Raw genomic sequence first — 55,998 nt, 5'->3', positions numbered from 1 at the left:
CATGCGCGCGGGACACGAGGATCTCGCCGCCATCGGCCAAGGTCAAGTGGAGACCAGTTGAGGTGGTCTCGCTGCCATCGGGCGTAGTGCTGTTGATGAGCTCGTTGATGATGAGCGTCGCCACTCCCGGCAAAACAACCGTCTGGTTGAAGCCAGTCACCTGAACCGGCACCCCCCCGAACACCAGGTTCATGAAGGCGAGCTCGGCGGCAGTACCATCGCAAAGCGCGAAGACTGTCGCCGGCACTGCATCCGCGGTGAGTGCTGCTGGCGTGCCGGGTAGCACGGACAAGTTCACGGTGTAGGCATGACTGATCGCCGCCGCGCTCGTGCTGTGGGTCTCCGCCCGCATGGCTCCGGCCGTGAGCACCGAGCCGACGCGCACGTCTTGGAGGATCGTTTCCAAGGAGCCGCCACTGCTCGGCAGTTCGCCCGAGTCGCAGACCGTGGTATCGATTGAGCCAACATGGATGATGGCGCCGAAGGAGCGGCCAGTGAACTGCTGCGCGAGCGCGTCACGCGGAACCACGGCTGGCAGCACGAGTCCTATGACCACGATTTCGAGAATGCGACGCATCATCAGCCGCTTCATAGCCTAGCTCCTCCTCCTCCTGTCCGGCTAACGCTCCGGTTCAGCGGCGGGCCGCGCAGCGGACCGTCCGCTGCAACCGGTTGTTAGCCGCGCGCGCGCCGGTAGTGCATGGCGACCGCGCCGCTGCGGAGTGGCTTGGCCGAAACAAGTTCGAGCCGTCGCGTGCTGGGCAGGCCGCCATGGTACAGAGTCGGGCCGTGGCCGGCGATCCTAGGGTGGACGAGGAACCTGTACTCGTCGATCAGATCCAGCCTGTCCAGCTCGGTCGCGAGCTTGCCGCTACCGAGGAGCACGCCGGCCGGGGTCGCGTCCTTCAGGTTCTGCACGCCCGTGCGCAGGTCGCCGGCGATGTGGTGGCTGTTGGTCCACGGGAAGTTCTTTCGCGTCGACGACACGACGTACTTCGGCTTTGCCTGCAGTTTGACCGCCCACTCGCGCATCGCTGGCGGCGCCTCTTGGTCGCCGCGGGCGACCGCCGGCCAGTAGCTCTCCATCATCTCGTAGGTGACGCGGCCCCACAGCATCGCCCCGCCCTCGTCCATGAGGCGGGTAAAGAGAGCGTGCGTCTCGTCGTCGGCGATACCCTCCCGGTGGTCGACGCAACCGTCGAGGGTGACGTTGATGCTGAAGGTCAAGAGTCCCATGGTGGCGCGTCTACTCCGAGTTGAGGGGGACCGATGGACTTTCACTTGTCGACGAGCACCTCGCAGCGGCTAACAAGGATTCGACCGAACCGTATATCCCGAACGGCACCGCAGGATTCTGTCGGATAACATGTCCTCGCGGTCTCCTCGGCGCTGGCCAAGGTGTCAGGCCTACAACCCCTTAGGCCAAGAAGAGCTCATCGCGGTCGTGCACCTATGCCGCCAGGGGAAGCAGTGTAGCGCATGTCGGGGTTCAGAGTGTCGGGGCGGTCGCCCAGGGCATCGACGCGCTACGATGTGGCTCGCGAGAGGATGTCTCCCCCCGGAGTACGATGGACCCGCAGGAACTGGCACGACGCTTACAAGCCTGGCTCGCCGGGCGTCCTGGCCTCTTCGTCCTGCAAGACGATGCCAGCGGCGTGCGTCTGACCGAGGTGGCTACGGCCAAGAGCCTGCAGCTTCCAGCCGACCAGGTGGAGGAGCTCGAGGTCCGGCGCGACGCCACGACCGGGGCGGAGTATCTGGCGGTGTCGTTCGCCACCCGGCCGCCGCTCGCCCTCAGCGAGGCAGGGTTTGCCTTCACTCTGGAGACTCGGAATACAGGACCCCTCTCCGGTGCCCCGCCGGCGATGGGCTTTGCTGACTATCGCCGGCTCCACCGCCATCTCTTGCATCTCCTCGACACGCAGGACGATCCCGAACATCGCCGCGAGGCCCTCGACATCACCATGGTGCTCATCGCCAGCCTCGATGGTGCCCGCGCCGTCGGCCTCGCGGTGGACAGCGAGGAGGCGGCGTTGGAAGTACTCATCCGCCGCCTGGAGGCAGGAGCTTGAAGGTGAGCCCCCTCCACCTCGACGAGCTGTTTCGGCATGCCGACCCGGCGGAGCACAGGCTTCAACGCACGCCGAAGGCCTGGACGAGCCACAGGGACAGACCGGGCAGATAGGTGAGGACGAGCAACACCAGGAGGTACAACCCCAGGAACGGCAGCGAGGCACGCGCCAGCTCCATCACCGGTTTGCCGAAGCGGAAGGAGCCGATGAAGAGGTTGAGTCCCACGGGTGGGGTGAAGTAGCCGATCTCCAGGTTGGCGAGGAAGAGAATCGACAGGTGCACCGGATTGACCTCGTATGCCTGCGCCACGGGCAGGATGAGGGGCATCACCACCAGGATGGCGGAGAAGATGTCCATCATGCAGCCGACGATGAGCAGGAAGACGTTGAGCAGCATCAGGAAAACAAAACGGTGACCGATCCAGGTTTCGATCCATTCGAAGAGCCGCGTCGGGACCTCGGCATCGATGAGGTAGTTGGTGAGACCCAGCGCCGCGCCGACGATGATGAGGATGCCGCCGACGAGCACCATGCTCTCGGTGAACAGATGTTTCAGGTCCCGTAGCTTGATGTCCCGGTAGATGAGGACCTCCGCCACCAGGGCGTAGACCGCGGTCAGGCTGGCCGCCTCGGTCACCGTCACCTTGCCGCTGTAGATGCCTCCCAGGACGACGAAGGGCAGCGGCAGTTCCCAGGCCGCGCCGCGCACCGCCCGCACCAGCTCGTGCCAGGAGAAATACTGCCGCGGCACACCCGTGCGCCGGGCCGTCTGCACCGCGTAGGTGCCGAGCACGAGGAGGAGCAAGATGCCCGGGAGGACGCCGGCCACGAAGAGCTGGTCCACGCTCACGCTGGTCACATAGGCCACCAGGATGATCGGCAAACTGGGTGGGAACAGGAGTCCCAGACTGCCCGAGGTCGTGAGCAGGCCGAAGGTGAAGCGATCGTCGTACTTCTCGGCGCGCAGCGCCGGGAGCAGCAGGCCCCCCATGGCAATGACGGTGACGCCGGAAGCACCGGTGAAGGCGGTGAATACGGCGCAGGCCACCAGCGCCACCAGCGCCAATCCGCCCGGTACCCAGCCCAGCAAGGCGCGGGAGACCCGCACCAGGCGCCGCGGCGCGCCGCCCTCGGAAAGCAGATAGCCGGCGAAAGTGAAGAGCGGGATGGCGATCAGCATGGAATGGGCCATGCGGTACATCTCGATCGCCACGGAGGTCGTGTCGATGCCGTTGGTGGCGAAGGCGATGAGGGTGATGCAGGCGATGATGGTGAAGAGCGGGGCGCCGAGCAGAGCGAGGAGGGCGAGCAGCGGTGCGAGGAACCAGCTCATACCGGCACCTCTCCCGGCGTTTCGGGGTGCAGGCCGCGGCCCTGGATGGCTTCGATCCCATGCCCGAGGAAGCGAGAGCTCATGAGCAGCATGGCCAGGGGCATCACCAGCTGCACTTGCCAGACGGCGACGGAGAGGAAGGCGGCACTGGGTGACTGCATCTCCTCGTGCGCCAGCTTGAAACATGCATGGGCGAGGAACAGCGTGACCGTGGCGGCGAAGAGGTTCGTGGCCACACGCGCCAGCCGCATGCCGGTGGCTGGCAGGAGACGCGAGAGGGCGTCCACATTGATATGGCGTCCCGAGCGGCTCGCGAAGGCCGCGCCGACCACACCGACCCAGAGCAGCAGGTGGCGAAGCAGCGGTTCGATCCAGAGGAGGCCGGTGTCGAACAGGTTGCGCAGCACGACCTGCAGGAAGGAGAGAAAGATCATGACGGCGAGGAGGAGAGCGAGGACGCTGCCTTCCAGGGCGTGAACGAAGGCGCGCAGGGCTCGACCGCGAGGGCCCGCTTGCAGCAGGAGCCGCAGCAGGACGGTGACGATGACCAGGACAGCAGCGCCGGCGAGGAAGCGCCCATCGGTCGGCAGTTGCGACAACCAGCCCGGTGCGCCTCCCACCTCCGCCCCCCCTCGTCGTCTAGCGCGAGCTGCTTGAGCCGGATCCCGCACAGTCGCGACGCTGTACTGCGTCGAGGAGCGCCGGCGGATAGAGCTTGCCCTTCTGTTCCTCCCAGACAGCCTTGCCGACCTCACGGAAGCGCTGCAACTCCGCCGCGGTCACCGCGACGCGCTTGACGCCGCTCTTCTCGATCTCCACCAGGCCCTCGTCGTTTTGTGTGCGCGATTTCTCCACGAGCTGACGGAAGCGGGTGCGGCAGATGCGCAGCACGGGCTCGCGCTGCGCTGCAGGAATGCGATTGAAAGCCTCGCTGGACACTACGACCGCGCCGGAAGCGAAGGTGATCGGCACGTCGGTGAAACTCCCGACGCGGGTGAACCACTGCAGCGCCACGCAGGCGTAGGGCGAGGCGTAGACGGCATCGATGAGGCGTGTCTGCAACGAGGTCATCACGTCGGTGACCGGGAGCGGCACCGGAACGACGCCCATGTGCCGGTAGAAGGATTCGGCCAGGGGATCCCCTTCCCACAGCCACATCTTCGCCTTCTTCAGGTCCGCCTGGGTGGCGATGGGATCCTTGCTGAACAGATAGACGAAGCCGACCTCGGCCCAGCCGAGGAGGGTGAACCCACCCTCCTGGAGATGCTTCTCCAGCGAGGAGCCGACGCACTCGTAGGCCTTGTCGATTTGGGCGTAGTTGTCGAAGAGGAACGGCACCTCCATGACCCGGGTGGCCGGGGCGATCTGGCCGAGACCGAGACCGGTGAAACCGCCGCCGTGCAGCTGGCCACTCCGGATCTTGCGCAGCACCACGATCTCGTCGCCCTGGACGCCACCGGGGTAGACCTTGAAACCCACCGCGCCCCCGGTGGCCTTGCGTACCTCGGCGTCGATGTCGCGCATCGTCTTCATCCAGGAGGAACCTTCGGGAGCGACGGTGGCGATCTTGAGCTCCACCTCGGCTTTGGCGCCGGCCTCGGCTTGGGTAGTGATGGCGAGCGCCGTGCCGACTGCGGCAACGAGTGCCAGGGCGGCGGCGCCACGGACCGAGCCGTGCTTTGTCTCTGTGTTGCGCATGACGTTCCCTTGTCGTTCGTGGCTCAGAACAGCTCGTCTTTGCGCGCCCGCAGCGCCTTGGCGCGCCGGCGGGCGATCTCGTTCATCAGGCGGAACTGCGGCGGCCCCGTGTCGCTCGATTTCTCCACCTCGTCGAGGGTGGTATCGAAGCAGGCTTCGTCGAGAACCTGGCGGCAATAGTACTCGGCGTAGAAGACGTAATAGAGCATGTTGGCTCCGGGGGCGAGAGCGAAGGCTTTCTGGAAGTGCGCCTGGGCGCTGTCGGGCCGGCCGCCGAGCATCTCCGGACGCATCGAATCGAGCATGCCGCGCAAGACGTGTGGCAGTCCCGCCTCGAACTCCGGATCCAACACCAGCAGCCGGTTCAGCATCGCCTCGAGTCGCGGCTGCTGCGCCACCGCCGCCGGGCTCTCCAAGTTCAGACTGATCCAGCGGCCCCAGTTGGCCGTCGCCCAGGCGAGTGCGGGCACATCGGTGCGCATCACCGAGGCCAGGCCACGCTCGAACTCCTCCAGCGTGCCGTCGCGATTACGCGCAAAGGGCTTGCGATGTTCGAGTGCCTGCAAGCCGTGATCCCTCCCGGTGGCGTAATACTGGCTCGCGAGCTCGAGGCTGTCCGGTTCGACGAACCCTAGGGCGTAGCCAAAGTGCAAGAAGGAGGAAACGGTCAGCAGGTCCTTGTTCTTCGGGTCCGTCCGAATGAGGCCATCCACGAGGAGAAGATTCGCCGGGATGGCCTGCGACACGAGATGCAGATCCGTCCTCTCGCGGGCTCCTTCGGTGGCGTTCTCCAGGATTGGGACCATCTGGCCCACGGCGATCTTGCGGGTGAAGCTGCCGCAGCCGGAGAGGGTGAAAACCCCCAGGCATGCGAGCACCACGCCGCTCCACCGCCGCCACCCCATGGCTACCTCCAACCCGGATCGCGACCCCCGGTTCCCCCGCCGGGCCGGCGCCCGGCGATGCTGCGGTGGCGCGACGCTAGAGCAAGAAGCCGCCGACGGGCCAGAGAAACCCAAGCGGAAGCAGCGAGCCACTTCTCTCTGCCCTGCAGGTCTTCCAGGTGGCTTTCTGCGGCAGGGGCCTCCCCTTGACACTGCACCCCCGTCCTCATAGCCTCCGGGTAGCTTATTGAGACTGAGTCGCAGTCTCTTCTAGTCTTTATCCTCCGGGGAGACAGGACCTTGAAAGCGTGTCAGCGATCTGTACAGAGTTTTATTGAGATTGAGTCGCAATATCATCGAACCTGGGGAGGACGCGTCGCCACGACTCTCGCAGCCTTTTCCCTCGCGGGCGCCGTCTGGGTCCAGGAAGCACCGGCGCAAACGTCGCCGAGCAACGAGGAACTGGCCCGACGCATCGAGGCCTTGGCGCAGGAGCTCGAGGACCAACAGCACGGCGAAGTGGCTGGGAAGTTGGAGTCACACTGGGGTCTGGGCCCGGCTGCCTCGAAGGTGTACGGCGTCGCGCACGGACTCTCCTTCGGCGGTTATGGCGAGATGCTCTACCAGGACTTCGCCTCCGACAACGAGAGCGGCGCAGCGACGAATCTGCAGCCCGAAATCGATTTCCTCCGTTTCGTCCTCTATGCCGGCTACAAGTTCGATGATCACGTCCTCTTCAACGCCGAGATCGAGTTCGAGCACGGGTCCACCGAACACGGCGGCTCCGTCTCGGTCGAATTCGCCCATCTCGATTTCCTCCTCGACCCGGCATGCAACGCCCGCGCCGGCATGCTTCTCGTCCCCATGGGAATCATCAACGAGATCCACGAACCGCCCACCTTCTTCGGGGCGAATCGGCCCGACGTGGAGCTGCGCCTCCTGCCCACCACCTGGAGAGCCAATGGCGTCGGCGTTTTCGGCGCCGCGCCGGGGCGCCTGGCGGGCTTGAGCTACCGCGCCTACCTCATCGAGAGCCTCTCCTCCGTGGGCGAGGAGGCTTTCAGCGCCAGCGGCTTGCGCGACGGGCGGCAGAATGGGGCGGAGGCTCTGGCGGAGGATCTGGCCGGCGTGGTGCGCCTCGACTACGAGAGGAGTGGAATCAGCGGCGGCGGTTCGGTTTTCTTCGGGAACACCTCGCAGGGAGCCTTGGATGGCAGCGGTCAGCCCTTCGGCGCCTACACCACCTTGGCCGAGGGACACCTGCAGGTGCGCCGCCGCGGTGCGACGCTGCGCGCTCTCGTGGCGGGTGCTCGCGTGGACGACGCCACGGCGATCAATGTCGCCAACGGCTATGTCGGCAATGCTTCGGTGGGCTCCGAGCTCCTGGGCTGGTACGCCGAAGCGGGATGGGATGTTCTCACCGTGCTCTCCCCCGGCTCGCGCTTCGCTCTCGTGCCCTTCGTGCGCTACTCCGAGCTCGACACGCAGAGAGAAGTGCCGTCGGGCTACAACGCCGATCCGGCCAACGACGAGACCATCCTGACCCTCGGAGCTTCGTTCTTCCCGCACGCGCAGGTCGTCGTCAAGGGTGACTACGAGGTGCGCAGCAATGCGGCGGACACCGGAGTGGATCAATGGAATCTGGCGCTCGGCTTCCACTTCTGAGCCGCGACTGGGGAGCGCGCACCTGGGTGGAAGGCACCAAGGCACCGGGTTGCGCACTGCACCGGCGACGGATCGGGCAGCCATGCTTGCGAACCGCGCTCGGCCTCGCCGCCTGGCTCACGCTGGGCGGCGGCGCCGTCGCCAAGACCTACGAGACCCGGGAAGGCGCCCTGCGTCGCGTCTTCGGCCCCGAGGCCCGGCTCGAGCGGCGCACCGATTTCCTTGCTGCCGCAGCGCTCGACTCGGCGCGCTCTCTCGCCGGCGCTCCCATCCCCTCCTCCCACATCTCCTACCACGAGGCCTGGCGGGGCGACTCCCTGCTCGGACGCGCCTATCTGGACACCCACGTGGTGCGCAACGAGCACGAAACTCTGCTCATCGTCCTCGACCCCGAGGGCCGCACGCGAGAGGTGGACATCATGGCCTTCGACGAGCCCGAAGATTACTTGCCGCCGCGACCCTGGCTGTTGGCCCTGCAGCAGCGCACGCTTTCCAAGCACCTGCGTCCCGGCGACGGGGTGGATGCCATTTCCGGGGCGACACTCTCGGCCCGGGCCGCTACCGCCGCGGTGCGGCGCGTCCTCGCCCTGGATCGAGTCCTGCACGGAAGCCACGGAGGAAAGGGATAAGCGATGCGGTACATGCTGACCGGAAACTACCGCAATCATGTGCTCATGCGCCTGACGCTCCTTTGCACCCTCGTGTTGCTGACGGGATTCTGGTGCACCAACGCGCTCCTCTACTTCCGCAACATGGACCTGCGGCCGCGCTCGGTGGTGGAGTACTACCGCGGCTCGGAGACGGAGTTCGCCATGCCGCGCACCTACGGCGCCATGCTCGAAGTCACCCACATGCACCTGGCGATGATGGCCACGGTGATCCTGCTCCTCACCCACCTCGCCATCTTCCTGCCCTGGTCGCTCCGCTTGCGCGTGATCCTGGTGCTCGCCACCTTCGGCTGCGCGCTGCTGGGGGAGGCGTCGAGCTGGCTGGTGCGCTTCGTGCACCCCGGCTTCGCGCCGCTCAAGGTCGTGGCCTTCCTGGGCTTGCAAACGGGACTCGCGGTGCTCCTCGCCGGCCTCGCCGTGCACCTGTTGCGCCGTCCCGACGTCCCTGCCTGGCCGGCGCCGGGGGAGAGCCCGACACCGCCCCGACGTGGAGCGACGGCGGCTGCAGAGACGGAAACGCCGGCTCAGCGCTGGCAACCAGGACAGTAGAAGGTGCTGCGTCCGGCCTGCACGATACGGCGGAGGCGCCGGCCGCAGCGCCCGCACGGCTCGCCGGCGCGGCCGTAGACCGCGAGCTGCACTTGGAACTCACCGGCACTGCCATCGGCGGCGCGGAAATCGCTGAGCGTGGTGCCGCCGGCGCGCAGGGCCTCCTGCAACGTGCTTTGTACGGCGGCGTGCACGCGCTCCCAGCGCGGCAAGGTGAGTCGCGCCGCCGGCGTCGCCGGGTGCACGCCGGCCCGATGCAAGGCCTCGCTGGCGTAGATGTTGCCGACCCCAACGACGACCGTCGCATCCATGAGGAAGTTCTTCACCGGACGGCGCACGCCGCGGCTGCGGGCGCGGAAATAAGCCGCCGTGCATCCAGGCTCCAGAGGCTCCGGTCCGAGGTGGGAGAAGAGAGGGTGCCGCGGCAAGAGGTGACGCCGCACCACGAAGAGCCGGCCGAAGCGGCGATGATCACGGTAACGCAGCTCGTTGCCGTCGTCGAGACCGAGCCGCACGTGGGTGTGCGCCTCGAGCGGCGCCGCCCCCGGCACGAACAGGAGACGGCCGGACATCCCCAAGTGCAGCACCAGGATGTCGGACCCCGACAGGTGCAGCAGCAGGTACTTCGCTCGCCGCCCGAGACCGACGAAGTTCTGGCCCACCAGCCGCCGGCGGAGGCTCGCTTGCCGGAGCGGCGTCCGTAGCTTCGGATTCAGCACCCGCACCGCGGCGATGCGCCGGCCGAGCAGCCGCCGTTCGAGACTCCGGCGCACCGTTTCCACTTCGGGGAGCTCGGGCACGCTTCACCTTTCTCGGCCGCGATGCTTCTCTGTCGGTGCGGAGAATGACCCGGCACGGCCACGCATCGCGCGTGCTTTGGCGCCATGGCCGCGGTTTCGTGGTCTCGCCATGCCTCGGCGTGTCGCGCCTTCCCGTCCCTCATCGGCCCTTTTCTTGCCTTCGCCGGCCGCATGAGTCGTTACCGTGGCGCGGCCGTCTTCGTGGCCACGCTCTTCACCCTCATCGCTCTCGGTCTCGCCTTCTACATCCTGGTGCCGCGCCGCGAGATCCAGGGGGTGGAGACCCATGTCCTCGATGGCATGGTGGCGACCGTGCAGGGGCTCCTGGGCCGCTGCGGTTTGCCGGGCCTCGGGAGCCTCGCAGTCGTGCAGGGGCCGCCGTGGAACTGGCTCGCCGGGGCCGGCGCCATCGTCCTCGTGCTCACCTTCCTGTACCTCGGCGGCTCGCGCAGCTAGCAGCGCTCCCGCAGCAGCTGCTCGTACTTCGCTTCGACCTCTCGCGCCACGCGCGGCCAGGCGTACCGTGCCACTCGCTGCTGCGACCGCTGCACGAGCTGCCGGCGCAGGCCGCGGTCGGTGAGCACGCGGCGCAGTGCATCGCGCAGATCGCGCGGGTCGCCGCTCTGGTGCAACAGCGCCTCCTGACCGTCCCGCACCACGTCGAGATAGCCCGGAATGCGGGAGGCCACGATCGGCTTTCCCGCCGCCATGGCCTCGAGCAAGGTGATCCCGAAGCTCTCGTGCCCGAGCGACGGGGCGCAGAAGACGTCGCAGTCGCGGTAGAGCTCCACGAGCGGCGCGCCGTGCTGCTCGCCGAGGAACTCGACCCGGCTGCGCAGCGCCCCGGGCAGAGCCGCGCGCTGCCGACCGAGCCCGGGCCCGCCGCCGACCACGCGCAAGCGCAAGCGCGGAAACTCTTGCAGCAGGAGCGCGAAGGCCCGAAGCAAGGTGCCGAGCCCTTTCTTGGGTACGAGCTGTCCGACGAAGAGGAGGGATTGTTCACCCAGCGGCGGCTCCACGTGTCCGTTGGGGGAGAAGCGGTGCAGATCGATGCCGTTGGGGACGATCTCGAAGCTCGCGTCGCCGAAGTAGCGCTGGTAGGCCGCCTGCGCCGCCGGCGATACCGCCAGCGCCAGGTGCAAGCGCTGCAAGCGCGGCTGCAGCACTCGGCGCCAGAGGGCCAGCATGTGCTCCCGGGCGTGATAGGCATGGAAGGTGCCGACATTGAGCGCCGTACTCCGATCCAGAGCGAGGAGCGGTAGCGTCGGCGTCATCGGATTGTGCACGTGCACCAGGTCGAAACCTTCGCGGCGGAGCAGCGTGTCGAGCCGGCGCGGCAGCCCCGGAGCCCAGGTGACGCTGGCGACGCTGCCGTTGTAGGGGAAGCGCACCGCGCCCCCGAAGCGATGGGTGTGGCGCTCCAGCGCCGGGTCCACCGGAGCGCGCCCGCTGTGCCGGCTGGTGACGATGTGCACCTCGTGTCCGAGGGCGACGAGCTCGCGGCTGAGATGCGCCACGTGCTCCCCGATGCCTCCCGCCCAGGGAGCGAAGAACTCGGTCACCTGCGCGATCTTCATCGACTCTCCCCGGCCAGCGCCATGGGCCGCCTTTCCTGGCGTCGCTCTGTCGGTGGCAGCGCTCCCACGGGCTGTAGCAGGCACCACTGTTCCGGGTGCCGGCGGACGACGGCGAGGAGTGCGGCCGCGAACGCCGCCGCAACGGCGCGGACCTCCGGAGCCGCCACGGCTCCGGCTGCCGGCGCGGCGAGATCGGCACCGATCTCGACGACGAAACCGTCCTCGCGCCGGAGAGGAAAGAAAGCGTGGATGCCGGCACCCGCTTGCAGCGCCACGCGGATCCCCGCGGTCGGCACCAGCAATTCCCCGCAGCCGAACGGCACCGCCAGCTGGCGCCCGTCGTAGGTGCGATCCACCAGCAAGCCGAGGATGCCATTATCGCGCAGCACCGCCCAGGGAAGGCGCGTGCGGCTGCCGAGGGGGACGACGCGCATGCCGTGGCGCTGGCGCATGCCGTTGTAGAAGCGCTGCAGCCGCTCCGGGCGTAGCGGTTCGGCGAAAGTCGTCAGGGCGCCGAAACGGCGCACCAGTGCCGCACCCGCCACGTCCCAGTTCCCCAGGTGGGCGCCGAGCACGAGAGCACCGCGACCGCGCGCCAGCGTCGCTGCCAGCGCCTCTTCCCCGTGCAGCCGCACCGCACCGACGGCGGCTTCCGGCGCGCGCTGCGCCAGTCGCATCGCTTCCAGGTAGTAGAGGGCGTAGCTGCGGAACACCTGGCGGCGGAGCGCCGCCGGCGCCGGTGCACCCAGGGCCTGCTGCAGGTTGGCATCCACGACAGCGCGGGCGTGGGGCAGCAAGGCGGCACCAATGTCGCCGGCGGCTCGCGCGCAGGCTCTGGCCCAGCGTCGCGGGAACGCTGCCGCCACCGGGCTGCCGTAGGCCAGGAGCAATTGCGGATTCAACCCCGGTCACCCCCGCCAACGCCGGCACGGCGAGCGCCGTCGCAGGCCATGACGGCGAGCGCCGTCGCAAGGTAGCATCGGCTCCTGCGGCGCTCCAGCCCGTTTTTCCCCGTTCGCCGGGCACGGGTTAGAATGCACCGCGCCTAGCGCAGCCGGCGCCCCCGACCGCTGGAGCACTCATGCCCGAGGCCTTCACCCGCACCGCCCCACGCACGCTCGCCGACTGGCGGCAGCTGTGGAGCTTCACCCTCGATCCCTATCGCACCGTGCGCCGGCGGACGCGCGAGGTGCGGGTGGGCAGCGTCGGCATCGGCGGCGACAACCCGGTGCGGCTCCAGTCCATGACGATCGCCGACACCCTGGATACTGCCGCCGTGGTCGAGGAAATCACCGCCCTCGCCCACGCCGGCAGCGAGATCGTCCGCGTCACGGCACCGAACCGCAGCGCCGCGGAGAATCTCGGCCCCATCCGTCAGGCCCTGCGCCAGCGGGGCGTGCAGGTGCCGCTCGTGGCGGACGTGCACTTCACCCCGCAAGCGGCGCTCATCGCCGCCGAGCATGTCGACAAGGTCCGCATCAACCCGGGCAACTATGCGGACCGCAAACATTTCAAGCGCTGGGAGTACACCGACACGGAGTACGCCGCGGAGTTGGAGCGGTTGGAAGCGGCGTTCCGCCCCCTGGTGCTGCGCTGCAAGGAACGCGGCGTGGCCATGCGCATCGGCACCAATCACGGCTCCCTCTCGGATCGGATCCTCAATCGCTACGGCGACACCCCCGAGGGGATGGTGGAATCGGCCCTCGAATTCGTCCGCATCTGCGAGCAGCACGGCTACCGCGATCTGGTGCTGTCGATGAAGGCCTCTGATGTCAAGGTGATGATCGCCGCCTACCGCCTGCTGGCGCAGCGCCAGGAAGCGCTGGGCATGAACTATCCGCTGCACCTCGGCGTCACCGAGGCGGGCGCCGGTATGGCGGCGCGCGTCAAATCGGCGATCGGCATCGCCACTCTCCTGGCCGACGGCCTGGGCGACACCATCCGGGTTTCCCTGACTGAGGATTCGGTGTTCGAGCTCCCGGTGGCGAGAGCCCTTGCAGCGCCCTTCCAAAGCACCAGACGCGAAACTCTCCCCTTGGCAACGACGCAGCCCCCGCCCTGGGATCCCTACTTCTACACCCGGCGTGCAGTGCAGCCGCTGGGGCGCGGCAGCACCCGGCTCGCCAGTGACCAGCCGCCCCGCCTCGAGCTCGTGCTCGAAACCGGGGCGGACACCGATCTCGAGGCCCGGCTCACCGCCTGCACCGGTGCCGACCTCGTGCTTCTCGCGCCGAAGGAGACGAGCGCAGCCATGTGGGCGTCGCTGGAGCGACGACGTGCCGCCTTGCCGCGTGGCTTGCCGGGGTGTGGCCTCGAGATCCCAGCCGCCTCGCTCCTGGAACCGAGCCTCGCTCAAGCCCTCGACGGCACCGGCTGGGAGCGACTGTCGTTGCGTTTCGACGCCTTCGATCCCAGGATTCCCCCCATCCTCGCGGCGCTGCCGTCGCGGCCTACGGTGCAGTGCACCGCCAGCGCCGAGGTCTTGCTCCGCTTGGCGACGGCGGTGGCCGACGCGCTCCTTCCTGAAGTCGCGCTGGCTTTGCAACCGGCGGGAACCGCGGCGGCGACCTTGCATGCCTGGCGCGCTCTCCTCGCCGCCTGGCCGGCCGCCACGCCAGCCTTGCCTCTCGTGCTCCGCGGCCCCATCCTGGCGGCGGAGCAAGCCGTGGACGCGCACGTCAGCCAGGCGGCGCTGCAGACGGCCTGGGAGCTCGGCGGGCTGGTGGCCGATGGCATCGGCGACGCCATCCAGCTCGCTGCCGGACCTGGCGCCCTCGATCTCGCCCGCGAGATCTTGCAGGCCACGCGGGCCCGACTCTCCAAGGCCGACTTCATCGCCTGCCCCTCGTGCGGCCGCACGCAGTTCGACCTGCAGTCCACCACGGCGCGCATCGAGTCCCGACTGCGCCACCTGCGGGGCCTGAAGATCGCGGTCATGGGCTGTATCGTGAATGGTCCGGGCGAAATGGCCGACGCCGACTTCGGCTACGTGGGCAGCGGCCCGGGGAAGATCGATCTCTACGTGGGGCACGAGCGCGTCGAGCGCAACGTCCCCGAGGCGGAGGCCGTCTCCCGCCTGGTGGAACTGATCCGCCGCCACGGCCGCTGGGTCGAACCCGGCGCGGCCGGCGGAACCGAATGACCCCTGGACGTGTTGAGAGAACGCACCGGCGCTGGAACAGCGCGCAACCAAAGGAGAAGCGCATGCGACCTCGAACTGTCCCGAGCCTCGGGCTCGTCCTCGCCTTCGCCCTCAACGCCGGCATCGCCGTCGCCGGCCCGGACGACCCGGAGCTCGAGATCGGCAAGAAAGGTCCCGCCTTCGAACTCCTCGGAGTGGATGGCCAAAAGCACGCTCTCAGCGAGTACTTGAGCAAGAACAAGGTCACGGCGGTGGTGTTCACCTGCAACACCTGCCCCTACTCGCAGGCCTACGAGCCGGTGCTGCTGGAGATCGCGCAGAAGTACACCAAGCAACCGGTGGCCTTCGTGCTGATCAATCCCAACGACGTCGAGGCGAAGCCCGGCGACTCCTACGAAGCCATGGTGGAGCGCGCCAAGGAGAAGAAGTATCCCTTCGCCTACCTGCACGATGCGACACAGGCCGTAGCGACCGCATACGGCGCGCAGCGCACCCCGCACGTCTTCCTCCTCGACGCGAACGGCGTCTGCACCTACCGCGGGCGCATCGACGACAGCGTCAAGCGGGAAGAAGTGAAGACCCACGACTTCACCGATGCCGTCGACGCCATGCTCGCCGGCAAGGAGATCACCACCGCCTCGACCAAGGCCTTCGGGTGCACGATCAAGTGGCGCAAGGCTTCCTGAGCCGCCGCCTCTCCGGAGTGCTCTGCGCCGCCCTCGCCGGCTTTTCGGCCTGCGGCGGCCAGAGCGCCCCGGAAACCACGCGCCTCGATCTGCCGCAGCTCCAGGCCAGGGTCGCTGCCCCCCGGTCGCATCCCCTCCTCCTCGTCTTCTGGGCCACCTGGTGCGAGCCCTGCGTGGCGGAGATGCCCGACCTCGCGGCGCTGCACGGCCGGCAAGCGGGTGCGCTCGACATCCTCGGCGTCAGCCTGGACGCCTTCCTGCATCCGGCGGAGAAGAGTCTGTCCCTGGTCACCGAGCTACTCACCCGCACTCCCATGCCATACGAGAACGTGGTGTTCGTGGGCAAACAGGACGAGCTCTTCGCCGCCTTCGACCTGCCTGGCGGGATTCCCTATGCGGTGCTCTACGACGGGAAAGGGCGAGAGCTCCGGCGCTTCGCCGGCAAAGTGGAACCGGCAGTGGTGGAAGAACTCCTCGCAGGAGCGGCAGCGAGCGAAGCGCGCTAGCGGAGGAGAACAAGACGGCCGCGCTCGTCCACGCCGGGGGCCTGCAGACGCACCACGTAGACACCCGAGGCCACCATCGCGCCCCGGTCGTCGGTGCCGGTCCAGGGGACGTCGTGCCTACCCTCGGCGAGGGGTGACTCCAGGAGCCGCCGCACGAGCCGGCCGCGGACATCGAAGATCCGCAGCGACACCGGCCTTGGACCAGCGCCCTCCAAATCGAACCGCAGGCGCGTCGCCGGGTTGAAGGGGTTGGGCCATGCCGGCAGGAGGCGCCCGCCGAACGGCAGGCCCGGAAGCACCGCCACGTCCACCGTGGTGGAGAAGGTCACTTCCACCGGTGCCGTCCACAGCCGCTGGTTGTCCGCTTGGGTGAGGCGCAGGAAGTAAACGCGTTGCACGCCGTCGCCGGGTGCCGGGTTCTCCTCGTCACGATAGACGAAACGCGAGACGTTGGAGGCTGTCGCCACCACCACCGGATCGCTCACGCCGGGCACGCCACGGAAGAGCTCGAACTGGCTCGTCGCTTCGCCGTCGGGATCGCTGACGCTGACGTCGAAGTTGACGCCGGCACCGACCAGGGCTTCGAAGCGCGATCCCATGGGCCAGCCGTCGACTTTCATGGCCACGGCGGCGTTGTGGTCCTGGGTCGCATAGGTGCGTCGGGCCGCGATGCTGGTGAGAATGAACTCCTTGGTGAGCGCTTCGGCCAGGACCGCGGTCCGGCTCTGCGTGCTCGCCCCCCAGTTGGCCGTATGGTTGTCCTGGTCGCCGAAAGCGCCGACGAAGTAACCGCGGCGGAAGGCCAGCTGGTACTGGGAATCGAAGTTGGTGTTGCCCACGTCGCTTTCGGTCGTGCTGGTCGAAGTGGCCGGGCCGTTGATGAGGGCCATGCCGCGAAGCACGGCGGCGCCGTTGCTGGTGAAGACGAGGTCGGAGAAATTCCCCGCCCCCGGATGGCACAGCTCCGCCAGCGGTCCCCACGGGCTCGGGTTGTTGAGGATGGCGGTGTAGAGCCCCGCGTAATCGTCCTGGGCGACGAAGATGTCGAAATTGCCGGCCTCCCAGCCGAAGAGCACCGGGGCCTCGAAGATGTTCACGTGGCCAGCGCTGGCCAGTCCCCACTCCTGTCCATAGATGGCGACGAACTGCCCGTCCTCGTTCGCCGCTGCCGCTTGCGCCAGACCTTGCTGGTAGAGTGCCGGGGTCATCGCGAAGCCGCCGGCGGCGTGGTTGTGGTCGGTGACGGCGAGGAAATCGAGGGGCGTCGGCGCCGAGTTCCGCGCGTACTGGTACGCCGCCGCCGGGGTGAACAGGCCATCAGAATAGCCCGTGTGCGAATGCAGGTTGCCGAAGTAGGCGTGCAGCCCGGCGGTGCGATCGGTGAAGGGCAGCGGCACGGTGCCCGAGGCGGCCGAGGGCACCGTCGACAGTGCCGAGGCGTTCTGGCAATCCAGCGTCTTCAGGGCGAAATAGTAGGTTTGCCCTGGGTCGAGACCGAAGACGGTGAAGCTGTGTACCGTCCCGGGAGTGCCGGGAAGGGGTTCGTTGAAAGCGTCTGCGGCGGCATCGAAGTTCCCTGCCGTGATCGGGACAGTGCTGTACTTCACCACGTGCAGCAGCGCCGTGCCGGTTTGCCCGTCGTTGCCGACCGCTGTCCACTGCAGATCCACCTCGCCGGCATACGACCCAGTGCTCGCGCTCAGATCGTTCACCGCGGCGGGCGCTACAGCATCGGAGGCACAGTTCGACACCCCTGGAGTCGGAGTGCGCCAGGCGAAGTTGGGCGGCTGGCTGCCGTCCGGGAGATTGGCCCAGCTCTGTCCGGTCATCGCGGCGCCGTAGGCGGTGCTGTGCACCACCGCCGCCAAGTTGCCTGTCCGGTTGCTGTTGAGATAGACCGTGTCGCCGGTATTGTTGAGATACGCCACTCCCGCGCCGCGGACGACACGGAAGTCTCCGGCCTGCAGGATCGCGCTCGTGCCGTACGCGGGGTCGAAATCCTCCGGGAGCCGGCGGCGCACGGTGGCGTCGTTGATGGTGGCGGCGTCCTCGATCGCCCAGCCAGTGACGTCCACTGCCGCCGTGCCGGCGTTGTAGACCTCGATCCACTCGTTGTTGTCGTCGATGCCCACCGGATCCGGGACCATCTCGTTCAGCCGCATCTGGGCTTCGGCGCCGAGGGGAAACAAAACGGCGAGGAAAGCGGCAAGGGCGAGACGCATGGCAGGCTCCCAAACTCAGTGAAGCTCGGTGAATTCGCGCCCCGTCGGCGCGAGCGCCTGGACGGGGAACCAAAGTCCGGAATGGGCGCCTATATTCTAGCAGCCCTCGGTGCGTCCCTTGCACCGGGATTCAGGGCCGGCTTCTGGAGGCCTGCGGCGCCGCGCCCGGCTGGCCGAGGAGACTGCTGATGCGCACCCACCCGGGTTTCCTGGAGCGGCGGCACGCGGCGCGGGTGGGGCTCGTTCTCCTCGTCTTCCTGGCTGCCGCCGTGCTTTGCCTGCATGCGGCGGTCCCCTCCTCCCTCGTTTCCTGGAACGCCGACCCCGTGCCGCCGCGGCCGGGCCCCACCGGGCTCCCGCCCGCCGCCGACCTCCCGGCCGGGGCCTGCCCTCTCTGCCGTCCGGACCCGAGCATCCCCATCGTCCAACTTGGCCCCGCGGACACGGATTCCCTCGGGCGCACTTACGCCGCCTTCAACGAAGCGCTCCTGGCGCGGGCCGATTCGCTGCTCGCCGCCGGCGCCTTCGGCCCGCCGGAGAAGGCGGCCTCCCGCGAGGCGGTGCATCTCCTGGCACGCATGCTGGCGGTGAACTCGCTCCACTACATGATCGGCTTCGCCACCGCCCCGGACCGCATCTACGAGGTCTCCGAGGCCTCCTTGCGCCAGGCCTTCGCGCGTTACTCCGACCCTGGGGTGTATCCCATTGCGCGCATGCGTCGTGGCCGCATGGGCCTGGGCCGCATCTGCGTGCACTACGACCTCACAGCCCCGCTCGACAGCACCACGGTCGTCGGCGGCGTACGGCTGCGGACGCACATCGAGGACGCCGATGTGGGCGGCAAGAAGCAGCGCGTGCTCGTTCTCGAGGTGCCCACCATCCTCTGGAGCACGGTGGACGTGCTGCTCGGCGAGCACTTCACCTGCAAAGCCGAGCTCAGCCGCAGCAACGGTCCCCCGGCGCCGTACGACCTCTACCTCTTCTACGACGTGGACGGCATGTACTTCCGCAAGTGGGGAGTGCACCAGCCGCGGGCGATGAGCTTCTGGTCGACACCGCGCGACGTCGGGCGCTTGACGCTGCCGCGGACGCCGCTGGTTGGGAGCGCGGTGTACTTGCCGCATGTCCATTTCGAGTTGCCCTTGATGCTTCCCGATCTCGGCTTCGACGACCTGCGGCTCGTGGACGTGCCGCAACCCATCCTCAGCCTCAGCTACCTGCGCGCCCAGGCGTATCCGGACTGGATGCGCCGCGCCGAGCCGCGGGGCTTCAAGGACTGGCAGAGCTACGGTCCGATCCCGCCGGACCTGCGCTTGCGCTTCCCGGATCAGTAGCGCCGCGTCGCTCCGTGCCGGGACGCCGCGGTGCCGCGATGCCCGTGTGCCGCGATGCCGCGGAGCCGTGACGCCTCCGCGGTTGCCGGAACGCTGCGGCTCCGCTATCGTGGGCCGTCGCTGCGGCCCTCGCACCCCGGGAGTTCCCATGCAACTCGACGCCAAGAAGGCACTGCTGCACCGGCTCGGCCTCCAGGAGAGCAACCCGGGGGCGTGCAGCGGGAAGTGGCTCGACACGCGCGGCGAGCCGCTCGCCTCCATCGATCCGACCACGGCCACCACGATCGCGAACGTGCGGAGCGCCACGGCGGCGGACTACGAGCGCATCGCCGCCGCCGGCGCCGAGAGCTTCCGCGCCTGGCGCCTGCGGCCGGCGCCGCAGCGCGGCGAGATCGTGCGGCAGCTCGGCCAGTTGTTCCGCACCCACAAGAGCGATCTCGGCGCCCTCATCTCTTGGGAAATGGGGAAGGTCCGCAGCGAGGGCGAGGGCGAGGTCCAGGAGATGATCGACATCGCCGATTTCGGCGTCGGTCTGTCGCGGCAGCTCTACGGCAACACGATGCAGAGCGAACGCCCGCTGCACCGGATGTACGAGCAATGGCACCCCCTCGGCCCGGTGGGCATCATCACCGCCTTCAACTTCCCCGGCGCCGTCTGGGCCTGGAACGCCATGATCGCCGCCGTCTGCGGCGACACCATGATCTGGAAGCCCTCGCACCAGACGCCTCTCGTGGCCATCGCCATCCAGCAGCTCTGCAACCGGGTCATGCAAGAGCACGGCGCCGAAGGGGTCTTCAACCTGGTGATCGGCGACAGCCACACGGTGGGCGAGGCCTTGCTCGCCGACCGGCGCGTTCCCCTGGTGAGCGCCACCGGCAGCTGCCGGATGGGCAAGCGGGTCGCCGAGGTGGTGGGCAAGCGCTTCGGCCGCAGCCTCCTCGAACTGGGGGGAAACAACGCCATCATCGTCCTGGACGACGCCGATCTCGAGCTGGCGTTGCGCGCCGTGCTCTTCGGTGCCGTGGGCACGACGGGGCAGCGTTGCACCTCGACGCGGCGGCTCTTCCTGCAGCGCGGTATCGCCGGCGGCTTCGTCGACCGTCTGGTGCGTGCTTACCGTTCGATCCGCATCGGCGATCCCCTCGATCCGGAGACACACATGGGGCCGCTGGTGAACGAGCAGGCCCTCCGCGACATGCAAACGGCCCTGGAGCGCGCTCGGGCCGAGGGCGCGGAGATCGTGGTCGGCGGCGGCCGTCTCGACCGTCCCGGCTGGTTCGTCGAGCCCGCCATCGTGCGCTCTTCCTGGCACCTCGAGGTGGCGCGGGACGAGACCTTCGCTCCCATCCTCTACGTCATGAGCGTGGAGTCCCTCGACGAGGCGATCGCCCTGCACAACCAGGTGGACCAAGGCCTGTCGTCGGCGCTGTTCACCAACAACCTGCTGGCGGCAGAAACCTTCCTCTCTGCCCGGGGTAGCGACTGCGGCATCGCCAACGTCAATATCGGCACTAGCGGCGCCGAGATCGGCGGCGCCTTCGGGGGCGAGAAGGACACCGGCGGCGGCCGCGAGGCCGGCTCGGATTCCTGGAAGCTCTACATGCGCCGGCAGACCAACACGATCAATTGGAGCCGCGAGCTGCCGCTCGCGCAAGGCGTGCGCTTCGAGGTGGGGTAGCGAGGCGTGGCGGGAGCGCTGCTCATCTTCAGCCTGACCTATGCGCTGATCGCAGCGCGCCGGGTCGGCCTCGTCCGCATCGCCCGGGCCGCGGCGACCACCGCCGGCGCCGCCGCCTGCGTCCTCGCCGGCATCCTGGCGCCCGAGCAGGCCTACGCCAGCATCGACGGCGATACGCTGATCCTGTTGCTGGCGATGATGCTGCTGGCAGCGCACCTGGATCAGGCCGGCTTCTTCGAATGGGGCGCCGCCATGGCGTTGCGCCTGGCGCGGACGCCGCAGCGCTTGTTGACCGTGCTGGTGTTCTCCACCGGGCTGCTTTCCGCCTTCCTGGTCAACGACGCCGTCTGCTTCCTGATGGCCCCGCTGCTCGTGCGCGTCGTCCGCCGCCTGCAGCTCGGCAGCACCCTCTTCCTCATGGCTCTCGCCACCAGCGCCAACATCGGCAGCGTCATGACCATCGTGGGCAATCCGCAGACGATGATCGCCGGCTCCCTGGGGAAGCTGTCGTTTTCCGGCTACTTCGCTTGTATGGCGCCCCTCGGTCTCTTCTGCCTGGCGCTGAATCGCGTCCTGCTGCCGCGCTTCTACCCGCTGCAGCGCCGCGTGCCGCCCGCCTGGGCCCGGCAGGCGGACTCCCTGGAAGCGCCCTTCGACGACGCCGACGAGCTGCCCCACGAGCTGCGGCGCACGGTGGCCGCCCAGCTCGAGCGCGGTTTGCTCCTCAAGTGCCTCCTCTGCCTGCTGGCGGCGCTCATCGGCTTCTTCGCCGGGCTCAATGTCGCCTGGTGTGCTCTCGGCGCGGCGGCCATTCTGCTCCTGCTCGTGAGCGACGACCCCCGCTCCACCTTGCGCCAGGTGGACTGGCAGCTGCTTCTCTTCGTCGTCGGACTCTTCGTAGTGGTCGGCGCCCTGCGCAGCCGGGACGCCAGCGGCGCCATGCTGGAGGCCTTGCGGCCCTGGCTGGGACAAAGTCCGGAGCGCCAGAGCTGGGCGCTGGCTTTGCTCACCCTGGTGGGCAGCAACGTGGTCGGGAACATTCCTTTCGTCTTGGCCGCCAGCGAGTGGATGCCGCAGTGGAGCGATCCTCACCTCGGCTGGATGATCCTCGCCATGGCGAGCACCTTCGCCGGCAATCTCTTCCTGGTGAGTTCCGTCGCCAACGGGCTCGTGCGCGACGCCAGCGCCGAGATCTCCCGCCTGCGCTTCCGCGACCACATGCGCTACGGCGTGGTGATCACGCTCCTCAGCACCGGGATCGGGACTTTGTGGCTGCTGCTCGTGCTCTGAGGGCGGAGTGCCGGCCCCCGAGCGGGCCGGGCCGCGCGGTGCGACTCAGGACGTCGGGGGGTCGCTGCCGGGGGCGGCCACCGGCGAGGCATGCCGATGGATCAGGAGCCAGCGACCGCGCTGCTTCTGGAAGATGTTCGTCGCCAGCGTGGTGGCGACCCTCGAGCCGTCGAGCGTGAAGGAAGAGATGCGTTCCTGGCAGGTGACCACGGCGATGGGGCCGTGGATATTCACCTCCGCCAGCAACGGTTCGATGGTGAAGGCGATGGAGCGGGTGAAGACTGCGCGCCAGCTTTCGCGGATGGTGGCCCAGCCGGAGAGCATCGTCTCCCCTGGGTGCGAGCAGCGGACCTGGGGTGAGTGCGCCCAGAGCTGCTCCAGACGCAACAGATTCTGCGCCGACAGCGCTTCGTAGAAGCGCTGGTTCACCACACGAACTCGTTCCGCCTCGCTGTGCATGAACCTCCCACGGCAGGAGCGGGCCGCATTCTAGCAGAGACCTGAGCGCCGTCCAGCAGAGACCGCGCCACGCGAGCCGGCGACGCGAGCCGGCGTCGTGCAGGTCCATGGCGCCCCACCGCGCACCGCCACGCCTGTACCGGCCGCCTACCCCAGCGCGGCGATGTCGCGCTCCAACCGCTCCAGGGCGGACCGGATGGATGCCACCGCTTCGGAGTGTCGTTGCGGGTAGCAGATGTCGCGCAGCGCCTTCTGCAACCCGAGATCGCCCAGCCAATGGATCTGCGCCTGCAAAGCCCGGCGCTCCAACTCCACCATCTCCCGTTGCGGATACTCCTCCTCCGCCTCAGCGGCGAGATAAGCGGCCACGGGTCCTTCCAGGCCGAGGAGCACATGCTGCAGCGCGTCGCGCTGCTCCTGCAAGCGTCGCCGCTGTTCCTGCAAGCGCAGCACACGCGCCGCGCGCCCGTAGGCGAGAAACGCGAGAGCCGCGGCCAGCAGCAGCGACAAGAGCGTCTGGTCCCAGGTGATCACGGCGAGCACGAGAGCTCCCTTCGCTCCTCAACGCAGCCAGCGCAGAGTCGGTGTGACACTGCCGGGCCAACCGCTGCCAGCGGCTTCGCCCTCGCCTCCCGGTCCGACGCGTTGGAGCACCGCCCGGTCCCAATCCGCCGTTTGTCGCGGTGCTTCGCTCGGCGCCAAGACGAGGAGGAGGGCGGCGCCCTGCGTCTCGAGCTCTGGCAGCGCCAGCTCGTGCACCGATCCGGCCTGCAGCACCGGGATCGCGGCGCTGCCGCCGGGAATCAAACGGCGCAGCTTGCCAGCGCCGGCTTCGTACACCAAAGCGATGGCGTCACGGTCGGGCTCGAGCACGAGGGAGGTGAGAGCGGAAGAGAGACGCGGCACCGGCACGGTCGCCAGGGAATCCAGCGTGCCGCTCCGCAACGCCGCCAGACGCACGAGACGCACTTGTGGTGGCTCCGGCGCACGGCGCGCCAGCGTCACCACCAGCACTCCCACGCCGAGGAGGACGAGGAGAAACGGCAGCCAGAGAGAGAGGAGGCGCCGGGCCAACCAGGCATGCCAGGGCACCACCTGCCGCTGGCTCAGGCGGAACGCCCGCCACTCGAGCTCGCGGAGCGCTCCGGCATTGCCAAAGGTCTGCTCTGCCAGATCCCGGCAGGCGGAGCACACCCGCAGGTGCTGCTCCACCTCCACTTTCTCTTCGCCGACGAGGAGATCGTAGCTCAGAACCTTGACACCGAGCTGCGGGTCCATGCATCGGCTCACGTCCGCCTCCGTGTCGGAGGGCTTCACCCCGCCGACGCCGCCATCCTACCCCAGGGACACAGGTGCGCGCTGGCGGGCACGAAGCAGCGCTTGCATTCGCTCGACTCTCTCCGCACCATGCCCTGGAGGCCCGGGTCTCCAAGGGCCCGCGTCATGCAAGAGAGAGGAGATCGCGATGCAGAGGTTGCTGCTGCGCTGGCTCGTCTCGGCCGTGGCGATCATCCTGGTCGCCTGGTTCCTGCCCGGCATCGATGTCGGCAGTGGCACTCCCGGCGTGGTGACCGCCCTCGTCGGTGGCGGGCTCCTCGGCGTGTTGAACCTGATCGTGAAGCCCGTGCTCGTGCTGCTCAGCTGTCCCCTCGTGCTTCTCAGCTTGGGGCTCTTTCTCTTCGTCATCAACGCCGCCGTGCTGCTCCTCGCCAGCAATCTCTCGCAGCGATTGGGATACCCATTCCATGTCGACGGCTGGCTCACCGCCCTCTTCGGCTCCATCCTGATCACCATCGTCTCCTGGCTGCTGCAGCGCGTTCTGAACGACAAGAAGAAGCAGGAGGACTCGTGAGCTCGAGCCTTCTCGTCGGCGTCGTTCTCGTGGCCACGGGAGCCCTCGATATCGTCCTCGCCCTCGTCGTCGTCGGGCCGCGCCTGCCGGAGAAGAAGCGGAAGACGGTGCAGATGTCGATGCTCCTCGGCGCCATCCTCGTCGTCGTTCTAGGAGTTCTCTTCCTCACCGGCAGCGTTGGGGGCCGGCCCGGTGCCTGAGGTCGTCCCTACGAGCGGCGAGATCGCCCTCCCCTACGGCCTCGTGCGCTGGTGGCGAGAAGGCGCGCTGCACCGCCGACCGCTGTTCCTCGCCGCGCACGGTGCCGGCGCACCGTCCGCCAGCGCCTTCATGCGAGCCTTGAGCGCCGGCCTCGATCAGCGCGGCATCGCGGTGCTGCGTTTCGATTTCCCCTACATGACCCGCGGCACCGGGCGCCGCGCCGCGCCGGATCCGGCCCCGGTTCTCCTCGCCGCCTGCGGCGCGGTCTTGCAGCTGGCGCGCTCCTGGCTCGCGGGCTCGGCCCCACCGGCGAGCCTCGCCGTCGGCGGCAAATCCATGGGCGGACGGATGTGGTCCATGCTGCTCGCGAGCGGCGAGGCTGCCGCAGTGCAGGCGGCGCTCTACTTCGGCTATCCCCTGCATCCTCCTGGCAAGCCGCAGTCGCTGCGCCGCGACCACCTCGCCGCGGTTCCCGTGCCCCAGCTCTTCGTTTCCGGCAGCCGCGACACGCTGGCTCGACTGGATCTGCTGCAGGAAACCGTGGCGGCGTTGCCCCGCGCCCGGCTGCATCTCGTCGAAGGCGGCGATCACTCTCTCGCCACCCACCGTCGCGCTCCCCCCGACGGCAGCGAGGCCTGGCTCGATGCGGCGGCGCAGTTCGTGCACGAAACCACCGCTGCTGCGGGCCGCTGAAGGTGATTGGCGCCCCAGCGGCGCTCGCACTAGAATGCATGGACCCCCTGCCCCGTTCCCAGGAGGACCCGATGCCCCGCCGTTCCCTGCTATACCTCGCTGCCTGCCTCCTTCTCCTCGGCGCACCGGCGTTCCCGGCTACCGAGCCCGAGCCTGTGGCGCGCGGCGTCTACGAGGTTCCAGCCAAGGGGGAACGGCAGCTGCAGGCGATCCTCGAGCAGGGCATCGACGTCCTCGCCCTCACGCGGCGGGGGACGCTACAGTTGAGCGCCACGGCGGCGCAGGTGGACTTCCTCCAGCGTCTCACTGGCCAGGTCGTGGTGCTGCGAGAGCCCGGAGCCAAGGCCACGATCGCCGCGCTCGACGCCAACCTCGGGGCCTATCGCACCTACGCCGAGGCGACGACGGTGATGCAGAATCTCGTCGCCGTCCATCCGACGCTGGCGTCGCTCACCTCCATCGGCCAGTCCCACGAGCTCCGCTCCCTCTACGCCCTCAAGATCTCCGATGCCGTCGGCACCGACGAGGACGAGCCGGAGGTGCTGCTCATGGGTTGCCACCATGCGCGGGAGCTCATGAGCGTGGAGATGCCGCTCCAGTTCGCCGAATACCTGCTGGCGAACTACGGCACCAATCCCCAGGTGACGCAGCTGGTCAACGAGCGCGAGATCTGGATCGTCCCCATCGTCAACCCCGACGGCTACGTCTACGTGCAGAACAACCACGGCAATCCCGATTCCGGGACCTGGTGGCGGAAGAACCGGCGCAACAACGGCGACGGCACCTTCGGCGTCGACATCAACCGCAACTATGGGTACCTCTGGGGCTATGACAACGTCGGCTCGTCGGCAACGACGTCGAGCGCGATCTACCGCGGTCCTTCCCCCTTCTCCGAGCCCGAGACCCGGGCGGTGCGCGATTTCTGCGCCAGCCGCCACTTCAAGGTCTGGCTCAGCTACCACAGCTACAGCGATCTCCTGCTCTACCCCTGGGGCTACGCGCTCGACTACACCCTGGACCACGAGATCTACCTGCGTCTCGGCGAGGAGCTCGGTGCCGGCACCGGCTACGTGGTGGGCAACCCCGCCATGGGGGCCATCTATCGCACCAACGGCGGCAGCGACGACTGGGCCTATGGCGAGACGGCGCTGAAGCCGGTGATCTACGGCTTCACCCCCGAGGTGGGGAGTTTCGAGGAGGGCGGCTTCGCGCCCGCGGAGAGCTTCATCGGCCCCTACTTCAACCTGCTCCTGCCGATGAACCTGCGTCTCCTCGAGCGCGCCGCGAACCCGGAGAAGGTGCTCGGACCGGCTCCCGTCGCGATCACCACCGTGCACGGCACCGCCGCCGGCGAGCTCGTGCTCACCTGGACGGGCAACGCGCCGAGCGATCCCAATCCCGCCACCGGCTACGAGCTCGAGGGCTACCAGATGCAAGGCTTCCAAACGCTCGGGGCGGAGAGCGCTTCGCCTTGGGTGGATCTCGCCGGCGGCTTCGCCACGAGCACCGCCCGCGCCTTCGCGGGGAGCGCGAGCTATTTTTCCGGCAACACCAACAATCTTTCCTCCACCCTCACCCTCGCCGGACCGTTCCTGGTGACGCCTTCGCAACCGGCGTTCACCTGCCGGCTCTGGTACGATGTCGAGCTCGACTACGACTACGCCTATGTGGAGGTGAGCGAGGACCAGGGCATCGTCTGGCGCCCGATCCCGGGCAACATCACCACGACCCTCGACCCGAACGTCGCCAACCTCGGCAACGGCATCACCGGTACGAGCGGCGGCAGCTGGGTGTTGGCGAGCTTTCCGCTGAACGCCTATTTCGGCCAGGAAATCATGCTCCGCCTGCGCTACGACACCGACGGCGGCGTCCTCGGCCAAGGCGTCTACGCCGACGTCCTGAATCCGATACCGGCCTTCGGCATCCACAGCACCCTGGCGACCGGCATCTCGTCACCAAGCCATGCCTTCGTGCCTGCGGCGCTCGGCAGCTGGCTCTACCGCGTCCGCGGCACCGACGCCGACGGCGACATCGCGCGCTGGAGCCTGAGCTTCGCCGTCCAGGTCACGAACCCGAGCGATGTGGTTTCGACGCCGGCCTTCGTGACCAGACTGCAGCAGAACGTTCCGAATCCGTTCAATCCCTTCACCACGTTGCTCTACACCGTGGGTGGCACGGGCCAAGGACAGCGGCGGGTCGAGCTCGCTGTCTTCGACGCCGCGGGCCGGAGGGTGGCGACGCTGGTGCAGAGTTCGCTCCCTCCCGGCCAGCACCGCGCCACCTGGGACGGGACGGGGACGAGCGGCACCCGGCTCCGCTCGGGCGTCTACTTCGCCCGCTTGCTGGTGGACGACGAGACGGTGCAGACGCGGAAGCTCTTGCTCCTCGAATGAACGCCGCCCCGGTGTCGCGTTGGCGCGAGCGCACGGAGGCGGGACTCGCCGCCAGCCTCTACGCCATTCCCTTGACCGTCTCGTGGACCGTGGCCGGGGCGCACATCGCCGCCGGTCTCGCCGCCGCCCTCGCCCTGCTCCTCGGCGGTTGCTGGCGCCGCTGGCCTGTGGTGCGTACCCGGGCGGACTACGCTTTCCTCGCCTTCGCCGTCGCCGCCTGCCTCGCGGCTCTCTTCGCTCTCCCGCCCACCTCCGACCCGGTGCCGCTCAAGAAGCTCCTGCTCATCCCCATCGTGCACCTCGTTGCCTGCACCCTCGTGCCGCCGCAGCGGGCAAGGACCGCGCTGCGACTCTACGTCGGTGCGGTGGCGCTCACCGCTGCCCTGGCTTCGACGCTCTTCCTCCTGCAACACCACCCCATGGGGGATCGACTGCGGTCGACGACGCATTACATGACCCTCTCCGGCCTGCTCGTTCTCGCCTGGCCCATGGCAGTTGCCGTTGCCGCTCGCGGGCCCCATCGCCGCCTCTACGCTCTCGCCACCGCGGCTCTCACCCTGGCCCTGGTGCTCACCTTGACCCGAGGTGCTTGGCTGTCACTCCCGGTCGCCGTCGTCGCCATGCTCGCTCGCACCCGGCCGCGCTGGCTCTACCTCGTCCCCGGGCTCATGCTGGCGAGCTATTTCCTCCTGCCGCCGGCGTACCGGGAGCGCCTGCGCACCAGCTTCGATCCCACCTACACCTCCAACTCCGACCGATTGCAGATGTGGCAGACCGGCCTCGCCATGTGGCGCGACCGGCCTGTGACCGGGGTCGGCCTCGGGGACCTGCAGCCCCTCTATCGCACCTACGCTCCCCCCGGTGTCGAACGCGTCTATGGGCATCTGCACAACAACTGGGTGCACGTGTTGGCCACCATGGGGACGCTGGGAATCCTCGCCTTCGGCTGGCTCATGCTGCAGGGCGGCCGGATCGTGCACGCCGCCCACGCCGCCGCCACACCGGAGCTCCGCGCTCTGGCTCTCGGGGGCTGGGGCAGCTTCTGGGCCTTCCAGACCATGGGGCTCTTCGAATGGAACTTCGGCGACGTGGAGGTGACGATCGCCTTCTATTTCCTCCTCGGCGTCTTCGCCGCCTTGGAGCGATCCACCCAGCGTTGAGACCGAATCCGCTTCGACGGCGGTCGCTGCCGCTGCGGCACCCACGCCCGAGCGGGTAGGGCAGAAACAACGAGAGCCTCGTTCCGCCGCGGAACGAGGCTCCCTGTTCGCTGCGCCGGGTCTACCAGCGTTCCCTGCGCCCGCCGCCGCCGCCGTATCCGCCGCCGCCGCCACCGCCACCGCCACCGAAGCCGCCACCGCCACCCCGCTTACGTTCCTGCGCCTCGTTGACGTTGAGAGGCCGGCCGTTCCACTCGTAACCGTTCAGCGCCCGCATCGCAGCCTGGGCCCCGTCCTCGTCCATCTCGACGAAGCCAAAGCCTCTCGGCCGTCCCGTCTCCCGATCGTTGATCAGGGCCACGGAGTGCACCGTCCCGTGCTTCTCGAACATGGTGCGCACCTCGGCCTCGGTAGCGGTGAACGGCAAATTTCCGACGTACAGTTTCTTCACGTGATTCGTCTCCAGGAACCGGCTCCGACATTCGCTCGACCCGAGCCGAGGACGCCGACCCAACCAGCGACGGTCGGCGTCTCGTTTCCAGCCCGGAGCTGACCGGATGGAGAGAGCATAGCAGATGGGGGGAAGCGCCGACGCCCCGACCTGATCGGGCAAAATGGCGTCCCCAACGGGATTTGAACCCGTGTTGCCAGAACGAAAATCTGGAGTCCTAGACCAGCCTAGACGATGGGGACGCCAAAGGAGGGCGGCTGGGTCGCCAGAGGCCGGCACGCTAACACCGCCCCCTAAACCCTGTCAACCGCAGGTCGGAGCGAAGCAGTCCGCATTCTCGACGGACCCAGCGAAGCTGGGTCAGAGATCCTGACGTGGCTCAAAGGAGGCGGAAGACACCGACGACTTTGCCGAGAATGCGCACCGACACCGACGCCGGGTCGACGACCACCGGGCGCAGAGTTGCGTTCGCCGGCTCCAAACGCACGAGCCGGCCTTGCCGGAAGAAGCGCTTCACCGTGGCTTCCTCGTCCACGAGCACGGCGACGATCTCGCCGTCCTCGGCGCTCTCCTGCGCCCGCACCAGGATCAGATCGCCGTCGCAAATGTGCGCCTCCACCATGCTGTTCCCTTGCACGGTGAGCATGAAGTCGGTGCCGCGCACGAGGCTGCGATCGAGCACGAACGTCTCTTCCACGTTTTCCGTGGCGAGCAACGGCGCTCCTGCGGCGATGCGCCCGAGCAGCGGCACCCGTTCGCCTTCCGCAGCGGAGGGCAGATCCACGACCTCGATGCCGCGGCTCAGGTCGGCGTGACGACGGATCTTCCCTTTGCGCTCCAGCGCCGCCAGGTGGTCGTTGACCCCCTTGGTAGAGCGAATTCCAAAGGCTAGACCGATCTCGCGCAGGGTGGGCGGAAAACCCCTCGTCTGAATCGTCTCGACAATGAAGGCCAGGATCGAACTCTGGCGCTCCGTGAGCGGTTTCGGAGCCACGCGGCTCTCCTTGTCTGGCACTGGTGTGAGGTGCGTGTAAAGATACACTGGAACCAGGTCCCCTGCCCACCCCCGGACAGCGCGACCCTAGGGTCGCAGGGTCTCGCCTTCGCCGCCGTGACGCGAACGAATGCGGCCCACGATCCACAATCGGGGCGATCCACCCACTCCTCGCCCCCCAGGGTGCGAGGTCCGGCTCGCGGCTCGGCGTGACGCGCCGCCGCGACCTCGCGCTCCACCGGGCGTGGTCGACTGCTCCGTTCCTCTGCCTCCCGGTGTCTCTACCTCGCCGAAGGGCAGCTCCATCTGCGCCGCTGCCGGGCCCGGCCGCGGGGACGCGGCAGCGCCGCGTTCTACCGGCGTGCGGGGCGTCCCGAGGGAGGCAAAAGCACCGGCGCCGATCAGGCTCTCGAGGGCGCGCTGCGGCAGCTCGTGCAGCCGGCGGCGGAATTCCTGCAGCGAGCGGAAGGGCCCGTGCTGCTCGCGCTCTTCGATGATGCGCTCCGCCAGTCCAGCTCCGATGTGACGCACCAAGGTCAGGCCCAGACGAATGCCTTCGTCTTCGATGCGGCACTGGCTCGCGCTCCGCTGGATGTCCACGTCCAGGAGCCGCACCTGGCGCTCCACGGCCTCGCGCAGGATCGCTTCGTGACGCTCCGGTTGTCCCACCTCGTGGTTGAGCAGCGCGGTGAAGAACTCCAACGGATGATGCGCAGCGAGATAGGCGGAGCGATAGGCCAGCAACGCCTGCGAGGCCACATGCGCCTCGCACGCCAGGGAGCCCGCGGCCGCGACCAGCCGCGTGAAGAGCTCCTCCGCCACCGGCAGCGTGATCCCTCCCTCCACGGCACCGCAGAGGAAGCGCGCCCGCTGTGCCGCCAGGTTGCCCCATTGACGTTGCACGAGCGCGACGCGCAGGGAGTCGGCCTCCTCGAGGTCGTAGTGTCCGAACGCCGCGGCCAGCTGCATCCATTGCTCCTCGTAGAGCAGCTCTCCCCGTGTCCGCTGCAGAATGTCTTGCGCTGGCGCCAGCGTTGCCGCCGGCAAGGCCCCCGCACTCGCACGCTCTTGCACTCCGCCGCGCTCGCCCGCCAGCAGGGCCACGAGAGCGGAGAAACGCGCCGGCTGCGCTTGACGCAGCAATCCCTGCATCCGCGGGCTCTCGAGCTGCGGAATTCCCAGCGTCGCGCCGCGAGCGAGCAAGCGGTAGGTGGATTCGTCGTCGAGGCTGAGCCCCTGCAGATCGAGGGACGCCCCGGTGCGGCGCTGCCGGTGCTGCACGGCCTCCGCCTGCAAGCTAGCGTGCCGGGAGCCGTGCACGTGCAGCCGCCAGCAGCCGAGCAGGTCCGCGTCCTCGCTCGTGGCTTGCGCCACGATCCGTGCATTCGTCTGCCGTTCCAGCGCCACCAGACCATGCAGCCCCGCGGGCGCGAGCAGAAGCCCGCTCGGGCTGGCGACGAGGCGCTGCGCCAGGCCTTCGAGGCGGGTGGAGATCTCGAGGAGCACCTTGAGGCGCGGATCGTTCCAGGCCTGTGCACGCTCTTTCGCCGGTTCGGACCATGCCCCGTCCTCGGGCAGGCGCAAAACCCGAGCGAGGGCAGTCCGGGTTTCGGCGTCGCTGCCGAGGGCGGTGGCAGCCAAACGTACGGCTCCCCGCGTCGACAGGCGTTCCACCACGCCGAGGGCCGCGACCCGCTGCCCACCGAGACGGCGCCGCACCCAGTCGAGCAGCTCTTCGCGCCGGTGGTGCTCCACTTCGAGCTCGAATTCCGGGAGCCCGCGGCGGGAGCGAGAAAGGAAACGCTCGAAGAGCAAGCCATGGGCGAGCGGATCGAGGGGCGTGATGCCGAGCAGGTGGGCTACCAGGCTGCCCGCCAGGCTGCCGCGGCCGGGGCCACAGGAGATGCCCTCCTCCTTGGCATGACGCGCCACGTCCTGGACAAGGAGAAAGCAGCTTGCCAGCTTCTTCTCTTCGATGTTTTCCAGCTCGTGGGCGATCCGGTCGCGGGCCTCGACGGGCACGTCCTGGTAGCGCACCGTGCCATAGCGATCGCAGGCGGCGCGTTCACACTGCAGCCGGAGCTCGAGGCCCGGGTCACGGCCGGAGGTGGTGGGGAGGACGGCCGTTCCCCGGGGCTCCGGCTGCAGTTCCAGCTGACAGCGTTCGGCCACCCGACGCGTTTGCTCCAGCACCTCGGGCAAGTCGCGGAAGAGATGTTGCATCTCCACCGGGCTGCGCAGGTGCTGCCGCGGACGCGGCGGCCGCCGGGCGGGATCCGCCACGGTGCGGCCGGCGGCGAAACAGTGCAGCACTTCATATTGCCGCGCTTCCTCGGCATCGAGGTAGCGCGTGTCGTTGGCTGCCACCACCCGGAGCCCGAGACGTCGCGCCAGGTGGAGCACGAAGGGTTCGTACAGCGTTTCGGCGCTCTCGCCGTGGCGTTGCAACTGCAGGAAGAAGTTCTCCACCCCGAACACCTCGCGCAACTGCGCTGCCAGGCGCTCGGCTTGCGCCGGGAGCTCTTCACCGTAGGCGCGGTACACCGGACCCTCGCGGCCGCCGTCGAGGGCAACCAGACCGTTGCCTGCGTTCTCCAGGTCCGCCAGCGTCACGCCTGGCTCGTCGTGGCCGCGCTCCAGGTGCGCCAGGCTGACCAGGTGGAGGAGGTTGCGGTAGCCGCCCGTATCGGCGGCGAAGAGCACCAGCTCCGGCGGAGGTTCGTTCCGGTCGCCCCGGCGGGGTAACTCCTCGAGAAGACGGAGACGCGCACCGAGGAGGGGGCGCAAGCCCGCCTCCCGCGCCGCCAGGGCGAAGCGCGGCAGCGCCAGGGTCTCGTGCAGGTCGGCTACACCGAGAGCGTCGAAGCCGAGGGCACGGGCTCTCTCGACGAGATCGTGCACACGGCAGAGCGAGTCGAAGAAGCTGTATTCGGTGCGAACCGTCAGGGGCACGTACGTCATCTGCGCTCCTCCGCTCCACGGGTCGTGGCCCGCCGGACCCGCGCGCCATCCGGGTTGGTGGATGGCCGATCGCCTGGTCTGCAGGTTTCGCCCCGCGGGTTGATCGACGCCAACACGGCGACAGATGCATAGTAGGATGCAAACGTTTAGTAGTCAAGCCGCTCTCTGTCGGGCCCGCCAAAGTTCTCTCAAGGTATTGTGATCATGCTTTTTAACGATCAGGAACGGGACTCGGAAGCGCTCCGGCCCGGATCCGGAGGGCGCAGGGGATGGAGTCGTGGCGGCGGTTCGAGCTGGAAACGGTGTACCTGGATGCCGACGAAGGAACGGGTGCTGGAGCTGTAGGCGCGCTCGCCGCAGGCCTGGCGCAGATGGCCGGCGGGATCGAGCTTCTCTGGCCTGCACTCGAGGTACCAGAGCACGGGAGCATCGCCGACGATGCGGTCGAGATAGCGCCGTGCCGCCTCCGGGCTGTCGCCGCTACCTGGCTCGGCGAGACGGATCTGCTGGGGCAGACGATCGTAGTAGCGCAGCGAGAAGCCGAGATTGATGTGCAGGACGAGGTCCTTGGCGCCCGCGTGCGCCAGCAGGTATTCCACCACGCCCCGCGTGTCGTCTCGACCATAGCGCGGCACGAAGAGATAGTTGCCGCAGGACCACAGGCTGCCGACGAGCGCGATCGTTGCGATCACGATCCGCCCGCGCCGCGGCAAGCTCCAGATCCCTTGCGCCACGAGAGCCAGGAAGGCGGGCTGCAGCACCGAGAGATAACGTGGATTGAAAGGCTTGATGTTCAGAGCGGCGAGCCAGAGCGTACATGCTGCCACCGCCAAACTCGGGACCACGAGCAGCCAGGCGGCGGGCCAGCTCGCTCGCTTCAGCAAGCCCACCACGAAAGGCACACCGAAGCCGGCGAGGACGAGGGCGAGCGCGGGCAGGTGCCGCCACGCCAGCGCCGCGCCCGGATCACGGCGCAACTCTTCCAGCGTCGGCCCCAAGCTGTAGCCGGCAGCGAAGGTGTACGCCGTGTACGGCAAGCCCATGGGATGCAAGGTGGTGTCGCCGCGGAGCGGCTCGCTCTCCCCGATCCCGGCTTCCACCCCCACGAGCCGCTCGGCCCGCACCTGCTTCTGCACTTGCAGGAAATACGGCAGCAGCAGCACGCCGAGCAGCACCTGACTCGCCGCCCACACCACGAGCGCACGGCGACTCCGCCGCCAGACGAGAAACAACCACACTTGCACGCCGCCGGCGAGGAACAGACCGTTGAGGTTGCTCAGGATGCCGAGCAACTCGACGAGGACGAGACGGCCGGCCGCGAGAGGGCGCGGCCTCTGGGCGCAGTCCAGCGCCGCCAGCAGCATCAGACTGGCGAAGAGGAGTGTGAAGGCGTAGTTGCGCACTTCCTGCGAGTAATACAAACCGAAGGGCGAAAATGTCGCCAGGACCGCCGCCAGGAGCGCCACGCGTTCGCCCCACAGCCGTCGCACCAGCGCCGCCAGCGCCGGCACGGCGAGGCTGCCGGCGAGGGCGGACGGCAAGCGCAGGCACCATTCGGCGCTCGAAATGCGGCTCGCAGCGTAGATCGCCAGCGCGTGCAGCGGACCGTGGATGTCCTGCAACACCGTCCGCCAGCCGCGCGCTTCGATCTCGCCGATCCAACCGAGCGACATCCCTTCGTCGATCCAAATGCTTTGCGCGCCGAGGCGGAACAGGCGCAGGCAGAGCGCGAGCACGGTGAGCGCGCCGAGCCAGCGGCAGGTTCCGCGGACCCGATCTCGCGGCGGCAGAGGCAGGAGCGCCACAGAGGACTCCACAGCGGCGAACGACAGCGAGCCTCCCGGCGGGGAGGCTCGCGTCGTCGCGGTTTGGTGAGCCGCCCAGGACTCGAACCTGGCACCGTCTGCTTAAAAGGCAGATGCTCTACCGGATGAGCTAGCGGCTCGCATAAGAGTAACTCTATGCGGCCTCGCATCTTATCACTGACGCAGGGGTCTGTCCATCGAAGCAGCCGAGGCCGCCTTGAGAGGACGAGCGCAGGACGCTCCGGTGCAAGGGTCCGCGGTGGCGCTCTGGCTACCGTATCGGAGCGGCAGCGCCGAGACGCAGCGTGCTGTCGCGCTCGGCACCGACCGACAGGAGCCGCACGGTCACACCCACGAGCTCTTCCAGGAGGGCGATGTAACGCCGCGCCGCCGGCGGCAACTCCTCTTCCCGGCGGCAGGCGACGGTGGGTTCCTGCCAGCCTTCGATCTCGACGTAGCGCGGCGTGCAGCTCTCCAGCGTCTCGGTTTCGTTGGGGAAGTGGCGCAGCACGCGGCCGCCACACTCGTAGGCCGCGGCGACGCGCAGGCGCTCGAAGCCGTCCAGCACGTCCAATTTGGTGAGCGCGAGCTCGGTGCAGCCCGAGAGCCGCACCGCATGCCGCACGGCGACGGCATCGAACCAGCCGCAGCGGCGCGGCCGTCCGGTGGTGACACCGAACTCCTGCCCCAGCTGCCGCAGCCGCTCGCCGGTGTCGCCGGGGATCTCGGTCGGGAAAGGGCCGCTGCCCACACGGGTGGAGTAGGCCTTGGCCACCCCGATCACGCCGTCCACGTCGCGCGGCGCGAGGCCGCAGCCGGCGAGCACGCCGGCCGCGGTGCAGGCACTCGAGGTCACGTAGGGATAGCTGCCGTGATCGAGATCGAGAAGCACCCCTTGCGCGCCTTCGAGGAGCACCTGCTTGCCGTCGTCGAGGAGCTCGTGCAAGCGCGCGGTGGTGTCGCAAAGGAGCGGCGCCAGCGTGCCGGCGACAGCGACCACTTGCTCCACCATCTCGTCCACCGAAAAGTCCAGCTCCGGATCGAGAGCCCGCAACAACTCGAGCTTGCGCTCCGCCGCGCGGCGCAACGTCTCCTGCAGTCGCGCCGCCGGCTGGCGCAAGAGCCCGAGCTGCAGGCCGAAGCGCCCGGCTTTGTCGGCGTAGGCGGGCCCGATGCCGCGGCCGGTGGTGCCGATGCCGCCGGCGCCGCGCCGACGTTCCTCCAGCTGGTCCTGCACTCGGTGGTACGGGAGCACCGCGTGCGCCGCCGTGCTCAGGCGCAAGCGCGAACGGATCTCGATCCCGGCGCTCTCGAGCGCGCTGATCTCGGCGCCGAGCGCCAGCGGGTCCACCACCATGCCGTTGCCGAGGAGGATCTCGCAGTGCTGCCGCAGGGCCCCCGAGGGCACCAGATGCAGGGCGACCTTGGCGCCCCCGACGACCACGGTGTGCCCGGCGTTGGCGCCCCCCTGGCAGCGGACCACGGCGTCCGCATCGGCGCTCAGGTAATCGACGATCTTACCCTTGCCCTCGTCGCCCCACTGCGCTCCCAGCACGATGCGGCACGGCATGGTCTCCCCCTCGCACGCACTCCCGCCATCACCGGTGACACCCGGCGCCGGCACAGGCACATTCACACGGAAATCAGCGGAACAGCAGTTTCAAGCTCTGCCAGGTCGTGGTGCTGAGCTGCAAAGCGCAGCCGGATTCGCCGGGATTGCCGCGCTCCTCCGTGCGCCCCACATCCAGCTTGCCGTCACCGTCTTCGTCGCTGAGCTCGAAGCCATTGGTGCAGTTGTCGCCGTCGGCGCCGCTGCGCGCCAGCTTCGCATCCCAGTGCGAGGCGTTGTCCTTGAAGGCACGGCCGAAAGGATTGAGGGCTGCTTGTGCCGTGCTCGGATCCTGGATGGTGTGGCAGTTGAGGCAGCGGAAGCGGCTGGAGGTCGGCAGCGCCTGCATGAGAGTGGGCGTGGCCTGAACCTGCGCCACGGCGGCGAAGGAGAGGAGCGTGAGAGCCACGGTCAGCCATCGCTGCATGCAACACCTCGCGCTGCAGGAGCATCCTGCCCAGACCATCGCGAACCTAAGTATAGGTAGCGGCTCGCGCTCCGGTCAATGGCGCCCCCGTCGCCGGGGTGGTCCAGGGAACGACGCGGCACTCCCATCCATGGCGCCGGCATGGCCCGGCGTGCCCCGCTGCAGACTAGCATCGACCGGGCCCATTCCGACCGGCGGCGCACTGAGGCCTGCCGGTGGCAGCGAGAGCGCCATCCCGAGCCAGCCCAGGAGCTCTTCCCTTCCCTCCCCGGTCCGGCTCGAGTAGGGAACGAGGGGCAGATCACCCGGGAGCTCCAACGCCGCTAGCAGGCGCAAGAGCGCCCCGCGGCGCTCGCCGCGGCCGAGCTTGTCGATCTTCGTCGGCACCAGGCAGAAGTGCAGGCGCGCCTCGAGCAGCCAGGCGATCATCTCCCGATCCTGCGCCGAAGGCTCGTGCCGGCAATCCAGGAGCTGGATGACCCCGACGAGCTGCCGCCGCTCTTGCAGGTAGGCCTGCATCGTCCCGCGCCAGCGTCGCAGCACCGCCTGCGGGACAGCTGCATGACCGTAGCCCGGAAGGTCGACCAGGTGGAAGCGCTCGTCAACGCGATAGAAATGCAGCAGCTGGGTTTTTCCGGGCGTGCGCGACACCCGCGCCAGGTCCTTGCGCCGGAAGAGACTGTTGAGAAGCGAGGACTTGCCCACGTTGGAACGCCCGGAGACCGCCACCTCCGGTTCCGCACCGCCGGGCAAGTCGGCGGCGGTGGCGGCGCTGCAGACGAGCTGCACCGATTGGATGCGCACGGGGTCTCCTGCGGGCCGGGGCGGCTTCAGTGCGTGTAGTGCGCCGCCTCGGTTCCGGACGCCGGGCGGGAGCGGGAGCGCGTGCGGCGGCGCAGCGCCTGCGCCAGCACCTGCTCCATTCCCTCGACGGTGACGATGGTGAGCCGCTGCCGCACCGTCTCGGGCAGCTCCGCCAGATCCTTGGCGTTCTGGTGCGGCACCAGGATGGTGCTCACACCGGCGCGCAGCGCCGCCACCGCCTTCTCGTTCAGTCCGCCGATGGGCAGCGCCTTGCCGCGGAGCGTGATCTCTCCGGTCATGGCGACGCGGCGATGCACCGGCAGCCCGGAGATCAAGGAGGCCAGCGCGGTGGCGATGGCGAGCCCGGCGCTCGGCCCGTCCTTGGGGATCGCCCCTTCCGGCACGTGCACGTGGATGTCCTTGCGATCGAAGACCGAGGGCTTGGCGCCGAGCTTGCGGGAGATGGAACGCACGTAGGAGAGCGCCGTGCGCGCCGACTCCTTCATCACGTCGCCGAGCTGCCCGGTGAGGATGAGTTGCCCCGTACCCGACATCATGGTGACTTCGATGGGGAGGATCTCGCCTCCCGTGGAGGTCCATGCCAGACCCGTGGCGACGCCGACCTCGGCGACATCGGGCACTTCCTTGCCGGTGAACGGCGGCACCGAGAGGTAGCGCTCCACGTCCTGGCGGTCGATGCGGAGCCGCTGCCCGCGGCTCGCGCTCCCGGCGCGCCGCGACGGCTTACCGCTCGGCGCCGGACGCTCGGCGATCTGGCGGGCGACCTTGCGGCACAGCTTGCCGATCTCGCGCTCCAGATGACGGACGCCGGACTCGCGGGTGTAGCGGTGGATGATCGTGTGCAGCGCCGCGTCGGTGGCTTCCAAATGCCCCGCCCCCATGCCGTGCTCGCGCAACTGCTTCGGCAGCAGGAAGTGCCGAGCGATCTGGGCCTTCTCGTGGTCCAGGTAACCGGGGAGCTCGATCACTTCCAAGCGATCACGCAACGCCGGCGGCACCGGATGCAGCACGTTGGCGGTGGTGATGAAGAGCACCTTAGAGAGGTCGAAGCCCACCTCCAGGTAGTGATCGCTGAAGCTGTGGTTCTGCTCCGGATCGAGGGCCTCCAGCAGCGCCGACGACGGGTCGCCGCGGAAATCCATCCCCAGCTTGTCGATCTCGTCGAGGACGAAGACCGGGTTGCGGCTGCCGCATTTGCGCAGGGATTGCACGATACGGCCCGGCATGGCGCCGATGTAGGTACGCCGGTGGCCGCGGATTTCCGCCTCGTCGCGGATGCCGCCCAAGGAGACGCGGACGAACTTGCGGCCCAGGGCGGTGGCGATGGAGCGGCCGAGAGACGTCTTCCCCACCCCCGGCGGGCCAACGAGACAGAGGATCGGACCGCGCAGCGTCCGGGTCAGCTTCAGCACCGCCAGGTACTCCAGGACGCGCTCCTTCACCCGATCGAGGCCGTAGTGATCGGCGTCGAGCCGGGTCTTGACGCGGACGAGGTCGAGGCGGTCCCGGGTGAGCTTCTTCCACGGCAGGCTGGCCAGCGTTTCCAGGTAGGTGCGCACCACCGCGGCTTCGGGAGAAAGCCCGGGCATCTTCGCCAGACGATCGAGCTCCTTGTAGGCGACCTCCCGGGCCTCGCGGCTCATGCGGGCGCGTTCGACGGCGGTGGCCAGATCGTCCACCTCGCCGCCCCCCGCCTCCTCGTGCCCGAGCTCCTTGCGGATCGCCTTCAGGCGCTCGTGCAGGTACATCTCCTTCTGGCTCTTCTGCACCTGGCTCTTGATCTCGCCTTCGATCTTGTGCTCGATCTGCAGGATCTCGAGTTCCTCGTTGAGGACGCGAGTCAGCCCGCGGTAGCGCCGCACCAGGTCGGTGGCATTGAGGAGCTGCTGCTTCGTCGGCACCTTGCACACCAGATGCGCCGCCACGGCATCGGCGAACTGCCCATGGGGCTGCAGCTGCAGCACCTCGCGCAGCACTTCCTCGGGGACGCGGCGGCTCAACTCCACGTAGCGGGTGAAGAGCGTGGCCACGCTGCGTTGCTGCGCCTCCACTTCCGTTCCCCCGGCGCTCGTGTCCGGGAGCACGGCGAAGCGGGCGCGGAGCGTCTCCCCCGAGCCCTCCAAACCCGCGAGGCGAGCCCGGACCAAGCCTTCCAACAGCACCTTGCTCGAGCCGTCCGGGAGCGGCAGCACCTGCACCACCCGGCACACCGTCCCCACGGCGCACAGATCGGCGTCGCGCGGCGTGTGGACTTCCGCGGTGCGCTGGGCGGTGGCGAAGAGCAGGCGCTCCGCCGCCACCGCGGCCTGCACCGCCGCCAGCGAGGCGGGGCGCCCGACCAAGAGCGGCACCACCTGATGGGGGAACACCACGACGTCCCGCAGCGGCAGCAAGGGCAGCGCCGCCGGGATCTCCCAGGTCGTGCCTTGGAACTGGATCTTGCTCATGCCAGCTTCCCCCCGAGGACGGGCGCGGGGCGCCGCGCGCATGGTTCGAATCTAGGTGGGGGCACCCCGGGCGCCAAGGGTCCCGGGAGACAGAAAAAAACCGAGGCGGGCCTCGGTGCGCGCGGGCAGAGAGCGCCGGTCAAGCTCAGGCGCCCTTCGCCCGACTCTCCTCTTCGAAATCGTACTCCGGCTCCAGGCGCTTCAGGATGGTGTCCGCCGTCACCGTGAGCCGGCGCACATTGCCGCGCGACGGCAGGTCGTACATGATGTCGAGCATCGTCTTCTCGAGGATGGAGCGCAGGCCGCGGGCGCCGGTTTCGCGCTCCGCCGCCAGCCGCGCCACCGCCTGCAGCGCCTCGCGTTCGAACACCAGCTCGGCGCCCTCCATCTCGAAGAGCTTCTGGTACTGCTTCACCAGGGCGTTCTTCGGGCGCACCAGGATGTCCACCAAGGCGCTTTCCTCCAGCTCTTCCAGCACTGCGAGCACCGGCAGCCGGCCGATGAGCTCGGGGATGAGACCGAAGCGCAGCAGGTCCTCGGGCTCCACCTGTTTGAGCACGGCGGTGCGCTTGCGCCGGTCCTTGCGGTGGATCTCGGCGCCGAAGCCGAGCACCTTCTTGCCGATGCGGTGCTCCACCACCTTCTCCAAGCCCTCGAAGGCGCCGCCACAGATGAAGAGGATGTTCTTGGTGTTCACCTCGATGTACTTCTGCTGCGGGTGCTTGCGGCCGCCCTGAGGCGGCACGTTGGAGATGGTGCCCTCCAGGAGCTTGAGCAGCGCCTGCTGCACCCCCTCGCCAGAGACGTCCCGGGTGATCGAGGGGCTGTCGCTCTTGCGGGCGATCTTGTCGATCTCGTCGATGTAGACGATGCCGCGCTCGGCGCTGCTGATGTTGAACTCCGCCGCCTGCAGCAGCCGCACCAGGATGTTCTCCACATCCTCGCCGACATAGCCCGCCTCGGTGAGGGTGGTGGCATCGACGATGGCGAAAGGCACCTTGAGGAAGCGGGCCAGGGTCTGGGCCAGCAGGGTCTTCCCCGTGCCGGTGGGGCCGAGGAGCAGGATGTTGGACTTGTCGATCTCCACGTCGTTGGCGGACCGCTCGTGGAAGATGCGCTTGTAGTGGTTGTACACCGCCACCGAGAGGATCTTCTTGGCGTCTTCCTGGCCGATCACGTACTGGTCCAGGAAGGCGCGGATCTCTTGCGGCTTGGGGAATTCGGAGACGTCCAGCGAGGGGACGCTGCTCATCTCCTCTTCGAGGATGTCGTTACAGAGACGGATGCACTCGTTGCAGATGTAAACCGACGGCCCCGAGACGAGCTTGGTGACCTCGTCTTGACCCCGACCGCAGAAGGAGCACTTGATCACGGACCCGACTTCCCCTGGTTCGAAGCCTCTGGCGCGCGCCAGATTTTAGCACAGCCGCCGCAGCCGCCGGAGCCGCACCGGCTCAGGCGTTGCTCTCGCTCTCCTGGGCCACGCGCTCCGGGACCGGCTTCTCCTGCTGCCGCGAGGCGCTGCGTTCGATGACCCGGTCCACCAAGCCATAGTCCTTGGATTCCTGGGCGGAGAGGAAGTAATCCCGATCGGTGTCCTTGGCGATGCGCTTCACCGGCTGCCCGGTGTGCTTGGCCAGAATCTCGTTGATGCGCTCCCGCATCAGCAGGATCTCCTTGGAGTAGATCTCGATGTTCGCGGCCTGCCCTTGGGTACCGCCCATGGGCTGGTGGATCATGATGCGCGAGTTCGGCAACGTCGCGCGCTTCCCCTTCGTGCCCGCCGCCAGCAACACCGCGGCCATGCTCGCCGCCATCCCCATGCAGGTGGTGGCCACGTCGGCTTCCACGTACTGCATGGTGTCGTAAATGGCCATCCCGGCCGAGACCGAACCGCCGGGAGAGTTGATGTAGAGATGGATGTCACGGCTCGGATCCTCGGCGGTGAGGAACAGCATCTGGGCGATGACCAGGTTCGCCACGTGATCATTGACCTCGTAGCCGAGGAAGATGATGCGATCTTTGAGCAGGCGGGAGTAGATGTCGAAGGAACGCTCGATCCGTCCTTCCTGCTCGATGACCATCGGAATGTAGCCCATGACTCTCCTTCACACCCTGGCCTTCAGGGACGGGGCACCTCGACCACTTGCGCCTTGCTCTTCACGAAGGCGAACACCTTGTCTTCCGTCAAATCGTGCCGCAGGCGGCGACGGCGCTCCGCATCGGCGAAGTACCGGCGCAGGCGCGGCGCCTCGGGACCGTCAGGTACCTTCTCCTCGATCCACTTGTCAACTTCTTCCGCCGTCGCCTGCAGCTCGTGCAGCGTCGCCAGGTGCTCCACCAAGAGCGCGCGCCGTGCCGCCCGTTCCGCCGAGGGCTGCGCCGACTGCCGCAGGGCCTCGCGCTTGTCCGGCGCCACTTCCAAGCGCATCCGGCGGTGACGCTCTTCGTAATCCTCCACCACCAGATCCAGGAAGCGCTGCACCATCGACGGTGGCACCTCGAAGGGGTGGGCGGTGAGGAGGCCATCCACCAGCTTTTCCCGCAGGTCCCGTTCGGATGCTTCCGCCATGCGGCGCTCCAGATCCGCCTGCACCTTCTGCCGCAGCGCCTCCAGGTTCTCCAGACCCAGGTCGCGCCCGAGCTCGTCGTCCAGCGCCGGCAGGTGCTTTTCCTTCACGTCCTGCAACGTCAGGAGGAATGCAACGAGCTTGCCAGCCACTTCCTTGTTCTCGTGGTCGGCGGCGTACTGCACCTCTGCTTTGGCGCTCTGTCCGGGGGTGAGACCCCGCGTCGCCGCCTCGAACTCGGCCACGACCTCGCCCTCGCCGAGCTGGAATGGATAGTTCTCGACCCGCTGCGCCACCACCTCTTTCCCCGCGGCGTCCAGGGGCACGTAGGAGAGCACGACGAAGTCGCCGTCCCGGGCCTCGCGCTGCACCGAGACATACTGCGCCTGCTCCTCCTGTACGGAAGCGAGGGCCTGCTCCAAGTCCGCCTCGCGCACCTCGGGCTTCCAGGCCTCGACGCGGAGCGCCTCCAGCGCCAGCGCCGGCAGCCGCGGGCGCACCTCCAGCTCCACATCCATGCGCACCATCTCCGGGTGCTCCAGGTCGAGGGTGCGCACGTTGGGCACGGAGATCACGTCCAGACCTTCCTGGGCGATGGCCCGGTTCGTCACCTCCGGAATCAGCTTCTCCAGGGCGTCCGCCCGGACGCGCTCGGCGAAGTCGCGCTCCAGCAGCGCCAAGGGCACCTTGCCCTTGCGGAAGCCCGGGCGGACCACGCGCTTGCGCAACTCCCGCAAGACCCGCTCGCGCTCCGCCTCGAAGTGCCGGCGGGGGAACTCGATGCTGAGAATGCGCCCGCATGCGGAGGCGTTCGTCGTCTGCACCTTGAGTTCCAGAGGCGTCTCCACCGACCACGCTCCCAGGCTTCGGCCTGCCGGACCTCGCCGTCCGGCGCCCACATGGTGCGAGAGGCGGGATTCGAACCCGCACGGGTGTGGCCCACTAGATCCTAAGTCTAGCGCGTCTGCCAGTTCCGCCACTCTCGCGGAATCAAAGTCCTGACAAGGTCTTGCGCGGCTCGCGGGGCAGCAAAGCCGGCTCCCGGCGAGTCCTCGCCGGCCGCTCGTTCGACGATATGCCGGCAGGGCCGGGAAGAGAAGCCCCGATTGCGGCGAATCGAGACCGCTTCAGTCCTTGGCGCCGGCCCGCAGCGCCGCCAGCACCTGGTCGGTGTAGGCCGGGGTGGGGGTGCCGCTCGAGGTGGAGAGATCCCGAATGGCACCCGAGCCGAGCACGCGGGCCATGGCGCGCTCGACCCGCGCCGCCGTCTGCTCCTGTCCGACGTAATCGAGGAGCATCTGCACCGCGGCGATGGCGGCCAAGGGGCAGATGACGTTGCGCCCGGCGTGCTTCGGCGCCGAGCCGTGGATCGGCTCGAACATGGAGACGCGCCCGGGATGCAGGTTCCCCGAGGCCGCCAGCCCCATGCCGCCTTGGATGGCCGCTCCCAGGTCGGTGATGATGTCGCCGAACATGTTCGGCACCACGGCGACGTCGAACCACTCGGGATTCTTCACCAGCCACATGGTGGCGGCGTCGATGTAGGCATGCTCCTGGGTGACATCGGGGTACTCGGCGCCGACGGCGGCGAAGACCCGCGTCCACAGATCCTGACCGCGCAGCGCGTTGCTCTTGTCGATGAGCATCAGGCGCTGCCGCCGGCCGGGCTTGCGGGCCAGCTCGTAGGCGTAGCGCACGGCGCGCTCCACCCCCTTGCGGGTCATCACCATTTCCTGCAGCGCCACCTCATCGGCGGTGCCCTGCTTGAAGAAGCCGTGGATGCCGACGTAGAGATCCTCGGTGTTCTCGCGCACGAAGACCATGTCGATGTCGGCGGGCTTCTTCCCTTTCAGCGGCGTCAAGTCCTCGTGGTACAGCTTCACCGGCCGCAGGTTGACGTAGAGATCGAGGCCGAAGCGCACGCCGGCGACGATGGCCCGTTCCAAGAGCCCGGTCTCCACCCGGGGATCGCCGATGGCGCCCAGATAGATGGCATCGAACTGCTTCATCTCTTCCAGCGCCGACGCCGGCATGAGCTCCCGGGTCTTCAAATAGTGTTCGGCGCCGAAGGGATAGGTGGTGGCGCGGACACGGAAGCCGTCGAGCTCGCTGGCGGCGTCCAACACGCGCAGGCCCTCGCGCACCACCTCGGGCCCGACGCCATCTCCCGGGATCACGGCGATCTGGATCTCCCGCCCCATAGAAGTCATGCCTCCGGATTGCGCAGTACGAGCGCGATGCCTTGGCCGCCGCCGATGCAGGCGCTGGCCACCCCGTGGGTCTTGCCGCGGCGCCGCAGCTCCAGCGCCAGGGTGAGGAGCAACCGAGTCCCCGTGGCTCCGAGCGGGTGGCCGATGGCGATGGCGCCACCGTTCACGTTCACCCGTTCTCGCGGCAGCTCCAGCTCCTTTTCCACCGCCAGGTACTGAGCGGCGAAAGCCTCGTTCACCTCGAACAGGTCGATGTCTTCGAGCCGGAGACCGGCGCGCTCCAAGGCGCGCCGGATGGCCGGGACGGGGCCGATGCCCATGCGGCTCGGGTCGACGCCGACCACCGCCCAGTCGAGGACTTCCGCCAGCGGCCGGCGGCCTTCGGCCCGCGCCTTGTCCGGCGCCATGACCAGCACCGCCGCAGCGCCGTCCACGATGCCGCTCGCATTCCCTGCCGTCACCATGCCCTCGGGACCGAAGGCCGGCGGCAACCGGCTCATGATCTCCAGGTCCGGCTTCTCGAACAGATGGTCGTCATCGCGCACCACCTCCTCGCCGCGGCCCGAGCGCACCGTCACCGGGGCGATTTCCTCGGCGAAGAGCCCCTGGTCCAGAGCCCGCCGCGCCTCGCGCATGCTGCGGAAGGCGTAGGCATCTTGCTCGCTGCGAGGGATGCCGCGCTCCTGCGCCAGCTTCTCCGCTGTCTGCGCCATGAGCAGGCCGCAGTACGAATCGCGCAGCGCGACCATGAGCAGATCTTCCAGAGCGCCCTGCCCGAGCTTGAGGCCCGAGCGCAAGCCGCGCAGCACATGGGGTGCCTGGCTCATGTTCTCCATGCCACCGGCCAACACCGTGTCCGCCTCGCCGAGCTGCAGCAGCTGTGTCGCCGTGATCACCGACTGGATGCCGCTGCCACACAGCCGGTTGAGCGTCAGCGCCGGAACCTCCTGGGGGACGCCGGCTTTGAGCGCCACATGCCGGGCACCATAGATGGCGTCGCCGCTCGTCTGCAGGGCGTTGCCCATCACCACGTGCTGCACCGCCGACGCCGGCACCTGGGTGCGCTCCAGCGCCGCCCGCGCCGCCACCGCTCCCAGGTCGTTGGCGCTCACGTCCTTCAGGCGGCCGCCGGGCTTGCCCGCCCCGTTCTTGCCCCCGGACCACTCGGTCATCGGGGTGCGGGCGCCACCGAGGAGGACCGCCCGCGCCTTTTGGCTCGCCATGTTCCGTTCCTCCCTTGGGCTCGAGCCGCCCTTGAGTCGTTTCAGCGTCCCACGAAGACGGGTTTGCGTTTCTCCAGGAAAGCCTGCAGGCCTTCGCGCATGTCGGCGCTGGCGCAGAGAACGCCGAAGGCGAGGGCCTCGAGCACCATGCCTTCCTCGAGGGGCATCTCGAGCCCGTGCTGGACGACCTCAAGCGCCGCCTCCACGGCCAGCGGTCCGTTCCGCAGCATGGCGTCCACCACGCCGCGCGCTTCGGCGAGGAGCGCGGCCAGCGGCACCACGCGGTTCACCAGACCGATGCGATAGGCCTCGGCGGCATGGATCCGGTTGCCGGTGAGCACGAGCTCCAGCGCCCGGCCGCGGCCGACGAGGCGCGCCAAGCGTTGTGTACCCCCGTAGCCCGGGATGATCCCCAGGCTCACTTCGGGAAGGCCGAACTGGGCGTTCTCCGAGGCCAGGCGCAGGTGGCAGGCGAGGGCCAGCTCGCAGCCGCCGCCGAGGGCGAAGCCGTTCACCGCCGCCACCACTGGCTTCGGGAAGAGTTCGAGGCGGCGGAAGAGACGCTGCCCGCGCTGCGCGGTGAGCTTCCCCGCGTGCGGCGTCTGCTGCGCCAGCTCGCCGATGTCGGCGCCGGCCACGAAGGCCCGCTCGCCGGCGCCGGTGAGAATGACGGCGCGCACCGCGGCCTCCGCCTGCAGGGTATCGAAGGCCGCCTCCAGCTCGTTCAGCGTGGCGGCGTCGAGGGCATTCAGCTTCTCGGCGCGGTCGATGGTGACGGTGGCCACCGCACCGTCACGGCTCAGGCGCAGGTTCGGCATGGGCTCAAGCCTCCTTGGCTGCCGCAGGAACTCTAACGATGCTCGTAGAAGCCGCGCCCGCTCTTCTTGCCCAGATGGCCCGCCAGCACCAGACGGCGCAGCAGCGAGGGCGGCGCGAAGCGGGGTTCGCGGAACTCGTCGAACATGATCTCGGCGATGGACAGGGTCGTGTCCAGGCCCACGAAGTCCAGGAGCTCGAAGGGTCCCATGGGGTAGCCGCAGCCGAGCTTCATGCCGCGGTCGATGTCTTCCTTGCTGGCCAGCCCTTGCTCGTAACAACGGATGGCGTCCAGCATGTACGGCACCAGCAGCCGGTTGACCACGAAACCGGTGGTGTCCTTGGCCTCCACGACTTCCTTTCCCAAGGAAGCGGCAAAAGCCTTCGCGGTCGCCCAGGCCTCGTCGCTGGTGGCAATGGTCCGCACCACTTCGACCAGCTTCATCACCGGCACCGGGTTGAAGAAGTGCAGGCCGACGACGCGATCCGGCCGCCGGGTCACCGCGGCCAGGGCGATGATGGTGAGCGACGACGTATTGCTGGCGAGCAAAGCATGCTGTGGCAGCCGCGCGTCGAGGTCGGCGAAGATCTGCTTCTTCGCCACCGCCTCTTCGGTGGCCGCTTCGATGACGAAGTCGCACTTCCCCAGATCGGCCAGGCGCGTGGTGCCTTGCAAGCGCCCGAGAAGGGCGGCCTTGTCGGCGGCGCTCAGCTTACCCTTCTCGACACTCCGCCCGAGCTGGGCCTCGATCTTCGCCAGTCCGGCTTGCAGGCGTTTCTCGTCCACCTCGGTGACCGTGGTGGCATAGCCGGCGGCGGCGCAGACTTGGGCGATGCCGGAACCCATGAGACCGCAGCCCACGACGCCGACTTTCTCGATCCCCATGCTCTCTCCTTGCCGTGAGGGGTGAGTTCCCGACCGCAAAACTCCGCCCGCTTGGTTCGCAGTCACCTCAAGAGGCGCTCTCGACGAGCAGCGCCAGACCCTGACCGCCGGAAATGCACAACGTCGCCACGCCGCGGCGCGCGCCGCGCCGACCCATTTCGTGCAGCAACGTCACCAGGATGCGGGCGCCGCTGGCGCCGATCGGGTGCCCCAGTGCGATGGCGCCACCATTGACGTTGAGTCGCTCCGGCGGCAGCGGCAGCTCGTGCAGGCAAGCGAGCACTTGGGCGGCGAAGGCCTCGTTGAGCTCGAACAGATCGACGCCGTCGACCCCGAGCCCGGTGCGCTCGAACAGGCGGCGCAGCGCCGGCACCGGGGCGATCCCCATGATGGCGGGATCGACGCCGACCTGCGTCGCGGCGCCGAGTCGTCCCAGGATCTTCTGCCCCGTCCGCCGCGCCGTGGCTGCGTCCATCAGTAGCAGCGCCGCGGCGCCGTCGGTGATCCCCGACGCATTGCCCGGGCTCACCGTGCCGCCGGCGGCAAAGACCGGCTGCAACGCGGACAACTTTTCCAAGCTGGTGTCGGCACGGGGATGCTCGTCTCGCTCGAGACGGGCGCTGCCACCGCGGCCGTCGGGAAGGTCGAGGGTGACGATCTCGGCGGCGAATCGCCCCTCGCTCCACGCCGCGGTAGCGCGGCGGTGCGACTCCAGAGCGTAGGCATCCTGGGCGGCGCGGGAGATGTCGTGCTGCCGCGCCAGGTTCTCCGCCGTCTCCCCCATGACCAAGCCGCAGAGCGGATCGGTGAAGCCGTCCCGGTACATGGCGTCGACCAGCTGCCCGTGTCCGAGGCGGTAACCGCTGCGAGCGCCTTCGAGGAGATAGGGCACCCGCGACATGCTCTCCATGCCGCCGGCTACGACGATGCGCGCCTCGCCCGAGCGGATCGCCTGCGCCGCCAGCAGCACCGCCTTGAGACCGGAGCCGCAGGCCTTGTTGACCGTGAAAGCGGGCACCTGGTCGGGAAGGCCGGCACCACGCCCAACTTGCCGCGCCGGATTCGGCCCGGCGCCGGCCTGCCGTGCCTGGCCGAAGATGACCTCGTCCACTTGCTCCGGCGGCAACCCCGACTCGGCGAGCACGGCACGCACCGCCGTGGCCCCGAGCGCAGTCGCCGGCACGCCGGCCAACGCACCGAGGAACTTGCCGAAGGGCGTGCGCCGCGCGGCTGTGACGACGACCTCGTGCATCGCTCTGTCCCGGGTGACAGGAGGAAGGAGACCCCGCAACGTGCGTTGGCAGACAGGCTGGAACAGGCCCCTTTATACGGCCCGCTCTTCTGGAGGTCAAGCTGGCCGCGCGGAGTGGGAGTGCGTGCGGCGCTGCGGCGGGGCAGTACGAGAACGCCCGTGTCCCCACCGGGAACGATGGCCCACGGCGCTCGCAGCGGGCCCGCGCCGTGCCGACGCGCCGCCGCCGTCCGCCCGGCCGGCGGCATCAAACGTGCTCCGAGCCCCTTGCCGCGCAACGTCGCTCCGTGCGGGTCCCGCGCCGGCGCGGACGGCCCCAGGAGGAATGCCCGGAGGCCCCGTGAGCGCTTCGATCCGCGTCTTCGCCCTCCTCGGTGACGAGGGCCTGCAACAGCGCCTGCAACAGGACTGGCGCACCAACGGCATCACCCTTTGCCCACCGCAGCGGGAGGGCACAGCCTCGCTCTCCGAAGAGCTGGCGCGCCTGCGCCCGCAAGTCGTCGTCGCCGATGCAGAACTCGAAGGGGTGCGCGAGCTCGTCCAGACCGCCACGGGGCGCTTCCGCATCCCGACGCTCTGCATCGTCCGCCCGCAGCTGCACGGCCTCGCCGCCCTGCGACCGCTGGAATGGGGCGCAGTGGACCTGCTGGAGCATCCCGAGACCGACACCGCGCTCTTCGTGCGCCAGCTGGAAGAAGGCATCCACACCGCCGGACGCGCCCAAGTGGTGGAACAGCTGGAGAGCATCTACCCGCTCTCCGGTGCCTTTCCCGATGCCAGCGTCTTCGATCTGCGCGGGGCGCTCCGCCGTCTCCCGGCCACGGACAAACTGATCGTGGTGGCCGCCGGTCCGGGCGGACCCATGGGGATGCGCCGCATCCTCACCACCCTACGCCGCCAGACTTGGAGCCCCATCGTCTACGTGCAACGGCTGCCGCCGCGCTTGCGCGGCACGCTGGCCCAATGGTTGGAAAAGCACACCGGCGCCACGGTGCGGCGCGCCGTCCACGGCCAGTCCTTGGAAATCGGCCATGTCTACCTGGCCGGCGACGACGAGAGCTTGCGTGTCACCAGCGCGGGCAGCGGCGGCGCGGCGCTGCAGGTGGAGAGCGAGCGCGGCGACGGGAAACCTCTCGACGCTCTGCTCCGCAGCGTCGCCCGCAGCTTCGGTGCCGGTGCGGTCGGAGTGCTGCTCTCCGGCACGGGCGGCGACGGCTGCGAAGGCTTGCTGGCGCTGCGCGCCGCCGGTGCCCTCACCATCATCCAAGATCGGGATTCGTCCCTGCTCTACGAACTGCCCGGACGCGCCCGCGACGCCGGAGGAGCCATCGAATGCCTCCCCATCAACGAGATCGCCGAACGTCTGTCGATGCTGATGCAGCCGCTGCAGGTCACCGAGGCCTGAAGCGGCAGCGCCGGTGCGGGATGGGCGCCACGCTCCTGGTTGGGTGCGTGGCCAGCGCCGCGCCCACCTGGGCAGCACCGGCCCTCGCCGCGGCGGATTCCGCCTTCCTCCCCTTCCCCGTCGAAGCGTCGCCGCTCGGCCCGCTGCGCGCCCGCGCCGTCGTGCTCCAGAGTCCGACGCTGCACCGCGGCAGCGTGGGGCATCTGCGCCTGCAGCTGTGCAATGCGGACTCGTCGGCCCTGGAAGGCTCGCTGCAGGTGCTCGCCACCGCGGCATGGCAGGTGGAGCCCGCCCGGCGCCTGCCCTTCCGCCTGCAAGCGTTCGGCGACTGCGTCGAACACGAGCTCGGCTTCGCGCTGCCCGACGACGCCAGCCCGGGGCCCTACGACGCGGTCTTGCGCGTCGAGGTCGGCGGCAGCGAGGTCGGCACCTTGCGCACCCGCTGGAACCGGCCGGTGCAGTGGATCGTCATCGGTCCGTTCGCGCCCCCTGCTCCCGGGGCGTTGCTGCCGCCGGAGGCAGGGATCAATCTGGAAAAGGCGGTGTCCGGCGGGAGCGGCGAGGTGCGCTGGCAGCGTGTGCCGCTGGCGGCCTACGATGACGCGGGCGCGGTGGAACTCGACGTCGTCTACGGCGCGGCCGCGGCGCCGCAGTGCGCTTGCGCTTTCACCATGTTCGACCTCGCCGACGGCGAGCGCCTGCACTGGACTTCCGCCGGAACCGAACGCGTCGTGGTCGACGGCCGCGTCCTCGCCGCCGGCAAGCCCGTGCGCCTCGGTCCAGGGCGGCACACGCTGCTCGCCCGCAGCTGTTCCCGTCGCGACTCCTGGCAGTTCGGCCTCACCCTGCTCCGTGACGACGGCACCTGGCCGCGCCAGCTCGACAACGATCTCGATCGCTTCCTGCAGGGCTTCGCCAGCGCCTTGTCCGGCGGCGAGAGCAATCCGCCCGCGCACCGGCACGTCGTCCTTCAAGTCCAAGCGGCGGCCGCCCACGAGGTGCAGGTGCTCGGCAGCTTCAACGCCTGGGTGCCCTGGCCGCTGGAACGGGCCGAGCGCGGTCGCTGGAAGCGCGATCTGGTCCTGCCGCCGGGCCGGTACGCCTACAAGCTGCGCATCGACGGCCGCATGCAGGCCGACCCGTCTGCTCCCCGCCGGGAAGCGGACGGTTTCGGCGGCCAGAATTCTCTCCTCATCGTGCCCTAGAGGCGCGGCTCAGTCGGCGGGAGCGTCGTAGTACTCCCGGCCGAGATGGGTGATCTGCTCCTCCCCGCGCAACCAACGCAGGGTGTTCTTCAGCTTCGTCTTCTGCACGAAGAGGTCGTGCTCCGGGTACAGATCCGGCGCGGTCATGGGACTCTTGAAGTAGAACGACAGCCACTCCTGCACGCCGGCGAGTCCGGAGCGCGCCGCCAGGTCCATGAACAGCGCCAGATCCAGGACGATGGGCGCCGCCAGGATGGAATCGCGGCAGAGGAAGTTGATCTTGATCTGCATCGGGTAGCCGAGCCAACCGAAGATGTCGATGTTGTCCCAGCCTTCCTTGTTGTCCCCTCGCGGCGGGTAGTAGTTGATGCGCACCACGTGATGGATGTCGCCGTAGAGCTCCGGGTGATGCTGCGGCTGCAGGATGGTCTCCAGCACCGAGAGCTTGCTCACTTCCTTGCTCTTGAAGGCATCCGGGTCGTCCAACACCTCGCCGTCCCGGTTGCCCAGGATGTTGGTGGAGTACCAACCGTGCACACCGAGGAGACGGGCGCGCAGACCCGGGGCGAGGATCGTCTTCATCAGGGTCTGACCGGTCTTGAAATCCTTGCCGGCGATGGGGACGCGCACCTCCCGCGCCAGCTCCCGCAGCGCCGGGATGTCCACCGTGAGGTTGGGAGCGCCGTTGGCGAAGGGGAGCCGCGATTTGAGCGCCGCGTAGGCGTAAATCATGCTCGGGGCGATGCCCGGGTCGTTGTCGCGCAATCCTTTTTCGAAAGCTTGCAGCGACGCGTGCACCGGCTTCGGCTCCATGTAGACCTCGGTGCTGCCGCACCAGACCATGACCAGGCGCTCCAGGTCGTGCTGGCGGCGGAAGTCCTCGATGTCCTGCATGAGCTGCTCGGCGAGCTGCATCTTGTGCGGCCCCTTCTTCACGTGCGTCCCGTCCAGCTTGCGCACGTAGGCCCGGTCGAACACCGCCGGCATGGGGCGCACCGCTTCCAGATCTTCCCGCACCTGCTGCAGCAGCGTCGGTTCGAGCACGCCGGCGTGCAGCGCCGACTGGTAGCAATCCTCGGGGAAGAGATCCCAACCGCCGCAGACCAGGTTCTCCAGCGGCACGAGGGGGAGGAAATCGCGCAGCGCCGGCACCCGATTCTCGGTGCGCTTGCCCAAGCGGATAGTGCCCATCTGCGTCAGCGAGCCGATGGGCAGGGCCAGGCCGTGGCGCACCGCGGCGATGCCGGCGATGAAGGTGGTGGCGACCGCGCCGAGCCCGGGCATGAGGATCCCGAGCCGGCCGCTGGCCGGAGCGATGGACGTGGGCGCGCGCATGGAGCCTCCCGAAGTGGGTCGTCGTGGGGAGGGCGCCGCGGTCCGGCGCCCCAGGGAGCCATCCTAGGGCCCGTGGTCCGATCGGTCGAGTTGATTTTTAGAATGAATTCGATAAGAATTCTCGATCAGTCGTCGCCGCGGAGGGAGTCGGTGGATCTCGAGCTGCTGCACACCTTCGTCGCCGTGGTACGCCTGCAGGGCATGCGCCGCGCCGCCGAGACCTTGCACCTCACCCAACCGGCGGTGAGCGCCCGCATCGCCGCCCTGGAACGCCAGCTGGAGGTACAGCTCTTCGAGCGCCGCGGCCGCCGGCTCCACCTCACCTCGGCGGGTCAGGTATTGCTCGAGGAAAGCCGCGGGGTTCTCGGCGCCGCCGAGGCCCTGGAGCGCCGTCTCTCCTCGCAGCGGGGCCGGCAGAGCGGCACGCTGCGCCTGGCCACCATCGACGCGGTCAGCATCTATCTGCTGCCGGAGATCTACCTGGAGTTTCGCCGCTCCCACCCGGAGATCGAGCTCCTCGTCCAGGTGGTGGATTCGCGCCGGGTCCTCGCTGCGGTGCGTCGCCGCGAGGTGGATCTCGGCTTCGTCGCCCTCCCCGGGAGCGGCCGGCCGGCGGCGGAGTCGCAGCTCCGCGTGGTGCCCATCTTCGAGGACGTGCTCGTCTGCGTCGGCAGCCCGGCGCACCCCCTCGCGGGCCGCCGTCGTCTCGACCTCGGCATGCTGGCGGCGCAACCCTTGATTCTCTACAGCCGCGGCTCCCACACCCGCGCCACCCTCGACCGGGTGTTCCGCGCTCACGGACTCTCGCCTCTGGTGGCCATGGAGACCGAGTCCCCGGAAGCCATGAAGCGCTTGGCCGAGGTCGGCGTGGGCCTCGCCATCTTGCCCCTGGCGCAGGTGCGCGCCGACTTGGAAGCCGGCCGACTCTGCCGGCTGGAGCCTCACGACGCACGCTTCTCCCGCACGCTCGCGGTGGTCACCCGAAGCGGCCGGCCTTTGGAACCGCCGGCGGCGCGTTTCATCGCTCTCCTCCATGCTCGCTTTCCACCGCTGCGCGGGGGAAAGCGAAGCCGGGACCCATCCCACGATGGATCCCGGCTGGAGAAGGACAGGAAACGCCGACGTTCCTAGTGGTACAGGCTCTTGACCTGCGACCAGCTGGTGGGTGCGACCCCCACGGGAACGCAGTCGGCGGTGAGGCTGCCGCTCGGGTTGAGCAGCGCCTGCCAGGCCACGCTGTTCGCTTCCGGACCGGCACAGACCTTGGTGAACACCGGCCCGTCACAGAGCGTGACGAGCGGGCAGGCATAGTACGGATTCGAGGGCCGGTAGTGCTGGGTCAGCGACAACCAGATGTCCGAGGAGGGCGTGTTCTCCGTCAGCGTGAAGGTGAACAGCCGCACTCGCGCACTGGTCTGGCAGGTATCGTAGGCGATGTTGGTCCCTGCCAGGTTGAAAGCATCCCCGAGCACGATCAGGGCCGCTGGGTCCGGGCTCACGGCCACGGTGCAATCGGGCCGGTGGTTGTTGTCCACTCGGAACTCCGCACCGGTGATGCCACCCGCGGCGGCCCCAGCCAGGTTCACCCACACCGAGCCCGTGACCACGCCGCCGCCGGTGCTGCCGGTGCACTGGGTCCCGGCTGCGTCCACGTAGACGCCGATGGTCGCCTCCTCCGCGTACACTGTCGCCACCAGGCAGCAGGCCACGGCAAGATGCATGAGCAATGTCTTCATTCGCTTCTCCCCTGTCGGCCGAGAGGGCTCCAGTGGCTACCTCGCGCGACGGCGGGATGCCTCCCTGCATCTCGGCAACTCTCGTACGTCCTTCGCATCTCCCGCTCGTGCTCCCCTTCCCCGACACCTTGCGGGGCCCGGGAGCGCAGCCTGGAGTGCGGCCCCGCTCGAGCAGGAAGCGCGCCACCCCCCGGGAGCGCCTGGAAGGCCGACCGCTCCCCAGCGGACCTTTGGCTCCACGGTCTCGCCGGCTCCGGGCGGAATCTTGCACCCGCTGCGTCCGTGGCTGCGGCCCGCACGCCGTCGGCGCGGCGGGAAAGCGACGCGGCCACGCCCGGGAGAGCGTGGCCGTGGGTCGGCGCGTGAAGCGATCAACGATACAGACCTTTGACCGTGCTCCAGGTCTGGGGCTCCGCCGCCACGAAGCCGCAGCTGGCGCCCGGCCGCGGCGGCTGGCGAGACGTTGAACCTCGATAAACCGTGATGCCGCCGCGGTCAGGTGCAACGGCTGGTTCGGCCTGTCTGCCAAGCGCCGTAGCGGCTACACCTTGGCTTTCTGTTTTGCTTTACGGCTTGGCGTCGAGAAAGTCGTTCACCATCGGCACGATGACGGCCATGCGCTGCATCAGCGTGACGTGGGTGGTGTTGGGCAAGATGGCCAAGCGCGAGGCGGAGCGCGGTCGCAGGTCGCCGTGGACCTCGCCGCCCTTCAACCGGAACATCTCCGCGACGTGTTCGAGCCGGATGCCGTCGGCGTCGCCGTGGATGAAGAGCATGGGCGCCGTGGTCGCCTTCAGCTTGTCGGCGCCGATGTCGTGCCCTTTCGAGGCCATGGCGAGGATCCGCTTGACGAACTTCTGAAACTCGTCCGGCGTCGGGCTCAGCTTCTTGTACTCAACTTCGATGGGCGAGCCCTTGAAAGCCTCCGCCGTGAGCTTCGGGAACAGGTCGAGCGCTTCCTTGACCATGCCGTCGCGGC

At 68.6% G+C, this 55,998-nt stretch carries 51 protein-coding genes and 3 tRNA genes; 19 read left to right on the top strand and 35 right to left on the bottom strand.

Annotated features, from left to right (window positions below; translation table 11 throughout):
• Both VFE28_15195 and VFE28_15190 read right to left on the bottom strand, forming a co-directional pair.
• On the bottom strand, positions 1–592 hold a 592-nt coding region (locus VFE28_15195; GenBank protein HZM17344.1), incomplete at its 3' end, for a choice-of-anchor P family protein.
• A gap of 83 nt (positions 593–675) precedes the next feature.
• A complete protein-coding gene (locus tag VFE28_15190; protein ID HZM17343.1) occupies positions 676–1,236 on the bottom strand; it encodes a dihydrofolate reductase family protein in 561 nt (186 codons plus the stop codon).
• Positions 1,237–1,568: 332 nt separating this feature from the next.
• Here VFE28_15190 and VFE28_15185 point away from each other — a divergent pair, with 332 nt between their 5' ends.
• Positions 1,569–2,072, top strand: coding sequence for a hypothetical protein (locus tag VFE28_15185; protein ID HZM17342.1), 504 nt, complete (start codon positions 1,569–1,571; stop codon positions 2,070–2,072).
• A 61-nt stretch (positions 2,073–2,133) separates the two neighbouring features.
• Here VFE28_15185 and VFE28_15180 read toward each other — a convergent pair whose 3' ends face one another.
• From VFE28_15180 to VFE28_15165, 4 genes are read right to left on the bottom strand one after another with little or no spacing between them, the layout of a single operon-like run.
• The gene (locus VFE28_15180; protein HZM17341.1) at positions 2,134–3,405 is read right to left on the bottom strand and encodes a TRAP transporter large permease subunit; all 1,272 of its coding nucleotides are present in this window, start codon (positions 3,403–3,405) and stop codon (positions 2,134–2,136) included.
• The gene (locus tag VFE28_15175; GenBank protein HZM17340.1) at positions 3,402–4,004 is read right to left on the bottom strand and encodes a TRAP transporter small permease; all 603 of its coding nucleotides are present in this window, start codon (positions 4,002–4,004) and stop codon (positions 3,402–3,404) included. The genes VFE28_15180 and VFE28_15175 overlap by 4 nt, the downstream gene beginning before the upstream one ends.
• 40 nt (positions 4,005–4,044) lie before the next feature.
• The gene (gene dctP / locus VFE28_15170; protein ID HZM17339.1) at positions 4,045–5,103 is read right to left on the bottom strand and encodes a TRAP transporter substrate-binding protein DctP; all 1,059 of its coding nucleotides are present in this window, start codon (positions 5,101–5,103) and stop codon (positions 4,045–4,047) included.
• Between the two features lie 23 nt (positions 5,104–5,126).
• Complete coding sequence (locus VFE28_15165; protein ID HZM17338.1) at positions 5,127–6,008, bottom strand: TRAP transporter TatT component family protein; 882 nt, start codon at positions 6,006–6,008, stop codon at positions 5,127–5,129.
• 462 nt (positions 6,009–6,470) lie between these two features.
• Between VFE28_15165 and VFE28_15160 the strand changes: the two genes are divergently transcribed.
• The 3 genes from VFE28_15160 (at position 6,471) to VFE28_15150 (ending at position 8,869) form a co-directional block, all read left to right on the top strand.
• Positions 6,471–7,652: a hypothetical protein gene (locus tag VFE28_15160; protein ID HZM17337.1), complete on the top strand. Its 1,182-nt coding sequence runs from the start codon at positions 6,471–6,473 to the stop codon at positions 7,650–7,652.
• 86 nt (positions 7,653–7,738) lie between these two features.
• Positions 7,739–8,281 (top strand): FMN-binding protein, encoded by a 543-nt coding sequence (locus tag VFE28_15155; protein HZM17336.1) that lies wholly within the window; start codon positions 7,739–7,741, stop codon positions 8,279–8,281.
• A gap of 3 nt (positions 8,282–8,284) precedes the next feature.
• Entirely contained in the window at positions 8,285–8,869 is a 585-nt protein-coding gene (locus tag VFE28_15150) for a hypothetical protein (protein HZM17335.1), read from the top strand.
• Here the strand turns inward: VFE28_15150 and mutM are convergent.
• Complete coding sequence (mutM, locus tag VFE28_15145; GenBank protein ID HZM17334.1) at positions 8,845–9,669, bottom strand: bifunctional DNA-formamidopyrimidine glycosylase/DNA-(apurinic or apyrimidinic site) lyase; 825 nt, start codon at positions 9,667–9,669, stop codon at positions 8,845–8,847. The genes VFE28_15150 and mutM overlap by 25 nt on opposite strands.
• A gap of 171 nt (positions 9,670–9,840) precedes the next feature.
• Between mutM and VFE28_15140 the strand changes: the two genes are divergently transcribed.
• On the top strand, positions 9,841–10,125 hold the full coding sequence (locus tag VFE28_15140) for a hypothetical protein (protein HZM17333.1): 285 nt from the start codon (positions 9,841–9,843) through the stop codon (positions 10,123–10,125).
• On the opposite strand, the gene VFE28_15135 is transcribed toward VFE28_15140, so the two are convergent.
• Together VFE28_15135 and VFE28_15130 are read right to left on the bottom strand one after the other, a co-directional pair.
• Positions 10,122–11,246, bottom strand: a complete 1,125-nt coding sequence (locus VFE28_15135) for a glycosyltransferase family 4 protein (protein ID HZM17332.1) — start codon at positions 11,244–11,246, stop codon at positions 10,122–10,124. The genes VFE28_15140 and VFE28_15135 overlap by 4 nt on opposite strands.
• Positions 11,243–12,148, bottom strand: a complete 906-nt coding sequence (locus VFE28_15130) for a hypothetical protein (protein HZM17331.1) — start codon at positions 12,146–12,148, stop codon at positions 11,243–11,245. Before VFE28_15130 ends, VFE28_15135 begins: the two co-directional genes overlap by 4 nt.
• A gap of 179 nt (positions 12,149–12,327) precedes the next feature.
• On the opposite strand from VFE28_15130, the gene ispG reads away from it, so the two are divergent.
• From ispG to VFE28_15115, 3 genes are all read left to right on the top strand, one after another.
• Positions 12,328–14,388, top strand: a complete 2,061-nt coding sequence (gene ispG, locus VFE28_15125) for a (E)-4-hydroxy-3-methylbut-2-enyl-diphosphate synthase (protein ID HZM17330.1) — start codon at positions 12,328–12,330, stop codon at positions 14,386–14,388.
• 62 nt (positions 14,389–14,450) lie between these two features.
• On the top strand, positions 14,451–15,074 hold the full coding sequence (locus VFE28_15120) for a thioredoxin family protein (GenBank protein ID HZM17329.1): 624 nt from the start codon (positions 14,451–14,453) through the stop codon (positions 15,072–15,074).
• On the top strand, positions 15,044–15,580 hold the full coding sequence (locus VFE28_15115; GenBank protein HZM17328.1) for a TlpA disulfide reductase family protein: 537 nt from the start codon (positions 15,044–15,046) through the stop codon (positions 15,578–15,580). Before VFE28_15120 ends, VFE28_15115 begins: the two co-directional genes overlap by 31 nt.
• On the opposite strand, the gene VFE28_15110 is transcribed toward VFE28_15115, so the two are convergent.
• Positions 15,577–17,802, bottom strand: a complete 2,226-nt coding sequence (locus VFE28_15110; protein HZM17327.1) for a lamin tail domain-containing protein — start codon at positions 17,800–17,802, stop codon at positions 15,577–15,579. The genes VFE28_15115 and VFE28_15110 overlap by 4 nt on opposite strands.
• 188 nt (positions 17,803–17,990) lie before the next feature.
• Here VFE28_15110 and VFE28_15105 point away from each other — a divergent pair, with 188 nt between their 5' ends.
• The 3 genes from VFE28_15105 (at position 17,991) to VFE28_15095 (ending at position 22,104) form a co-directional block, all read left to right on the top strand.
• Positions 17,991–19,136, top strand: coding sequence for a hypothetical protein (locus VFE28_15105; GenBank protein ID HZM17326.1), 1,146 nt, complete (start codon positions 17,991–17,993; stop codon positions 19,134–19,136).
• A gap of 148 nt (positions 19,137–19,284) precedes the next feature.
• Positions 19,285–20,814 carry an aldehyde dehydrogenase family protein gene (locus VFE28_15100; GenBank protein HZM17325.1) on the top strand — a complete coding sequence of 510 codons (1,530 nt, stop codon included), beginning with the start codon at positions 19,285–19,287 and terminating at the stop codon, positions 20,812–20,814.
• A gap of 6 nt (positions 20,815–20,820) precedes the next feature.
• Complete coding sequence (locus VFE28_15095; protein ID HZM17324.1) at positions 20,821–22,104, top strand: SLC13 family permease; 1,284 nt, start codon at positions 20,821–20,823, stop codon at positions 22,102–22,104.
• Between the two features lie 45 nt (positions 22,105–22,149).
• Here VFE28_15095 and VFE28_15090 read toward each other — a convergent pair whose 3' ends face one another.
• The 3 genes from VFE28_15090 to VFE28_15080 all read right to left on the bottom strand — a co-directional run bounded on the left by VFE28_15090 (position 22,150) and on the right by VFE28_15080 (position 23,853).
• Positions 22,150–22,563: a nuclear transport factor 2 family protein gene (locus tag VFE28_15090; GenBank protein HZM17323.1), complete on the bottom strand. Its 414-nt coding sequence runs from the start codon at positions 22,561–22,563 to the stop codon at positions 22,150–22,152.
• A gap of 147 nt (positions 22,564–22,710) precedes the next feature.
• A complete protein-coding gene (locus VFE28_15085) occupies positions 22,711–23,106 on the bottom strand; it encodes a hypothetical protein (protein HZM17322.1) in 396 nt (131 codons plus the stop codon).
• 18 nt (positions 23,107–23,124) lie between these two features.
• The gene (locus tag VFE28_15080) at positions 23,125–23,853 is read right to left on the bottom strand and encodes a hypothetical protein (protein HZM17321.1); all 729 of its coding nucleotides are present in this window, start codon (positions 23,851–23,853) and stop codon (positions 23,125–23,127) included.
• Positions 23,854–24,028: 175 nt separating this feature from the next.
• Between VFE28_15080 and VFE28_15075 the strand changes: the two genes are divergently transcribed.
• From VFE28_15075 to VFE28_15055, 5 genes are all read left to right on the top strand, one after another.
• On the top strand, positions 24,029–24,415 hold the full coding sequence (locus tag VFE28_15075; protein ID HZM17320.1) for a phage holin family protein: 387 nt from the start codon (positions 24,029–24,031) through the stop codon (positions 24,413–24,415).
• Positions 24,412–24,615, top strand: a complete 204-nt coding sequence (locus VFE28_15070) for a hypothetical protein (protein HZM17319.1) — start codon at positions 24,412–24,414, stop codon at positions 24,613–24,615. Before VFE28_15075 ends, VFE28_15070 begins: the two co-directional genes overlap by 4 nt.
• On the top strand, positions 24,608–25,309 hold the full coding sequence (locus VFE28_15065) for an alpha/beta family hydrolase (GenBank protein ID HZM17318.1): 702 nt from the start codon (positions 24,608–24,610) through the stop codon (positions 25,307–25,309). Before VFE28_15070 ends, VFE28_15065 begins: the two co-directional genes overlap by 8 nt.
• A gap of 71 nt (positions 25,310–25,380) precedes the next feature.
• The gene (locus VFE28_15060; GenBank protein ID HZM17317.1) at positions 25,381–27,702 is read left to right on the top strand and encodes a M14 family zinc carboxypeptidase; all 2,322 of its coding nucleotides are present in this window, start codon (positions 25,381–25,383) and stop codon (positions 27,700–27,702) included.
• On the top strand, positions 27,699–28,862 hold the full coding sequence (locus VFE28_15055; protein HZM17316.1) for an O-antigen ligase family protein: 1,164 nt from the start codon (positions 27,699–27,701) through the stop codon (positions 28,860–28,862). Before VFE28_15060 ends, VFE28_15055 begins: the two co-directional genes overlap by 4 nt.
• Positions 28,863–28,983: 121 nt before the next feature.
• Here the strand turns inward: VFE28_15055 and VFE28_15050 are convergent, their stop codons facing one another.
• From VFE28_15050 to VFE28_14960, 19 genes are all read right to left on the bottom strand, one after another.
• The gene (locus VFE28_15050) at positions 28,984–29,313 is read right to left on the bottom strand and encodes an RNA-binding protein (protein ID HZM17315.1); all 330 of its coding nucleotides are present in this window, start codon (positions 29,311–29,313) and stop codon (positions 28,984–28,986) included.
• A gap of 164 nt (positions 29,314–29,477) precedes the next feature.
• A tRNA-Glu gene (locus VFE28_15045) sits at positions 29,478–29,555 on the bottom strand.
• A 137-nt stretch (positions 29,556–29,692) separates the two neighbouring features.
• Positions 29,693–30,307 (bottom strand): transcriptional repressor LexA, encoded by a 615-nt coding sequence (lexA, locus tag VFE28_15040; protein HZM17314.1) that lies wholly within the window; start codon positions 30,305–30,307, stop codon positions 29,693–29,695.
• Positions 30,308–30,394: 87 nt separating this feature from the next.
• Positions 30,395–33,268 carry a DNA polymerase III subunit alpha gene (dnaE, locus tag VFE28_15035; GenBank protein ID HZM17313.1) on the bottom strand — a complete coding sequence of 958 codons (2,874 nt, stop codon included), beginning with the start codon at positions 33,266–33,268 and terminating at the stop codon, positions 30,395–30,397.
• A 218-nt stretch (positions 33,269–33,486) separates the two neighbouring features.
• The gene (locus VFE28_15030; protein HZM17312.1) at positions 33,487–35,073 is read right to left on the bottom strand and encodes a glycosyltransferase family 39 protein; all 1,587 of its coding nucleotides are present in this window, start codon (positions 35,071–35,073) and stop codon (positions 33,487–33,489) included.
• A gap of 64 nt (positions 35,074–35,137) precedes the next feature.
• Positions 35,138–35,213 (bottom strand) — tRNA-Lys (locus tag VFE28_15025).
• A 131-nt stretch (positions 35,214–35,344) separates the two neighbouring features.
• Positions 35,345–36,643 (bottom strand): adenylosuccinate synthase, encoded by a 1,299-nt coding sequence (locus tag VFE28_15020; protein ID HZM17311.1) that lies wholly within the window; start codon positions 36,641–36,643, stop codon positions 35,345–35,347.
• 73 nt (positions 36,644–36,716) lie between these two features.
• On the bottom strand, positions 36,717–37,109 hold the full coding sequence (locus VFE28_15015; protein ID HZM17310.1) for a hypothetical protein: 393 nt from the start codon (positions 37,107–37,109) through the stop codon (positions 36,717–36,719).
• A gap of 75 nt (positions 37,110–37,184) precedes the next feature.
• Positions 37,185–37,913, bottom strand: a complete 729-nt coding sequence (yihA, locus tag VFE28_15010; protein HZM17309.1) for a ribosome biogenesis GTP-binding protein YihA/YsxC — start codon at positions 37,911–37,913, stop codon at positions 37,185–37,187.
• Positions 37,914–37,939: 26 nt separating this feature from the next.
• Positions 37,940–40,381, bottom strand: coding sequence for an endopeptidase La (lon, locus tag VFE28_15005; protein ID HZM17308.1), 2,442 nt, complete (start codon positions 40,379–40,381; stop codon positions 37,940–37,942).
• A gap of 145 nt (positions 40,382–40,526) precedes the next feature.
• Positions 40,527–41,753 carry an ATP-dependent Clp protease ATP-binding subunit ClpX gene (clpX, locus tag VFE28_15000; GenBank protein ID HZM17307.1) on the bottom strand — a complete coding sequence of 409 codons (1,227 nt, stop codon included), beginning with the start codon at positions 41,751–41,753 and terminating at the stop codon, positions 40,527–40,529.
• An 82-nt stretch (positions 41,754–41,835) separates the two neighbouring features.
• On the bottom strand, positions 41,836–42,480 hold the full coding sequence (gene clpP, locus VFE28_14995) for an ATP-dependent Clp endopeptidase proteolytic subunit ClpP (protein ID HZM17306.1): 645 nt from the start codon (positions 42,478–42,480) through the stop codon (positions 41,836–41,838).
• Positions 42,481–42,503: 23 nt separating this feature from the next.
• Positions 42,504–43,799 (bottom strand): trigger factor, encoded by a 1,296-nt coding sequence (gene tig / locus VFE28_14990; protein ID HZM17305.1) that lies wholly within the window; start codon positions 43,797–43,799, stop codon positions 42,504–42,506.
• Positions 43,800–43,851: 52 nt separating this feature from the next.
• Positions 43,852–43,937, bottom strand: a tRNA-Leu gene (locus VFE28_14985).
• A 141-nt stretch (positions 43,938–44,078) separates the two neighbouring features.
• A complete protein-coding gene (locus VFE28_14980; protein ID HZM17304.1) occupies positions 44,079–45,152 on the bottom strand; it encodes a 3-isopropylmalate dehydrogenase in 1,074 nt (357 codons plus the stop codon).
• A 5-nt stretch (positions 45,153–45,157) separates the two neighbouring features.
• Positions 45,158–46,384 carry an acetyl-CoA C-acyltransferase gene (locus VFE28_14975; protein HZM17303.1) on the bottom strand — a complete coding sequence of 409 codons (1,227 nt, stop codon included), beginning with the start codon at positions 46,382–46,384 and terminating at the stop codon, positions 45,158–45,160.
• A 41-nt stretch (positions 46,385–46,425) separates the two neighbouring features.
• Complete coding sequence (locus VFE28_14970; GenBank protein ID HZM17302.1) at positions 46,426–47,202, bottom strand: enoyl-CoA hydratase-related protein; 777 nt, start codon at positions 47,200–47,202, stop codon at positions 46,426–46,428.
• Between the two features lie 32 nt (positions 47,203–47,234).
• Positions 47,235–48,086, bottom strand: coding sequence for a 3-hydroxybutyryl-CoA dehydrogenase (locus VFE28_14965; GenBank protein ID HZM17301.1), 852 nt, complete (start codon positions 48,084–48,086; stop codon positions 47,235–47,237).
• Positions 48,087–48,153: 67 nt separating this feature from the next.
• Positions 48,154–49,338 (bottom strand): acetyl-CoA C-acetyltransferase, encoded by a 1,185-nt coding sequence (locus tag VFE28_14960; protein HZM17300.1) that lies wholly within the window; start codon positions 49,336–49,338, stop codon positions 48,154–48,156.
• 340 nt (positions 49,339–49,678) lie between these two features.
• Between VFE28_14960 and VFE28_14955 the strand changes: the two genes are divergently transcribed.
• Together VFE28_14955 and VFE28_14950 are read left to right on the top strand one after the other, a co-directional pair.
• Positions 49,679–50,743 carry a chemotaxis protein CheB gene (locus VFE28_14955; protein HZM17299.1) on the top strand — a complete coding sequence of 355 codons (1,065 nt, stop codon included), beginning with the start codon at positions 49,679–49,681 and terminating at the stop codon, positions 50,741–50,743.
• Positions 50,744–50,790: 47 nt separating this feature from the next.
• A complete protein-coding gene (locus tag VFE28_14950) occupies positions 50,791–51,948 on the top strand; it encodes a glycogen-binding domain-containing protein (protein HZM17298.1) in 1,158 nt (385 codons plus the stop codon).
• Between the two features lie 9 nt (positions 51,949–51,957).
• Here the strand turns inward: VFE28_14950 and VFE28_14945 are convergent, their stop codons facing one another.
• Entirely contained in the window at positions 51,958–53,283 is a 1,326-nt protein-coding gene (locus tag VFE28_14945) for an inositol-3-phosphate synthase (GenBank protein ID HZM17297.1), read from the bottom strand.
• A 150-nt stretch (positions 53,284–53,433) separates the two neighbouring features.
• Between VFE28_14945 and VFE28_14940 the strand changes: the two genes are divergently transcribed.
• Positions 53,434–54,414, top strand: coding sequence for a LysR family transcriptional regulator (locus VFE28_14940; GenBank protein HZM17296.1), 981 nt, complete (start codon positions 53,434–53,436; stop codon positions 54,412–54,414).
• Here the strand turns inward: VFE28_14940 and VFE28_14935 are convergent.
• Both VFE28_14935 and VFE28_14930 read right to left on the bottom strand, forming a co-directional pair.
• Positions 54,411–55,019, bottom strand: a complete 609-nt coding sequence (locus tag VFE28_14935) for a hypothetical protein (protein HZM17295.1) — start codon at positions 55,017–55,019, stop codon at positions 54,411–54,413. The genes VFE28_14940 and VFE28_14935 overlap by 4 nt on opposite strands.
• Positions 55,020–55,585: 566 nt before the next feature.
• A partial coding sequence (locus VFE28_14930) for an alpha/beta hydrolase (GenBank protein ID HZM17294.1) occupies positions 55,586–55,998 on the bottom strand: 413 nt, incomplete at its 5' end.

This window comes from Candidatus Krumholzibacteriia bacterium (assembly GCA_035649275.1).
Taxonomy (GTDB): Bacteria; Krumholzibacteriota; Krumholzibacteriia.
Note: the sequence above shows the minus strand (reverse complement) of the source record. Positions and strands in the feature narration are given on the sequence as shown.

Excerpts from the sequence above, each read along its gene's own strand:
- VFE28_15190 (HZM17343.1), bottom strand. The coding sequence starts at position 1,236 with ATGGGACTCTTGACCTTCAGCATCAACGTCACCCTCGACGGTTGCGTC.
- VFE28_15185 (HZM17342.1), top strand. The coding sequence starts at position 1,569 with ATGGACCCGCAGGAACTGGCACGACGCTTACAAGCCTGGCTCGCCGGG.
- VFE28_15180 (HZM17341.1), bottom strand. The coding sequence starts at position 3,405 with ATGAGCTGGTTCCTCGCACCGCTGCTCGCCCTCCTCGCTCTGCTCGGC.
- dctP (HZM17339.1), bottom strand. The coding sequence starts at position 5,103 with ATGCGCAACACAGAGACAAAGCACGGCTCGGTCCGTGGCGCCGCCGCC.
- VFE28_15165 (HZM17338.1), bottom strand. The coding sequence starts at position 6,008 with ATGGGGTGGCGGCGGTGGAGCGGCGTGGTGCTCGCATGCCTGGGGGTT.
- VFE28_15150 (HZM17335.1), top strand. The coding sequence starts at position 8,285 with ATGCGGTACATGCTGACCGGAAACTACCGCAATCATGTGCTCATGCGC.
- VFE28_15140 (HZM17333.1), top strand. The coding sequence starts at position 9,841 with ATGAGTCGTTACCGTGGCGCGGCCGTCTTCGTGGCCACGCTCTTCACC.
- VFE28_15135 (HZM17332.1), bottom strand. The coding sequence starts at position 11,246 with ATGAAGATCGCGCAGGTGACCGAGTTCTTCGCTCCCTGGGCGGGAGGC.
- ispG (HZM17330.1), top strand. The coding sequence starts at position 12,328 with ATGCCCGAGGCCTTCACCCGCACCGCCCCACGCACGCTCGCCGACTGG.
- VFE28_15120 (HZM17329.1), top strand. The coding sequence starts at position 14,451 with ATGCGACCTCGAACTGTCCCGAGCCTCGGGCTCGTCCTCGCCTTCGCC.
- VFE28_15110 (HZM17327.1), bottom strand. The coding sequence starts at position 17,802 with ATGCGTCTCGCCCTTGCCGCTTTCCTCGCCGTTTTGTTTCCCCTCGGC.
- VFE28_15105 (HZM17326.1), top strand. The coding sequence starts at position 17,991 with ATGCGCACCCACCCGGGTTTCCTGGAGCGGCGGCACGCGGCGCGGGTG.
- VFE28_15100 (HZM17325.1), top strand. The coding sequence starts at position 19,285 with ATGCAACTCGACGCCAAGAAGGCACTGCTGCACCGGCTCGGCCTCCAG.
- VFE28_15090 (HZM17323.1), bottom strand. The coding sequence starts at position 22,563 with ATGCACAGCGAGGCGGAACGAGTTCGTGTGGTGAACCAGCGCTTCTAC.
- VFE28_15075 (HZM17320.1), top strand. The coding sequence starts at position 24,029 with ATGCAGAGGTTGCTGCTGCGCTGGCTCGTCTCGGCCGTGGCGATCATC.
- VFE28_15060 (HZM17317.1), top strand. The coding sequence starts at position 25,381 with ATGCCCCGCCGTTCCCTGCTATACCTCGCTGCCTGCCTCCTTCTCCTC.
- VFE28_15055 (HZM17316.1), top strand. The coding sequence starts at position 27,699 with ATGAACGCCGCCCCGGTGTCGCGTTGGCGCGAGCGCACGGAGGCGGGA.
- dnaE (HZM17313.1), bottom strand. The coding sequence starts at position 33,268 with ATGACGTACGTGCCCCTGACGGTTCGCACCGAATACAGCTTCTTCGAC.
- VFE28_15020 (HZM17311.1), bottom strand. The coding sequence starts at position 36,643 with ATGCCGTGCCGCATCGTGCTGGGAGCGCAGTGGGGCGACGAGGGCAAG.
- VFE28_15015 (HZM17310.1), bottom strand. The coding sequence starts at position 37,109 with ATGCAGCGATGGCTGACCGTGGCTCTCACGCTCCTCTCCTTCGCCGCC.
- lon (HZM17308.1), bottom strand. The coding sequence starts at position 40,381 with ATGAGCAAGATCCAGTTCCAAGGCACGACCTGGGAGATCCCGGCGGCG.
- clpP (HZM17306.1), bottom strand. The coding sequence starts at position 42,480 with ATGGGCTACATTCCGATGGTCATCGAGCAGGAAGGACGGATCGAGCGT.
- VFE28_14980 (HZM17304.1), bottom strand. The coding sequence starts at position 45,152 with ATGGGGCGGGAGATCCAGATCGCCGTGATCCCGGGAGATGGCGTCGGG.
- VFE28_14975 (HZM17303.1), bottom strand. The coding sequence starts at position 46,384 with ATGGCGAGCCAAAAGGCGCGGGCGGTCCTCCTCGGTGGCGCCCGCACC.
- VFE28_14970 (HZM17302.1), bottom strand. The coding sequence starts at position 47,202 with ATGCCGAACCTGCGCCTGAGCCGTGACGGTGCGGTGGCCACCGTCACC.
- VFE28_14965 (HZM17301.1), bottom strand. The coding sequence starts at position 48,086 with ATGGGGATCGAGAAAGTCGGCGTCGTGGGCTGCGGTCTCATGGGTTCC.
- VFE28_14960 (HZM17300.1), bottom strand. The coding sequence starts at position 49,338 with ATGCACGAGGTCGTCGTCACAGCCGCGCGGCGCACGCCCTTCGGCAAG.
- VFE28_14945 (HZM17297.1), bottom strand. The coding sequence starts at position 53,283 with ATGCGCGCGCCCACGTCCATCGCTCCGGCCAGCGGCCGGCTCGGGATC.
- VFE28_14935 (HZM17295.1), bottom strand. The coding sequence starts at position 55,019 with ATGAAGACATTGCTCATGCATCTTGCCGTGGCCTGCTGCCTGGTGGCG.